The sequence below is a fragment of the Shimia abyssi genome, from assembly GCF_003014475.1.
Taxonomy (GTDB): Bacteria; Pseudomonadota; Alphaproteobacteria; order Rhodobacterales; family Rhodobacteraceae; genus Shimia; species Shimia abyssi.
The window spans coordinates 56,867-106,715 of record NZ_PYGJ01000018.1 but is presented as its reverse complement, the minus strand read 5'-3'; the positions used below and the strand labels follow the sequence as shown (position 1 = coordinate 106,715).

Annotated in this window: 50 protein-coding genes and 1 pseudogene (1 of these 51 only partly in view); 30 read left to right on the top strand and 21 right to left on the bottom strand. The window is 58.0% G+C overall.

The features are described 5' to 3' along the window. From CLV88_RS19825 to CLV88_RS19815, 3 genes are all read right to left on the bottom strand, one after another. Positions 1-95 (bottom strand): hypothetical protein (locus CLV88_RS19825; protein ID WP_133169986.1); only part of this gene is annotated, 95 nt, incomplete at its 3' end. A 128-nt stretch (positions 96-223) separates the two neighbouring features. Then, positions 224-1,096 carry a DMT family transporter gene (locus CLV88_RS19820; RefSeq protein ID WP_106610138.1) on the bottom strand — a complete coding sequence of 291 codons (873 nt, stop codon included), beginning with the start codon at positions 1,094-1,096 and terminating at the stop codon, positions 224-226. Positions 1,097-1,223: 127 nt separating this feature from the next. Beyond that, positions 1,224-2,543 carry an HlyC/CorC family transporter gene (locus tag CLV88_RS19815; RefSeq protein ID WP_106610137.1) on the bottom strand — a complete coding sequence of 440 codons (1,320 nt, stop codon included), beginning with the start codon at positions 2,541-2,543 and terminating at the stop codon, positions 1,224-1,226. Here CLV88_RS19815 and CLV88_RS19810 point away from each other — a divergent pair. Then, entirely contained in the window at positions 2,542-3,432 is an 891-nt protein-coding gene (locus CLV88_RS19810) for a metallophosphoesterase family protein (RefSeq protein WP_243403740.1), read from the top strand. The genes CLV88_RS19815 and CLV88_RS19810 overlap by 2 nt on opposite strands. Here CLV88_RS19810 and CLV88_RS19805 read toward each other — a convergent pair. From CLV88_RS19805 to CLV88_RS23090, 3 genes are read right to left on the bottom strand one after another with little or no spacing between them, the layout of a single operon-like run. Then, positions 3,369-4,337 carry a site-specific tyrosine recombinase XerD gene (locus tag CLV88_RS19805; RefSeq protein ID WP_106610136.1) on the bottom strand — a complete coding sequence of 323 codons (969 nt, stop codon included), beginning with the start codon at positions 4,335-4,337 and terminating at the stop codon, positions 3,369-3,371. The genes CLV88_RS19810 and CLV88_RS19805 overlap by 64 nt on opposite strands. A gap of 2 nt (positions 4,338-4,339) precedes the next feature. After that, positions 4,340-5,854 (bottom strand): hypothetical protein, encoded by a 1,515-nt coding sequence (locus CLV88_RS19800; RefSeq protein WP_106610135.1) that lies wholly within the window; start codon positions 5,852-5,854, stop codon positions 4,340-4,342. Then, positions 5,844-5,993: a hypothetical protein gene (locus tag CLV88_RS23090; RefSeq protein WP_165798951.1), complete on the bottom strand. Its 150-nt coding sequence runs from the start codon at positions 5,991-5,993 to the stop codon at positions 5,844-5,846. Before CLV88_RS23090 ends, CLV88_RS19800 begins: the two co-directional genes overlap by 11 nt. 134 nt (positions 5,994-6,127) lie before the next feature. Here CLV88_RS23090 and CLV88_RS19795 point away from each other — a divergent pair, with 134 nt between their 5' ends. Both CLV88_RS19795 and aroB read left to right on the top strand, forming a co-directional pair. Then, on the top strand, positions 6,128-6,673 hold the full coding sequence (locus CLV88_RS19795) for a shikimate kinase (RefSeq protein ID WP_106610134.1): 546 nt from the start codon (positions 6,128-6,130) through the stop codon (positions 6,671-6,673). A 2-nt stretch (positions 6,674-6,675) separates the two neighbouring features. Continuing rightward, a complete protein-coding gene (gene aroB / locus CLV88_RS19790; RefSeq protein ID WP_243403739.1) occupies positions 6,676-7,800 on the top strand; it encodes a 3-dehydroquinate synthase in 1,125 nt (374 codons plus the stop codon). 57 nt (positions 7,801-7,857) lie between these two features. Here aroB and pepT read toward each other — a convergent pair whose 3' ends face one another. Continuing rightward, a complete protein-coding gene (gene pepT, locus CLV88_RS19785) occupies positions 7,858-9,102 on the bottom strand; it encodes a peptidase T (RefSeq protein WP_106610133.1) in 1,245 nt (414 codons plus the stop codon). 15 nt (positions 9,103-9,117) lie between these two features. After that, the gene (gene ssb / locus CLV88_RS19780) at positions 9,118-9,666 is read right to left on the bottom strand and encodes a single-stranded DNA-binding protein (RefSeq protein ID WP_106610132.1); all 549 of its coding nucleotides are present in this window, start codon (positions 9,664-9,666) and stop codon (positions 9,118-9,120) included. A gap of 218 nt (positions 9,667-9,884) precedes the next feature. Between ssb and CLV88_RS19775 the strand changes: the two genes are divergently transcribed. Continuing rightward, a complete protein-coding gene (locus CLV88_RS19775; protein WP_165798950.1) occupies positions 9,885-10,469 on the top strand; it encodes a lytic transglycosylase domain-containing protein in 585 nt (194 codons plus the stop codon). Positions 10,470-10,601: 132 nt separating this feature from the next. Here CLV88_RS19775 and CLV88_RS19770 read toward each other — a convergent pair whose 3' ends face one another. Continuing rightward, complete coding sequence (locus tag CLV88_RS19770) at positions 10,602-10,937, bottom strand: antibiotic biosynthesis monooxygenase family protein (protein WP_106610131.1); 336 nt, start codon at positions 10,935-10,937, stop codon at positions 10,602-10,604. A 103-nt stretch (positions 10,938-11,040) separates the two neighbouring features. On the opposite strand from CLV88_RS19770, the gene CLV88_RS19765 reads away from it, so the two are divergent. The 5 genes from CLV88_RS19765 to CLV88_RS19745 all read left to right on the top strand — a co-directional run bounded on the left by CLV88_RS19765 (position 11,041) and on the right by CLV88_RS19745 (position 17,309). Beyond that, on the top strand, positions 11,041-12,768 hold the full coding sequence (locus tag CLV88_RS19765) for a sensor histidine kinase (RefSeq protein WP_106610130.1): 1,728 nt from the start codon (positions 11,041-11,043) through the stop codon (positions 12,766-12,768). Then, positions 12,765-14,051: a sigma-54-dependent transcriptional regulator gene (locus tag CLV88_RS19760; protein ID WP_106610129.1), complete on the top strand. Its 1,287-nt coding sequence runs from the start codon at positions 12,765-12,767 to the stop codon at positions 14,049-14,051. The genes CLV88_RS19765 and CLV88_RS19760 overlap by 4 nt, the downstream gene beginning before the upstream one ends. A gap of 122 nt (positions 14,052-14,173) precedes the next feature. Next, on the top strand, positions 14,174-15,184 hold the full coding sequence (locus CLV88_RS19755) for a type 2 periplasmic-binding domain-containing protein (protein WP_106610128.1): 1,011 nt from the start codon (positions 14,174-14,176) through the stop codon (positions 15,182-15,184). 80 nt (positions 15,185-15,264) lie between these two features. Beyond that, a complete protein-coding gene (locus CLV88_RS19750) occupies positions 15,265-15,897 on the top strand; it encodes a TRAP transporter small permease subunit (protein WP_106610127.1) in 633 nt (210 codons plus the stop codon). Positions 15,898-15,908: 11 nt separating this feature from the next. Next, positions 15,909-17,309, top strand: a complete 1,401-nt coding sequence (locus CLV88_RS19745; RefSeq protein ID WP_106610126.1) for a TRAP transporter large permease — start codon at positions 15,909-15,911, stop codon at positions 17,307-17,309. Positions 17,310-17,349: 40 nt separating this feature from the next. On the opposite strand, the gene CLV88_RS19740 is transcribed toward CLV88_RS19745, so the two are convergent. Continuing rightward, complete coding sequence (locus CLV88_RS19740) at positions 17,350-18,171, bottom strand: cyclase family protein (RefSeq protein WP_106610125.1); 822 nt, start codon at positions 18,169-18,171, stop codon at positions 17,350-17,352. A gap of 378 nt (positions 18,172-18,549) precedes the next feature. Here CLV88_RS19740 and CLV88_RS19735 point away from each other — a divergent pair, with 378 nt between their 5' ends. After that, positions 18,550-18,828, top strand: coding sequence for a hypothetical protein (locus CLV88_RS19735; protein ID WP_106610124.1), 279 nt, complete (start codon positions 18,550-18,552; stop codon positions 18,826-18,828). A 252-nt stretch (positions 18,829-19,080) separates the two neighbouring features. Here the strand turns inward: CLV88_RS19735 and CLV88_RS19730 are convergent, their stop codons facing one another. From CLV88_RS19730 to miaA, 5 genes are all read right to left on the bottom strand, one after another. After that, entirely contained in the window at positions 19,081-21,168 is a 2,088-nt protein-coding gene (locus tag CLV88_RS19730; RefSeq protein WP_106610123.1) for a dipeptide ABC transporter ATP-binding protein, read from the bottom strand. Positions 21,169-21,272: 104 nt separating this feature from the next. Continuing rightward, entirely contained in the window at positions 21,273-22,724 is a 1,452-nt protein-coding gene (locus CLV88_RS19725; RefSeq protein WP_106610122.1) for an ABC transporter permease, read from the bottom strand. Between the two features lie 15 nt (positions 22,725-22,739). Beyond that, positions 22,740-23,825: an ABC transporter permease gene (locus CLV88_RS19720; RefSeq protein ID WP_106610147.1), complete on the bottom strand. Its 1,086-nt coding sequence runs from the start codon at positions 23,823-23,825 to the stop codon at positions 22,740-22,742. A gap of 443 nt (positions 23,826-24,268) precedes the next feature. After that, positions 24,269-25,039 carry a helix-turn-helix domain-containing protein gene (locus CLV88_RS19710; protein WP_243403738.1) on the bottom strand — a complete coding sequence of 257 codons (771 nt, stop codon included), beginning with the start codon at positions 25,037-25,039 and terminating at the stop codon, positions 24,269-24,271. A 173-nt stretch (positions 25,040-25,212) separates the two neighbouring features. Continuing rightward, positions 25,213-26,085, bottom strand: coding sequence for a tRNA (adenosine(37)-N6)-dimethylallyltransferase MiaA (miaA, locus tag CLV88_RS19705; protein WP_423827747.1), 873 nt, complete (start codon positions 26,083-26,085; stop codon positions 25,213-25,215). A gap of 133 nt (positions 26,086-26,218) precedes the next feature. Here miaA and pyrH point away from each other — a divergent pair, with 133 nt between their 5' ends. The 14 genes from pyrH to CLV88_RS19640 all read left to right on the top strand — a co-directional run bounded on the left by pyrH (position 26,219) and on the right by CLV88_RS19640 (position 38,838). Continuing rightward, entirely contained in the window at positions 26,219-26,950 is a 732-nt protein-coding gene (pyrH, locus tag CLV88_RS19700; protein ID WP_106610120.1) for a UMP kinase, read from the top strand. A 67-nt stretch (positions 26,951-27,017) separates the two neighbouring features. Then, on the top strand, positions 27,018-27,584 hold the full coding sequence (gene frr / locus CLV88_RS19695) for a ribosome recycling factor (RefSeq protein ID WP_106610119.1): 567 nt from the start codon (positions 27,018-27,020) through the stop codon (positions 27,582-27,584). A 5-nt stretch (positions 27,585-27,589) separates the two neighbouring features. Then, positions 27,590-28,312, top strand: a complete 723-nt coding sequence (gene uppS / locus CLV88_RS19690; protein WP_106610118.1) for a polyprenyl diphosphate synthase — start codon at positions 27,590-27,592, stop codon at positions 28,310-28,312. Further along, positions 28,309-29,094 (top strand): phosphatidate cytidylyltransferase, encoded by a 786-nt coding sequence (locus CLV88_RS19685; protein WP_341477194.1) that lies wholly within the window; start codon positions 28,309-28,311, stop codon positions 29,092-29,094. Before uppS ends, CLV88_RS19685 begins: the two co-directional genes overlap by 4 nt. Continuing rightward, positions 29,091-30,263: a 1-deoxy-D-xylulose-5-phosphate reductoisomerase gene (dxr, locus tag CLV88_RS19680; RefSeq protein WP_106610116.1), complete on the top strand. Its 1,173-nt coding sequence runs from the start codon at positions 29,091-29,093 to the stop codon at positions 30,261-30,263. Before CLV88_RS19685 ends, dxr begins: the two co-directional genes overlap by 4 nt. 8 nt (positions 30,264-30,271) lie before the next feature. After that, complete coding sequence (gene rseP, locus CLV88_RS19675; RefSeq protein ID WP_106610115.1) at positions 30,272-31,618, top strand: RIP metalloprotease RseP; 1,347 nt, start codon at positions 30,272-30,274, stop codon at positions 31,616-31,618. Between the two features lie 80 nt (positions 31,619-31,698). Further along, entirely contained in the window at positions 31,699-31,848 is a 150-nt protein-coding gene (locus CLV88_RS23085; RefSeq protein WP_165798949.1) for a hypothetical protein, read from the top strand. Positions 31,849-32,034: 186 nt separating this feature from the next. Next, positions 32,035-34,395, top strand: a complete 2,361-nt coding sequence (gene bamA / locus CLV88_RS19670; protein WP_106610114.1) for an outer membrane protein assembly factor BamA — start codon at positions 32,035-32,037, stop codon at positions 34,393-34,395. Between the two features lie 6 nt (positions 34,396-34,401). Then, a complete protein-coding gene (locus CLV88_RS19665) occupies positions 34,402-34,965 on the top strand; it encodes an OmpH/Skp family outer membrane protein (protein ID WP_106610113.1) in 564 nt (187 codons plus the stop codon). A gap of 71 nt (positions 34,966-35,036) precedes the next feature. Then, entirely contained in the window at positions 35,037-35,504 is a 468-nt protein-coding gene (fabZ, locus tag CLV88_RS19660; protein WP_106610112.1) for a 3-hydroxyacyl-ACP dehydratase FabZ, read from the top strand. A 2-nt stretch (positions 35,505-35,506) separates the two neighbouring features. Beyond that, positions 35,507-36,289, top strand: coding sequence for an acyl-ACP--UDP-N-acetylglucosamine O-acyltransferase (lpxA, locus tag CLV88_RS19655; protein ID WP_106610111.1), 783 nt, complete (start codon positions 35,507-35,509; stop codon positions 36,287-36,289). Positions 36,290-36,292: 3 nt separating this feature from the next. Then, positions 36,293-37,093: an LpxI family protein gene (locus tag CLV88_RS19650; protein ID WP_106610110.1), complete on the top strand. Its 801-nt coding sequence runs from the start codon at positions 36,293-36,295 to the stop codon at positions 37,091-37,093. Beyond that, a complete protein-coding gene (gene lpxB, locus CLV88_RS19645) occupies positions 37,093-38,250 on the top strand; it encodes a lipid-A-disaccharide synthase (RefSeq protein ID WP_106610109.1) in 1,158 nt (385 codons plus the stop codon). Before CLV88_RS19650 ends, lpxB begins: the two co-directional genes overlap by 1 nt. 3 nt (positions 38,251-38,253) lie before the next feature. After that, the gene (locus CLV88_RS19640; RefSeq protein WP_106610108.1) at positions 38,254-38,838 is read left to right on the top strand and encodes a hypothetical protein; all 585 of its coding nucleotides are present in this window, start codon (positions 38,254-38,256) and stop codon (positions 38,836-38,838) included. Here CLV88_RS19640 and CLV88_RS19635 read toward each other — a convergent pair. Both CLV88_RS19635 and mnmA read right to left on the bottom strand, forming a co-directional pair. Beyond that, positions 38,835-39,080 carry a zinc ribbon domain-containing protein gene (locus tag CLV88_RS19635; RefSeq protein ID WP_243403742.1) on the bottom strand — a complete coding sequence of 82 codons (246 nt, stop codon included), beginning with the start codon at positions 39,078-39,080 and terminating at the stop codon, positions 38,835-38,837. The genes CLV88_RS19640 and CLV88_RS19635 overlap by 4 nt on opposite strands. Before the next feature lie 111 nt (positions 39,081-39,191). Continuing rightward, entirely contained in the window at positions 39,192-40,337 is a 1,146-nt protein-coding gene (gene mnmA / locus CLV88_RS19630) for a tRNA 2-thiouridine(34) synthase MnmA (RefSeq protein ID WP_106610106.1), read from the bottom strand. A 120-nt stretch (positions 40,338-40,457) separates the two neighbouring features. On the opposite strand from mnmA, the gene sciP reads away from it, so the two are divergent. The 5 genes and pseudogenes from sciP to CLV88_RS23630 all read left to right on the top strand — a co-directional run bounded on the left by sciP (position 40,458) and on the right by CLV88_RS23630 (position 46,187). Beyond that, complete coding sequence (gene sciP / locus CLV88_RS19625; RefSeq protein ID WP_106610105.1) at positions 40,458-40,763, top strand: CtrA inhibitor SciP; 306 nt, start codon at positions 40,458-40,460, stop codon at positions 40,761-40,763. 66 nt (positions 40,764-40,829) lie between these two features. Beyond that, positions 40,830-41,546, top strand: a pseudogene (gene ctrA, locus CLV88_RS19620) (response regulator transcription factor CtrA); the annotation flags it as partial. 73 nt (positions 41,547-41,619) lie between these two features. Then, complete coding sequence (gene ligA / locus CLV88_RS19615) at positions 41,620-43,869, top strand: NAD-dependent DNA ligase LigA (protein WP_106610104.1); 2,250 nt, start codon at positions 41,620-41,622, stop codon at positions 43,867-43,869. After that, positions 43,866-45,956 carry an ATP-dependent DNA helicase RecG gene (recG, locus tag CLV88_RS19610; RefSeq protein ID WP_106610103.1) on the top strand — a complete coding sequence of 697 codons (2,091 nt, stop codon included), beginning with the start codon at positions 43,866-43,868 and terminating at the stop codon, positions 45,954-45,956. Before ligA ends, recG begins: the two co-directional genes overlap by 4 nt. Before the next feature lie 108 nt (positions 45,957-46,064). Beyond that, a complete protein-coding gene (locus tag CLV88_RS23630) occupies positions 46,065-46,187 on the top strand; it encodes a hypothetical protein (RefSeq protein WP_279338366.1) in 123 nt (40 codons plus the stop codon). A 210-nt stretch (positions 46,188-46,397) separates the two neighbouring features. Here the strand turns inward: CLV88_RS23630 and CLV88_RS19605 are convergent, their stop codons facing one another. Continuing rightward, entirely contained in the window at positions 46,398-46,850 is a 453-nt protein-coding gene (locus CLV88_RS19605; protein WP_106610102.1) for an iron-sulfur cluster assembly scaffold protein, read from the bottom strand. 68 nt (positions 46,851-46,918) lie between these two features. Here CLV88_RS19605 and hisI point away from each other — a divergent pair, with 68 nt between their 5' ends. After that, a complete protein-coding gene (hisI, locus tag CLV88_RS19600) occupies positions 46,919-47,278 on the top strand; it encodes a phosphoribosyl-AMP cyclohydrolase (protein ID WP_106610101.1) in 360 nt (119 codons plus the stop codon). Positions 47,279-47,284: 6 nt separating this feature from the next. Here hisI and gluQRS read toward each other — a convergent pair whose 3' ends face one another. The 3 genes in view from gluQRS to trmFO are tightly spaced (at most 37 nt apart) and all read right to left on the bottom strand, a layout consistent with a single transcriptional unit that may run on beyond the window. After that, positions 47,285-48,127, bottom strand: coding sequence for a tRNA glutamyl-Q(34) synthetase GluQRS (gene gluQRS / locus CLV88_RS19595; protein ID WP_106610100.1), 843 nt, complete (start codon positions 48,125-48,127; stop codon positions 47,285-47,287). Continuing rightward, positions 48,124-48,735: a class I SAM-dependent DNA methyltransferase gene (locus tag CLV88_RS19590; protein WP_106610099.1), complete on the bottom strand. Its 612-nt coding sequence runs from the start codon at positions 48,733-48,735 to the stop codon at positions 48,124-48,126. Before CLV88_RS19590 ends, gluQRS begins: the two co-directional genes overlap by 4 nt. Before the next feature lie 37 nt (positions 48,736-48,772). Next, positions 48,773-49,849, bottom strand: the 3' portion of a protein-coding gene (trmFO, locus tag CLV88_RS19585) for a methylenetetrahydrofolate--tRNA-(uracil(54)-C(5))-methyltransferase (FADH(2)-oxidizing) TrmFO (protein WP_106610098.1). It continues 267 nt past the right edge of the window; the window shows 1,077 of its 1,344 coding nt (coding positions 268-1,344); its start codon lies beyond the right edge, outside the window — the gene reads right to left on this strand; its stop codon occupies positions 48,773-48,775.

Sequence of the window (49,849 nt, the reverse complement as noted above, 5' to 3'; positions counted from 1 at the left end):
AACGTGCCATCTTCGAGGATCACGTCCACCTCAACCGTCGGGTTCCCCCGGCTGTCCAAAATCTCACGCGCGTGAATGTCGATGATTGTGCTCATGGAAATGTCCCCGAAATGGCAAAGTTGTTTCGGGCAGAGCTATAGCAGGGCGTGACGCCAAGTAAACCGCTGGCGACGCTTGGTTTTGACCGGGGGCGGTACCGGTAGGGCTAACCGTTGCAGAAATTCTATGCTGGGGTCTCTGCGCGGATGCGTTCGCGCAGGAATGTATAAAGGCCGGAACCGATGATCAGCGTTGCACCGGCAAGCATGAGCATGTCGGGCCTCTCGCCAAACACCAGCATTCCGCCGACGATGGAAAATAAGAGGCGGGTGTAACGATAGGGCGCCACAACCGATGCTTCGCCAATGCGCATTGCGGTGACAATGCCCCAATACGCAGCAGCACCAAACAGGATGGCCGCAGCGAACATCGCAGCCTCGGAAGTACCAATCGGAGCGGGTGGGCGTGAGGTGGCGTATAGTAGAACGATACCCGCCACAGCGAGCGATGCAAATCCTTGGAAGGAAACAACACTTGAGGAGACCGTGATGTCGATGCGCCGGGTAATCAGGTCGCGGATCGCGATAGTGATCACAGCACCAAGCACCAGCAGAGTGTTGGGATCAAACGCGATTGAACCGGGCCGGATGATCAGAAGGACGCCGCAAAAACCAACGGCGATCGCGCTCCAACGACGCCAGCCGACCTGTTCCCCCAGAAACAGCGCTGCGCCAAGGGTGATGACGAGCGGTAGGGTCTGGAAAACGGCGGCCACGGTTGACAGGTCAACGCGCCCCAAAGCGGAGGCAAAAAACATCGCGGCAATACCGTCTGCCAAAGCCCGTACTAACATCATCGGTGTCCAGGCTGCGCGCGCAAATATGTTTTGACGATTAAAGATGGCAAGCCCACCAAAGATGATACAAGAGCCCAGCCCCAGAACCAGTAGGATTTGCCCGGTCGGCAACGGGTCAGACAATTGTTTGATAAAAATGTCTTCGATGGAAAAGCCGACCATGGCGGCGACGATGAGGAGGATGCCATAGAGGTTGTTCATGACGCGCCGATTCCACTGGTTGAGACCCAATCAGCAATGTCGATTTGCTCATGAACGCGCAAGGCCGAGATTATGACGTTTTGTGTGCTGGATGATCACATAAGTTGATCGCAGCCAAACCCGAGTTCTAAAGCCGGCGGATTTTGAGGTCGGTGATACGGTTGTCTGTCCGGCCTGTAACTTCGAAGCGGAAGCCGTGGAACGAAAAGACCTGACCGACGGAGGGGATCATCTGAGCTTCGTGAATCACCAGCCCGGCGATGGTGTTGGCCTCGTCATCGGGCAGGTTCCAATCGGTCGCGCGATTGAGATCGCGGATGGTCATGGCGCCTTCGATCAGGAATTGTCCGTCATCGGACCGACCAATTTGATGGTCGCCGTCCGCATCAAATTCATCGGTGATTTCGCCAACGATCTCTTCGAGGATGTCTTCGAGCGTAATCAGCCCCTGAAGCGAGCCGTACTCGTCAACCACGAGGGCAAAATGCGAGCGGCGGCGCAGGAACTGGCGCATCTGGTCGTCTAGCGACGTGGTTTCGGGCACAAAGTAGGGCTCTGAGGCCACTTTGATCACGTCAAATTGCGCCAATGTGGACATGCGGCCCTGATCGTCGATCAGTTGTTTGTGCATGGCGCGGGACAGGTCTTTGGCGTGGATAACGCCGATGATGTTTTCCGGGTCGTCCTTGAACACCGGCAGGCGCGTGTGGTTGCTTTCGAGACATTGGGCCAGTACGTCGGCCGGGTCGCTGTCTGCGTCAATCATTTCGATGCCAGAGCGGTGCAGCATGATCTCTTCGACGGCGCGGTCCGACAGGTCGAGCGCGCCAAGGATGCGGTCGCGGTCTTCCTTTTCGACAATGCCTTCGGAGTGGCCGAGCTGAATGGCGCCGGCGATTTCTTCGCGCACGGCAAGGATGTTACTGTCGGGGTCCGTTTGTACGCCAAAGACACGCAGCACGCCGCGCACGAGCAGGCGCACGGCAGACACAACGGGGGCAAATATGCGCACGACAAGGCTGATCGGGCCTGCGACCCGAGAGGCGGCGGTTTCCGGCGCGGTGATGGCGTAGGTTTTGGGCAGCACCTCGGCAAAGATCAACACAAGCAGGGTCATCACAAGGGTGGCCAACGCCACGCCGCTCTCGCCGAAGGCGCGGGTGAAGAGCGCGGTGGCGAGCGAGGCGGCGAGGATATTGACGAGGTTGTTGCCCAGGAGCACGGAGCCGATCAGGCGTTCGCTGTCCTCTGTAATGTCGAGCGCGCGGGTGGCGCCGCGATTGCCCTTGTCGGCCTGCACACGCAGCTTGCCGCGCGAGGCGGCGGTCAGCGCTGTTTCGCTGCCTGAGAAAAACGCAGAGAGGACCAGAAGGGCGATGATTGAGCCGGCGGTGATCCAGAACGTACTGTCCAGACCCGTTTCCAGTGCCGCGCTTGTGACTTCCATGGTGCAACAATTCCTTTTACCTGATTGGGTTATGGGGTGCGATGGGCGCGCATTCAAGGAGGATCGGGTGCAAGAGATGCAGGATTTGGGCACGTTGCAGGGTGATGTTCTGCTTTTTGGCGGGCCGTATTCGAATTTGCAGGCCAGTGAAGCGGTGTTGGGCGAAGCGGCCGAGCGCGGGATTCTGGCGGGCAATGCGATCTGTACCGGAGATGTGACGGCGTATTGCGGACAACCCCGAGAGACGGTGGCGGCGTTGCGCGCCTGGGGATGTGTTGTTGTGGCGGGCAATTGCGAGGTGCAATTGGCAGCGGAAGCGATGGACTGCGGCTGTGGGTTTGAGGCCGGGACGGCCTGTGATTTGTTATCAGCGGGTTGGTTTGCGCACGTGAGCCGGGAGGTCGATGTGGCGGCGCGGGTTTGGATGGCGGGTTTGCCCGGGATGGTCGTTTTCCGTCACGCCGGGCGACGGGTGGCGGTGATCCATGGCGGCGTCACAGAGATCGCCCGGTTTATCTGGGAGACGTCACCCGAGGCGGTTTTTGCCGAGGAGGTAGCGGCGATTGAGGCCGCGGCGGGGCCGGTGGACATGGTGGTGGCCGGGCATTCAGGCATTGCATTTCGGCGGGAGGTCGCCGGGGTGATGTGGGTCAATGCCGGGGTGATTGGAATGCCGCCCCATAACGGGCTGCAGGCGACAAGCTTTGCGATTTTGTCAGAAAACGGCATTGAAATCTGCGATTTGCGGTATGACGCGCGGGAGGCTTTTGCAGAAATGCAAAGGGCGGGCCTGACCCAAGGGTATGACCGGGCGCTGTTGAGTGGCTATTGGCCGTCTGAGGATGTTTTGCCGTCGGATTTGCGGGAATCGTCACGCGCCAGCGGGTGATGATCGAGCACGAGGTCGCGCAGGCGTTCATCAAGCACATGGGTGTAGATTTCGGTGGTGGCGACATCGCTGTGGCCCAATAGAGTCTGGATCGATCGCAGATCGGCGCCGTTGGCCAAAAGATGCGTGGCAAAGGCGTGGCGCAGCGTGTGGGGTGATACCTTGTCCGGAGAGACCCCGCCTGCAACGGCCAGCTCTTTGATCAGCATATAAAAGCGATGCCGAGTTAAGTGACCGGATTTGCCGCGAGACGGGAACAGGAACGGCGAGGGGGCTTTGCCTTTGCTACGTTGCTTTTCTTCGTACTCGTCGCGGGTTTTGAGCCACGCAGCGAGCGCCGCCCGCGCGGGCGGAGAGAGCGGTACCATGCGTTCCTTGTCGCCCTTGCCCTTGACCAGCAACATGCGTGGATCACCGCGCGCGGCAGAGATCGGGAGGCTGACAAGCTCGGTCACGCGCATACCGGTTGCGTAAAGCAACTCCATCAGGCAGGTGTTGCGCAGGCGGTCCGCTGTGTTGCGCCCAGAGTTACGTGCTGCGTCGAGCAAGCGGTCAACTTCGATAACCTCAAGTGTTTTGGGCAAACGTTTGGCGCGACCGGGGCCTTTGATCTGAATGGCAGGATTGTCGCTGCGCCAATCTTCTTCAAAAGCAAACCTGTAGAGTTGCTTGATCGAGGACAGACGACGGGCGCGGGTGGCCTGAGACAGTCCTTCGGCGTCGCATGAGACAAGATAAGCCTCGATATTCTCACGGGAGAGCGTATCAAAGGCGAGCGACTTGTGTGTCGCCCAATCCGCAAACAGGCGCAGATCGCGGGCATAGGCGAGTTGCGTGTTTTGTGCCGCGCCAAGATCGGCGGCCTGAGCATCGAGAAAGGTTGAGATCCAGCGCAGGGCGTCCATGATTATCCTCTGGTGTCCAGCAAAGCGACCTGAAGTGCGGCGCGGCGGGCGGTGTCTTCGAGGCCAACGGCGCGCAGAGTGGCCAGTGCCTCGGTCAGCGCGCCGAGGTCACCGGCGGCACCGTCATCCATGAGGGACATGGCGCGCAGGATCACTTCGCCCAGCTGACCACGGGCCAGCATTGTCGACAGCTCTTGTGGCACACCAGCGCCGTGCCATGCATCGGCAATGGCGCGGTGGGTTGCATCCTGAGGCTGGCGTTGGGGAACGCCCAGCGCCAGACCCGCTAGGAAATCGCGCGGTCCGGCATGGGCGGCGCGCTCATAATCGGCGGATAGCAGTGCAATGTCACGGGCCAGCCGGGCGGTGACGCCTTGCAATGGCAGGGTCAGGAGGTCGGCGCCAAACAGGCGGGCAAAAGGCACTTCGAGATGAACCTGCTGCATCGCGGCCCAAGCGCCGGGCAAGGTTTCGGCCACGGCGCCTGCGTCGCGCGCGGTAATGGCCGCATCAAACGCCTGAAGTGCGCCGACCCGGTCCCAGATCATACCGGAGGCGGCTGGCTGGCGCTCGGTGTAGATGCCGAGCAGTCGGTTTTCATGCAGCGCAGAGGTGCGCGCGAGGCGCTCAGCAGCATCCAGCTGGGCCTTCCAGCCGGCGGTTTCGCGGAGATCAGCATGCGCAAAGGGACGCGGCAGGGTGGCGGTGGTTTGACCTTCGCCAATGGCCTCATAAAGCCGGAATTTGAGGGGCGTGGGCTCGGAGGCTGCAAAGAGCAGCGGTTCGCCCTCAAACAGTTCCGGGTCGAGGAAGCGCAGCAGCAGTGCGTCGGTTTCCTCATCTATGAGATCCAGCGCGTTGGCGGTATCCAGTGTGAGCGCCGCTGCGCGCCAGTCGCCGTTGCGCGCGGTGCAGAAGATGCGCGCGCCGTAGCCAGGCGTGAGGTGCGGCGCGGCTGACAGGCGCTCGCAGGCGGCGTCTTCCTGTCCCATGAGGAGGGTGACGTCGAACCATCGGGTGAAAAGGTCTGGGGTGTCGGGTCCGGCGCGTTCCAACAGCGCGGCGGCCTGTTCCAGCGCGCCCATCTCGACCAGTTTGTCTATACGCGCCAGCAACAGTGCGTTTGCATCGCCTGCATTGGCGGGCACGTTGGCTTCGGCCAGAAGCAGGGTGTAGAGTAGCGCCTGCATCGCCGGGAGCACCTCTGGGCGCAGATCGGCCACTTGATTGGCCAATCCAGCGGCGTTGGAGTGTGACCACAGGGTTGCAGGCAATCCAGTAACAGAAGACGGCAGCAACCCAACTGAGTCGCGCCCTTGTTGATCAAGCGTGGTGGTATCAATGCTGGGGATGGCGATCCCAGAGGTGACAGGTGGTTCCCCTGTGGGCAGGCCGATATCAGTTGTGACCGTCGGTGTCGGATTGAGCCAGTCTATGGCCGAAAGCGGAGAGTCTTGGGCGATTGCGGTACTGGCGGACAGCAAAAGCGCCGCAAAGAGGGGTGTTTTAACTGCCATTCAGTTCAACGGGGATGCGGGTTTCCGATTGCGGCGCAGAGAAATCCGCGCCGAACATTGGGCCAAGATACGCGTATCCGACCAGAGCAATCGCTGCCAACACGATTAAGAATAGTATGGCCCGTAGTAGTTTGCCCATGGTTTTCCCCGATTTTCCTGCCCGTTTTTCCCAACTTATAACTGGCCTTTTTTGCAAGATCACGTCATTCAATGCGCAAAGTGGGAATTTGGGCAAGGCTTGGCCGATGGGGCGGGTTTTTTTAGGGGCATTCGATGCGGTTTGAACTCAAAAAGACAGTGGTCCTTGTGGGCATGATGGGGGCTGGAAAAACAGCCGTGGGGCGCGCCCTCGCGCAAATGCTGGGGGTGCCGTTCCTGGATTCGGATGCGGAGATCGAGAAGGCAGCAGATCGCAGTATTGCTGAGATATTCGAGCGCGATGGCGAGCCGTTTTTCCGTCAAAAGGAAAGCCAGGTGATCGAGCGGTTGCTGGACGAAGAACGCGGAATTTTGTCGACCGGAGGCGGGGCTTATCTGGCGAAAGGCAACCGCGAGATGATTTCGGATAAGGGTGTTGCAGTGTGGCTGGACGCGGATATTGATCTGTTGTGGAGCCGTGTCCGTCACAAAGACACGCGCCCATTGTTGCGCACACCCGAGCCGCGCAAGACGCTGGAAGAAATATTTGCGGCACGGGTGCCGCTTTATAGCCTTGCAGATTTGCCGGTGAAGACCGAATCCGAGTTTTCGATTGAACAGACGGCGGAACGGGTGCTGGAGGTGCTGAAAACGCGCCCCGACGTTCTGAAGGAGAAGTAGGCATGAGCAATGTGGCAATGGAAACCGTGCATGTAGGATTGGGTGATCGTGCCTATGACATTCACATTGGACCGGGATTGCTGGCGCAGGCGGGCGCGCTGATCGGACCGATGTTGCGGCGCAAGCAAGTGTGTGTGGTCACGGATGAAAACGTGGCGGCGCTGCATCTGGAGGCATTGCGCGCCGGGTTGGCGGCGGATGGGATCGCATGCGAGGCGCTGGTGCTGCCAGCGGGTGAGGCCACCAAGAGCTGGCCACATTTTGAGCGCACGGTTGAGTGGTTGCTGGAGCAACGCGTGGAACGGCGTGATCTGGTTGTGGCGTTGGGGGGCGGTGTTATTGGTGACCTGACCGGCTTTGCCGCTGCCGTGCTGAGGCGGGGTGTGGGTTTCGTGCAGATTCCGACGTCCTTGCTGGCGCAAGTTGACAGTTCGGTGGGCGGTAAGACCGGGATCAACGCGCCACAGGGCAAAAACCTGATCGGGGCGTTTCATCAGCCGGCCTTGGTGCTGGCGGATGTGGATGTGCTGGGCACATTAACACCGCGCGATTTTCTGGCCGGGTATGGCGAGGTGGTGAAATACGGGCTACTCGGAGATGCCAAATTCTTTGACTGGCTGGAGGCGCATGCACCTGCGATGGCAGCGGGCGACATGGACGCACGGATTGCCGCCGTTAAGCGGTCTTGCGAGATGAAAGCCGAGATCGTGATGCGCGATGAGACTGAGCAGGGCGATCGCGCGTTGCTCAATCTGGGGCACACGTTCTGTCACGCGCTGGAGGCGGCGACAGGCTTTGGTGATCGGTTGCTGCATGGTGAAGGCGTTGCGATTGGCTGTGCACTGGCGTTTGAGCTGAGCTATCGGATGGGCCTGTGTGCGCAGGAAGATCCAAGCCGGGTGCGTCAGCATCTGGCGGAGATGGGGATGAAGGTGGACCTGAGGGATATTGAGGGTGATTTGCCGGATGCCGAGACGTTGTTGGACCTGATGGGACAGGACAAGAAGGTTGTCGACGGGCAGTTGCGGTTCATTCTGGCGCGCGGGATTGGGCAGGCGTTTGTCACGGCAGATGTTCCGCGCGAGACGGTGCGAGTGCTGCTGGAAGACGCGTTGTCAGCGCGGTAGTACCGCTGGTTCGCGGCCTAGGTCGGCGCGCGCCAGATGAACAGGCACTTACCGGTATTAGTTGGCGGCACGCGTTAGCAATCTGAGGCACACGCGGGTGGCGCAGGCCATGTCCTGGGCGCTGATCCATTCCAGCGGGCCGTGGATATCCTGCATTCCAGTAAAGAGATTAGGGCAGGGCACCCCGAGTTCGGTGAAGCGTGATCCATCCGTGCCGCCCCGGATCGGGACAGAGCGCGGCTCTAACCCTTCGTCGCGACAGGCATCGCGGGCCAGATCAACCGGGGTCATGTCTTTTTCAAGCCAGTAGCGCATGTTGCGGTATTGTTTGGATATTTCCAGATCAGCGGTAGCGCCGGGAAAGGCGGCCTCTGCGGCGGCGCAAGCGGCGGTCAGGCGCGCGCGGCGGGCGGCGAGCCCGTCCATTTCGAAATCACGCAGGATAAAGCGCAAGGTGGCCGTAGAAGATCCGCCTTCGATCCCGTAGCAGTGGATAAACCCGTCTCGGGCATCGGTGGTTTCTGGTGTTTCGCCGTCGGTATCGAGGTCGTCCACGATATGGGCCGCGACATGTAGGGCGTTGACCAGTTTGTCTTTGGCATAGCCCGGATGGGCCGAAACGCCGGTGATGGTGGCAACGCCGCCATCTGCGGAAAAACTCTCATATTCGATTTCACCCACGCGGGCACCGTCGAGCGTATAGGCAAATTCGACGCCAAAATCGGACGGCAGGCGCGGATCGACGCCGCGCCCGATTTCCTCGTCCGGGGTGAATGCAAGACGGAGTTTGCCATGGGAGAGACCGGGGGTGGTGAGCAGGTGCTCGGCCACTGTCATAATGATGGCCACGCCGGATTTATCATCTGCACCCAATAGGGTGAGGCCGGAGGCAGTGATGATATCATGGCCGGTCTTGGTCGCCAGATAGGGGCGCTCGGACGGGCGCAGCACGAGGTCGGCATTATCGGGATAGGTGATGTCGGACCCGTCCCAGCCCGCGTGCACACGCGGCTTTACACCAGTAGCGTTGAATTGCGGGGCGGTGTCGACATGGGCGCAGAGCCCGATTGTGGGCGCTGCGGTGTTTGTTGCGGGCACGGTGGCCAGTACTGCGCCGTAGTCTGTCAGCTGGATGTCCGAGGCCCCGATCCGTTCGAGTTCGGCCACAAGGTGGCGTTGAACGTCAAGCTGGATTGCCGTGCTGGGCTGAGCGGGAGACTGTTCGTCGCTTTGGCTGTCGATGGCGCAATAGGCGACAAGGCGGTCGGTCAGGGCACGGGAAAAATCGGGGAACTCGGTCATGCTGTTACCTGTGGCTTAGAACGGGATTTCGTCGTCCAGGTCGCGCGACGGCGCGCTGCCACCGGATGGACCACCTTGGTTGCCGCCGCCGTAGTTGCCACCGGAGGAAGAGCCACCGCCGTAACTGCCGCCCTGATCATAGCCGCCAGAGCTGCCGCCCTGATCATATCCACCTGAGCCACCGCCAAAGCCGCCGCCGTCACCACCGCCGGAACGGCCGTCAAGCATGACCAGTGTAGCGTCAAAGCCCTGTAGCACGATTTCAGTTGAATAACGGTCCTGACCGGACTGGTCCTGCCATTTGCGGGTTTGCAGTTTGCCTTCGAGGTAAACTTTGGAGCCTTTGCGCAGGTATTGCTCCGCGACGCGGACCAAACCTTCGGAGAAGATAGCGATCGAGTGCCATTCAGTGCGCTCGCGGCGTTCGCCGGTGTTGCGGTCTTTCCATGTTTCGGAAGTGGCGATGCGCAGGTTACAGACCTTGCCACCGTTCTGGAAGGTACGCACCTCGGGGTCGCGCCCCAGGTTGCCCACGATGATCACTTTGTTGACGGAACCGGCCATATGCCCTGTCTCCTCGGTTTGTTATTGGTAAATTCTGCCCACCATACACCATTGCCGCGCGCAAATGGGAAGCGGATTCTTGTGGAAAACCCGACGAGAATAATATGGCCAAGGGCGGAAATTGGCCGTCTGGTGCGGCAGGTGAATGGATGTTCTGGCAAAATTGCCAAAAAATGGTATAGAACTGCGCAAAAGACGGTGTGAGGCGGTCGAACCCTATGGTGTGGAAGTTGATTGGTGTAGCAGTAGTGGCCACGTTTGTGGTGGCTCCGGCCATGGCGCAGAGTGTTTCCAGCAAAAGTTCCTCGCGGATATTCAAGAGCCAGACCAAGGTGCTGGATGGGCGCGCGTCTGAGCAGTATCGCAATTCGGTGCGTCTGAAACCTGTGCCGATTTATACCCCGTCAAAGTGGGGCGATGGCAGTTATAACGGTAAATACAAAGGTCCATATCTGGATATGGCGCGTCAGGCAGCGTTGCTGCATGGGGTGCCGGTGGATTTGTTCCTGAAGCTGGTGCAGCAGGAAAGCAACTGGAACGCCAATGCGGAGTCGCACAAAGGCGCGCTGGGGCTGGCTCAATTGATGCCGGGGACGGCCAAGCGGCTGGGGGTTGATCCGCTTGATCCAAAGCAGAACCTTGAAGGCGGCGCGCGCTATCTGAGCAAGCAGTATCGCAAGTTTGGATCGTGGCGTCTGGCGTTGGCGGCGTATAATGCGGGGCCAGCGGCGGTGAAGAAATACGGCGGGGTGCCGCCTTATAAAGAGACCCAGAATTACGTGAAGGTGATTTTGGGGCTTTGAGTGGGGTCAAATTTGGACCTCAAATGGATCCGTCGGTTTCCTGACAGTCTAGTGTTCGGCGAAACACCGGTCAGCGCCTGATCCGCCTCACCATAGGCGGGTGCAGCCCTAGTCATTGATTTCAAAACCAAGTTAGCGCCCCTTGGGGCCGCTATAGGCCCGTTCCACCTTGGCGACACGCAAGGTGTAATACTCGTACCACCGTGTTTTTCCGAGCTTTTGCGCCAGCATGTGCTCGCTGACCTGTTTCCAGTTCTTGAGCGCGTCTTCGTCGGCCCAATAGCTGACGGTGATGCCAAGCCCAGCCTCGTCCCGAGTGGTTTCAACACCCAGATACCCACTTTGTTCCGCGGCCATTTCGACCATTTTGTCGGCCATTGCGCCATAACCGTGATCGCCGTCGGTGCGCTGTGCGGTAAAGATGACGGCGTAATAGGGCGGGTCGGGGAGCGGGGCAAAGCGGGACATGGGTGAACGCTAGGCCGGGGCGCGCAGTTTGGCAAGCGGGCGAAATGGGGCATTCACAGTTGCAGGGCGATTGGCTAGCGTGACGGCCAGCAAGGGGAGAGATATGCTGCGAAAACCGTTGATCGCGTCTGTTCTGGCCACGGTGGTGATCGGGGTGTTCGTCTATCGTGTCGCCTTTGGATATTTTGTGGCAGAAGAGCTGACCAAGGCCGAAGGGCGGTTGTCGGTTTATCACAGCACGGTTGTGGCCGAGTTGGAGCGCTATGCACATCTGACCAAGGTGCTGTCGCGCGACACATACGTGATGGCGGCGGCAGATGGTGGCGACCGGGGCGCGCTGAATGTGCGGCTGGACGTGTTTGCGGATCAGGCGGGGTTGGATGCGATCTATCTGATGAACACCAACGGCGAAACGGTCGCCGCGTCTAACCATGCGGTTTCGTCGAGTTTTGTGGGACATAATTATGCGTTCCGACCCTATTTTCAGGACGCGTTGGACCGCGAACAGGGACGGTTTTACGCGATAGGTTCGACCACGGGGTTGCCGGGATATTTCATAGCGGATGCGGTTTTGGGAGAGCAGGGCGAAACGTTGGGCGTGATCGCCGTCAAGAAAAGCTTGTCGGAGTTAGAGCAAAGCTGGAGCGCGTCAGGGGAGCAGGTTTTGGTGGCCAATCAGGACGGGGTTGTTTTGTTGGCTTCAAACCCTGCGTGGCGCTATCGGGTGCTGGAACCCCTATCGGACGGCAAACGGGCAGAGATCGCGGCGGCGCGGCAGTTTGCCGGGCAGGAACTGGCGGCGCTGGATTGGCAGGCGCGGGACGGACAGCGGGCGCGGATTGGCGGCGAGGCGTGGTTGCATCTGGTTGGAGATGGGTTGCCGCATGGTTGGGCGCTACATTATTTTGCCAGCGATGACAGAGCGGTGGCGCGATCCTGGTTGGCGACGGCGGTTGTGGTGTTGCTGGCGGGGATATTGCTGGTGATCTTTCAGGTACAACGCGCGCGCCGCATTGGGCGAGCGTTGCGGCGTGCGGAGCAGGAAGAGGCGCAATTGCGGGTTAGTAATGCGGCGCTGGCCAAGGAAGTTGGCGAGCGCAAGGCAGCGGAAGAACGGTTGCAATTGGCGCAGAATGAGCTGGAACGGGCGAGCCGGTTGGCGGCGTTGGGCGAACTGTCGGCATCGGTCACGCATGAGTTGGGCCAGCCGATTGCGGCGATGCGCAACCATCTGGCGGCGGCAGAGATTGGCGCGGGGCAGGTGGGGCCGTTGGTGGGTGAAATTGGCGGGCTGGTGGACCGGATGGAGGGCATCACGCGGCAGTTGAAGTTCTTTGCCTCGCCCCAGCCCGAACCATTTGCGGTGTTTGATCTGCGCGACGCGATGCGGGCTGCGCTTGGGCTGGTTGCGCCCAACGTGGAGGATGCGGGGGTGCGGGTTGAGGTGGATATGTCGGAAAGTGCGGTGCAGGTGCGGGGCAGCAAGCTGCGCATTGAGCAGGTGATGACCAACGTTCTGCGCAATGCAGTGGATGCGATTGAGGAGAGCGCCGCGCCTATGATGCGTGTGGTCGTGGGGCAAAGTGATGGGCAGGCGTGGTTTGAAGTCGCTGATAATGGCCATGGGCTGGGGCCGTCGACCTTGCAGGAGTTGCAAGAGCCGTTTGTGACCACACGTGCCAGCGGGCGCGGCATGGGGCTTGGACTGGCGATTTCGGCCAATATTGTGAAGGACCATGAGGGGCGGATGACAGCGCGCAACGGCACCGCGGGTGGTGCGGTGTTTCGGGTGGTGATCCCGAATGCAGGTGCGGCGGAGGATGCAGCATGAGCGGTAAGGACGCATTTCGCATCTTGATTGCGGATGATGACAAGGCGATGCGACAGTCATTGAGCGCGCTGATGGAAGCGGCGGGATGGATCGCAAACGTCGTGCCCCGCGCAGAGATTGCGCTGGAGCGGATGGGTGAGTTTGCGCCGGACGTGATCCTGTCAGACGTGCGTATGCCGGGGATGTCCGGGCTGGAGCTATTGGCGGCCCTGGAAACCGAGAGCGCACCTCCGCTTGTTTTGATTTCAGCGCATGGCGACATTCCAATGGCGGTACAAGCCATGCAGGACGGAGCCTATAGCTTTGTCGAAAAGCCATATGATCCGCGACGGTTGCTGAGCATTCTTGGCCATGCGGCTGACCAATCGCGGATGCGGGTTAGCAACGCACGATTGAAGCATAGGTTGTTTCAGCTGTCTGGTTTGGACCGGGTTCTGGTAGGGCAGACATCCGCTGTTGAGGCGTTGAGGCAAGATATTTTGGACTTTGCAGGGATTACTGCGCCAGTGCTGATTGAGGGTGAGACCGGAACCGGCAAAGAGCTGGTGGCGCGGGCGTTGCATGATCTGAGCGGGCGCGCAGATGCGCCGTTTCTGGCACTGAATTGCGCGACGTTGGTGGCCGAGACATTTGACCCGGAGACGCTTGCGCAAGCCACTGGCGGGACGGTGTTTCTGGACGAGGTCGGATCGTGTCCCTTGCCGGTGCAGGCACAGTTGTTGCGGGTGATCGAACAGGGGTTGGACGGGGCGGATTTGCGGTTTGTGGCGGCGACCAACGCCGATATTGAGGCCAGCGTGTTGGATGGCTCATTGCGTCAGGATTTTGTGTTTCGCTTGAATACGCTGATGCTGAACCTGCCGCCTTTGCGTCAGCGGCGCGATGACTTGACGTTACTGGCGGCGCATTTTCTGTCTGACTTTGCAAGGGTTTACGAGGTTGATCCACCTGAATTGAATCAAGATGATCTGGCCGCGTTGATGGCGCATAGCTGGCCGGGCAATGTGCGCGAATTACGCAATGCGTGTGAACGACGCGTTTTGATGGCGCGGCGCGGGGGCGGGTCGATGACCGCAGCGTTGCGTGGTGAAGCGCAGGTGAGCGAGGTCCCCGATACGCTGCGCGAGGCGGTAGCGGCGTTTGAGCGGGAGATTATCGGCAAGGCCATTCGCGCCCATGAAGGGCGTATGGATGCGGTGGCGGATGCGCTTGGCATCGGGCGGCGCACGTTGAACGAAAAGATCGTAAAACTAGGGTTGGACAAGGCGGCGTTGCTGGAGTGATTTGCGCTCTGCGGAAATCCGCAGGGCAGCGCGCTTGCCCTGCGCAATTTCTCTCATAGCCAAGTGGATTATGGCGCGTCATGGTAGGGGCACCAAAAAGACGACGCATATGGGAGGAAATCATGCGTAAACTTTTGAGCCGGACGGCCGTGGCCGCCCTGTCTATGGCATTTGTGACCGAAGCGATGGCAACTGAGTGGAATGTCTCGGTCTGGGGCAAACGCCGCGCCTTTACCGAACATGTTGAGAAGCTGGCCGAGTTGGTGAGCGAAAAGACCGGTGGTGATTTCACGCTTAACATCAGTTATGGCGGGTTGTCCAAGAACCGAGAAAACCTGGATGGGATTTCGATTGGTGCGTTTGAAATGGCGCAGTTCTGTGCGGGGTATCACCGTGACAAAAACCCGTCGATCACGGTTCTGGAGCTGCCGTTCCTTGGTGTTTCTTCGCTGGAGCAGGAGATCGAGCTATCAATGGCGGTGTATCAGCACCCCGCTGCGGTTGAGGATCTGGGCCGTTGGAATGCGACACTGCTGATGCCATCACCATTGCCGCAGTATAACCTTGTGGGTCTGGGTGATGCGCCGGCATCGCTGGCAGATTTTGCCGGGTTGAGCGTGCGCGCGACCGGCGGGATCGGAGCCGCGATGGAAACCGTAGGTGCGGTGCCAACGTCGATGTCTGCGACCGAAGTGCGTCAGGCGATGGATAGCGGCATTGTTAAGGCCGTGGCCTTTGCCCCCCACGCGCATATGTCCTTTGGGACCATCGAAAACGGGACGTGGTGGACCACGAACCTGAACCCCGGCACGGTGAATTGCCCTGTTGTTGTGAACACGGACGCGATGAACGACCTGTCCGATGAGCATCGCGAGGCGCTGATGTCTTCGGTGGACGAGGCGCTGGCGCATTATGTCGACAACTACAATAATGCTACTATGTCGGCCTGGGGCCCCGCACTTGACGAGCGCGGCATAACACAAGTGACCTTCTCGGACGACGAGATTGCCGCCTTTAAAAAGGCCGCAGCGGCCCCAGCGGCAGCGGCTTGGATCGAAGACAACACCAAGCGTGGTCTTCCGGCGCAAGAGCTTTATGACATGGTCACTGGCATGATCGCTAGCGGCAGCTAAAGCACGCGTGAACGGGCGGGTGGCGCTGCATCCCAACTGCGCCGCCCGCCTTTCTTTTTTGAACTTTGACGGAGGCTCTTATGGCAGGCTCGTCACTTGTGCTGTCTGATGACAGCACGCTCTCTCAAATAGACCGACATCTTTACAAGCTGGAAGGGTTTCTGGCCCTGCTGAGCGGGTTGGCGGTGTTTTCGCTGATGATCATGGCGGTGTTTTCGGTGGGGGGGCGGAATTTTCTGAATGCGCCGCTGCCGGGGTATGTGGACTGGATCGAACAGGCGATGCCGTTGATTGCGTTCATGGGCATTGCTTATGCGCAGCGCGATGGTGGGCATATTCGTATGGATATGCTGGTGGGCGCTCTTAAGGGGCGAACGCTGTACCTTGTGGAGTTTATCACAACACTCGCGGTGCTGATCCTGATGGTGCTGCTGGTCTGGGGCACGTGGGCGCATTTTTCGCGTAGTTTTGATTTTGGCTCGCCGATATGGAGCCGGGACAGTTCGATGGATATCGCGATACCGCTGTGGCCCGCGAAGCTGTTGGCACCGGTGGCGTTTGGGGTGCTGTGCTTGCGGCTGGTGTTGCAGCTTTGGGCCTATATGCGGGCGTTTATCCGCAATGATGCGACCCCGGTGGCGGTGCCATTGGTAGCGGATGCGGCGACGCAGGCCGCGATGGAAGCCGAAGCCGTTTCGGGCAACGAGAATTAAGGGCGGATACGATGGAACCGATTGAAATTGGATTGGTCGTCTCGGGCGGTCTATTGGTGCTGGTTGTGCTGGGGATGCGGGTGGCGTTTGCGGCCGGGCTTGCGGGCATGGTGGGGTTGATCTGGATCTTCTGGGCCAAGTTTGGCTATGATCCGGAGCGGTTTGGCAAGGCGGTGACTGTGGCGGTCAAAACCGCCGGGCAGGTGCCGCATTCCAAAGTGTCCTCTCAGGCGTTGTCATTGATCCCGACATTTATTCTGATTGGCTATCTGGCCTATTACGCGGGGCTGACCAAGGCGCTGTTTGAGGCGGCCAAACGCTGGCTGGCGTGGGTGCCGGGTGGATTGGCCGTGTCGACGGTGTTTGCTACGGCGGGCTTTGCCGCTGTTTCGGGCGCGTCGGTGGCGACATCGGCGGTGTTTGCACGGATTGCGATCCCGGAGATGCTCAAGATCGGCTATGACAAGCGCTTTGCGGCGGGTGTTGTGGCGGCAGGGGGCACGCTGGCCTCGCTCATCCCGCCCTCGGCGATCTTGGTGATCTATGCGATCATTGTGGAGCAGGATGTGGGCAAGCTGTTGCTGGCCGGGTTCATTCCGGGCGCATTTTCGGCGGTGATTTATGGGCTGCTGATCATTGGCATGGCTGTGACAATCAAGGGCTTTGGCCCGCCGGTGAGCGGGTTTACGTGGAAGGAGCGTTTTATGGCGCTGCCGCCTGCGTTGCCGATTGTGTTCGTGGTCGTGACGATCATCTTCTTTGTCTACAACCCGTTTGGCGGAGATGCCTGGGGCACGCCAACCGAGGGCGGGGCGATTGGGGCCTTTGTGGTGTTCCTGATGGCGCTTTATCAGGGGATGCGCTGGACTCAGTTCAAGAATGCGCTCTTGGAGACTGCCAAGCTGAGTGTGATGATTTTCACCATTATCTGGGGAGTGCTGATCTATGTGCGTTTCCTTGGGTTTGCCGATCTGCCGGGTGCGTTTTCTGATTGGATCACGTCGCTGACGCTGTCACCGATGCTGATCTTGGTGTGCATCCTGCTGGCGTATGCGGTGCTGGGCATGTTCATGGATGCGATTGGGATGCTGTTGCTGACATTGCCTGTGGTCTATCCGGCGGTGATGGCGCTGAACGGGGGCGAGTTTGTCACGGCAGCGGACAGCACGTTTGGCATGTCCGGGCCGATGTGCGCGATCTGGTTTGGCATCTTGGTGGTGAAGATGGCAGAGTTCTGTTTGATCACACCGCCGATCGGGCTGAACTGTTTCGTGGTGGCCGGCGTTCGCGATGATCTGAGCGTGCAGGACGTGTTCAAGGGTGTGACACCGTTCTTTGTCGCGGATGCGATCACTATTGCGCTTTTGGTGTCGTTCCCATGGATCGTTCTGTGGTTACCAAGTCAGGTGTAAGAAAAGATCGCGCCCTTAATAGGGCGCGGTTTGCCTTGGTTCAGACCATCGCAAAGATGCGGCATGGTCCCCCCGTGCCGCCCTTGTGAGTGCCTGCGCCGACCATCAATGTCGCGCCAGATGCAGGCACCTGATCAAGCCCTTTTAGGTTTTCAATGCCGTATCTATTGGTGGGCAACCACGTATAATGCGTGGCAAAATCAGCCGAGATGCCGTGATCGAGTGAGAGCGTGTCGACAGCCATCGCCACCGCGCCGGTGTTCTCTATCAACATCTGAGCCGCCTCGGCGTGGAAGCCGGGGAAGTGCATCGTTTCGTCCGCGCCGACATTGCGATACGCGTCACTGCCGGTTTTGCCAGCCCAACCAGAATGCATCGCCACACAGGCTTTGTCGGGGATGTCACCGTGTGCGGATATCCATGCGCTGAGATCATCGGGTGTGACCTGTGCGTCGGCGTCATCCTGTGCGCGCGCGGCGATATCAATCACGACCAAGGGAACAACGAGGTTTTCCACCGGAATTTCGTCGACCGACTGGCCATCTGCAGAGAAGTGCAACGGTGCGTCTATGTGCGTTCCGGTATGTTCGTTGATACTTAGCTGGAGCAGGTTGAAACCGTGTTCCTTGAAATTAAAGGGTTGCTCGCGGGTAATGCCGGGCGCGCCAAAATAGGTGGGAAACATTTCGTCATAGGTGTGGGTCATGTCGACGACACCGCCATGCCCAGCAGCAAGCGCGGCGGGCGCCGCCGCAACCCCGCCGACGGCCACGGCCGTGGCGGCGGCGGCGCTGGCCTTGAAGAAATCACGCCGGCTGAGCATTCGGTCCTTCACGGCGTTCATTACGCAAACATCACACATGACTTGGTCTCCTTGAAGTTTGTTCAGAAAGGTCCTTCTGCGGGCTGATGCGACAGAATGTTGCTGTAGCCTAGTGGAACGGCGTTGTTGCGCAAAGAATTTGGTCATGTTGCGCGATGGTCGGTTAAAGGCGCGTGGCGATTCTAATCGCGTAAGTGACCACCAATGCGGTTGTGACGCCTTGGAAAAGTGCAGTCCACCTTTTCGCAGAAATGAGACTGATCCGGCGTCGCGAATGGAGCGATCCGGAGTGGTGACTTTTAATCGCGGAAGTGACTTGGGACTGGTTTATATTCTTTGTGGTGTTTTTTAGTTGGACTTTCGGCAGCGGCAGGTGCTTTGGAATGCGCGCGACCCAACAAGCAATGCACGCCAGTAATGGGCTGCATTCTGGGCGATCCCGACGAATTATTTATTGGTGAAGTGCTGGGCGTAGGGCATGGAAGGTTTGAAGTGGAGTCGAGCCAGGGCGCAACGTGTCAAGGTTCCTTTAAGCGCGCTTTGTTCGGTACGGCCAAGGTCAAGGCGACGTGTCGCGACGGGCGCAAAGCGCGTGCGACTTTTGGATATTATCAAAAACAACCGGCACTGGGCGCGGCAAGGGCCGAATGTCAGAGCGAGAAGAAATCATCTTTTGGGCAGGCGACAGGATATTAAGTCATTTTCGTAACCCTGAGGCCAGCCGAATTGAAGATTTGGTTTCATGCGGGATCGAGGCACTGAAGAACCTCCCCGAAGGCTGATCGCGTGGTACAGGGTTAAAGGGCAGATTGCGCGAAGCGGGTTATCATATGGGATATCCAATTTGGGTACCGTAAAGACAGGTAATTTGGTGGTCTGTTGACGTTATTGAAGGCAAAAGGGGCGCTAGAAAAAGCGCCCCTTTTGTGTGTTTGATCCGCGCGCGCTTTACTCGGCGGCGACCTTGATCACCGGGTTCATGCGTTCAAGGATATCGTCGGCCAAATGGCACTTGACCTGATGGCCTTCGGCGAGGTGACGCACTGGCGGCAATTCCTTTTCGCAAAGCCCGCCGGGGACTTCGGATTTCCAGCGACACCGCGTCTGGAAAGGGCAACCGGGGGGTGGGTTCATCGCAGAGGGGATATCGCCTTCGAGAACGATATGTTCTTTCTCGATAGAGGTATCCGCGATGGGAACTGCCGAAAGAAGCGCCTCGGTATAGGGGTGATATGGAGGCGCAAACACCTGATCGGTGCTGCCCATTTCCACCACATGGCCAAGATACATCACCATCACCCGGTCGCTGAGATAGCGCACGATTGAAAGGTCATGGCTGATGAAGAGAAGCGTCGTTTTCTCTTCACGCTGGATCTCCATCAAAAGATCGGTGACCGCCGCCTGAACCGACACATCTAGCGCCGAGACGGGTTCATCCGCAACAACAATACGGGCGCCACCCGCAAAGGCGCGGGCAATGCCGACGCGCTGTTTTTGGCCACCCGAAAGCTGACGCGGCATCCGATCGGCAAAGGCACGTGGCAGTTTCACGAGGTCGAGCAGCTCCAGCATACGTTTGCGTCGCGCGGCCTCGCTGTCGCCAATGCCAAAGATTTCCAGCGCGCGCATGATCTGGCGCCCGACGGTCATCGAGGGGTTCAGCGTGTCAAACGGGTTTTGGAACACCATCTGAACATCCGCGACAGTTTTAGTGTCACGCGCCTGAATTGGGGTCTGCTCGATGTTTTTGTTATCGAGCAGGATCTGACCGTCCGTGGCTGTTTCAAGCCCCATCAGCACCTTGGCAAATGTGGACTTGCCACAGCCCGATTCGCCCACGATAGCAAGCGTTTCGGATTCGCGCGCCTCGAATGACAGGGTCTCGTTGGCCTTGACCACCTTTTTCTCGCCACTGCTGAACAGCGCGCTGGCGGCCACCTCGTAATATTTCTTAAGGTTGTCCATCTTGAGCACAACCTTGCCAACTTCGGCCTTTTCTTTTTGCTCACCCACGGTGATCGGCGCATTCCAGTCGATTTCTTTATACTTCAGGCAACGGGTTGAGTGGCGTTCAAAGCCTTCGATATCCTCCATCGGGATGTCGCCGACATCACAGCGTCCTTCTTCAAAATAATCGCAGCGCGGGCCAAAATTACATCCCGGTGGGCGTTCATGGGGGAGGGGAAAGTTGCCCGGAATCGCCACAAGTGGGCGCGCGTTCTTGTCGGCCCCCGGCAACGGGATCGAGCGGAACAGCGCCTGTGTATAGGGGTGCTGCATGTTGTCGAACACGTCTGCGATCGAGCCGCGCTCGACCGCTTCGCCGGAATACATCACGCAGAGGCGGTCACAGGTTTCCAGAACAAGGCCAAGGTTGTGGGAGATGAACAGCATCGAGGTGCCGTATTTTTTGCCCAGATCCTTGACCAGCTCGACCACGGCGGCCTCAACCGTCACGTCAAGCGCGGTGGTGGGTTCATCAAGAATAAGTAGCGAAGGCTTGGACATCAGCGCCATCGCGATCACGATGCGTTGCTGCTGACCACCTGAGAGCTGATGCGGGAAACTGTCGAGCATGCGCTTGGGATCGGGCAGTTTCACGTCGGTGACCACCTCGAGCGCGCGCGCATATGCCTCTTTCTGGTCCACGCCTTCGTGGATCATCGGCACTTCCATCAGCTGTTTGCCGATTTTCATCGCCGGGTTCAGCGAGGCCATCGGTTCCTGATAGATCATCGCAATTTCATTGCCGCGAATGTCGCGCAGCTCATCATCGGACATCTCACCAAGGTCACGTCCTTTGAACTTGATCGATCCGCCAACAATTTTGCCGTTTTTACCCAGATCCTGCATCACACCCAGCGCAACGGTGGATTTGCCGCAGCCGGATTCACCCACAAGGCCGACGGCCTCGCCGGGTTGTACACGGACGGAAAAGTCCATCACGGCGGGGATTTCACGCAGGCGCGTAAAGAACGAAATCGACAGCTTATCGATCTCTAGAATGGGGCCATCATAGTCAGGCGTTTTAGTCATGTGGTGTCTCCCTGTTGGAGCCATGAGGCTTGTGAGCCTCTTTGTTCTTTATCTTGCCAGAAATACTTTCGGGGGGACCGGGGGGCTGGCCCCCCGGCCTCTCCTTAGTCTCTCAGGCTTTCTTCACGCAGACCGTCCGCCAGCAGGTTCAGACCCAATACAAGGCTGAGCAGGGCAAAGGCAGGCACGATCGCGGGGTGTGGGTAGATCGAGAGGAGCTTGCGCCCGTCATTGATCGTTGTTCCCCAGTCAGGGCTTTCCGGTGGGAGGCCAAGACCAAAGAAACCCAATGTCCCCAAGAGGATCGTGGTGTAGCCGATGCGCAGACAGAAATCGACGATCAGCGGGCCGCGTGCGTTTGGCAGGATTTCCCAGAGCATGATGTACCATGGTCCTTCACCGCGCGTTTGAGCAGCCGCAACATAGTCGCGTGTCTGGATATCAAGCACCAGACCACGCACGATGCGGAACACCGTTGGCGAGTTTACAAAAACCACCGAGACGAACACCACAAGGATGCCTGAGTTGATGTTAAAGAGATCCATCACACCGGGCAGCACATTGATCACCGTACCATCCGCCGAAATCGCCGACAGATACACCCAGATCATCACCAGCAGCACGCCCGACAACAGCGGCGTGCGCAGCTTGGGGCGAGTGTAGAACCGCGAGTTGAGCAGTACGCCGACAAAGATGATCGGGAACACAAACAGCACCATCGCCATATAGTTCGGGATGCCTGTGGCCACGATTTCCGGTGTCACCAAGAGGTAGAACAGCAGGATAACCGGGAACGCCAGCACGAGGTTGGCCAAGAATGACAGCAGCGCGTCAAGCTTGCCGCCAAAATATCCGGCAGGCAGGCCCAGTGTGATGCCCACCATAAAGGCGAACAATGTCGCAAAGGGCGCGATCACGATCACGATGACCGATCCGTTGACCATGCGGCTAAACACGTCGCGCGCGAGGTTGTCACCGCCAAGAAGATAGTAAGAGAACTGTCCTTCTTCGGGGCTGCGCAGTGGTGTGCCGGGCAGCTTGTTCTTCATACCCGACAACTGAGTCAGGGGATCATGCGTGGCGATCATGTCAAACAGACCGACAAATACCGCCGTGTAGAACCAGAACATCAACAACGCAAAGCCGATCATGCCGATGGTGCTGTCAAACAGTTTGCCATAAAGGCCCAGCCTGCGTTTATAAGAGATCGACACGAGGAACGTGACGACCAGCGCGATCCAGACCGGGGCGAACTGAGCCGCCACGGCACCGATGATGCCAACCGTGCCAAGCGGTGTGAACATCCCAGCAAGGATATATAGCACGCAGAGCGCAAGTAGCGTCAGCAAGCTGGCTTTGACCAGCATTCTGATGGCAAGGTTTGGCCCCATCGTGCGGGTGATCGTGCCGTCAAGGTTGATGGATTCGGCCACGGGTGGCAGCACCCAGGAGCCGATGATTTGCAGTGCAACAGCCGCGATGAACACCCAAGCGACAACCCAGAAGATGGGGTCGAGGAATGTGCCAAATGAGCCTGTCCAGGTAAGTGGTTCCATGTCTCAGACCCTCCCTTAAGAAATTCGGATGCGTGGGTTGAGGTAGACATAGCCGATATCAGATATCAGCTGCGTCACCAGCACCACGAAGACCGAGACAACGGAAACCGCCAGAAGCATCTCAATGTCGTTGTTACCCGCCGCGTTCACCAGTTGCCAGCCAAAGCCGGTATAGGAGAACAGGGTCTCGACAATCACGACGCCGTTCAGCAGCCACGGGAACTGAAGCATGATCACGGTAAAGGGCGCGATCAGGGCGTTCCGCAAAGCGTGTTTCATCACGATATTGCGGAAGCTGACACCTTTGAGACGGGCGGTGCGGATGTACTGAGCGGTCATGACTTCGGCCATCGAGGCGCGTGTCATGCGCGCGATGTAGCCCATGCCGTAAAGTGAGATTGTCAAAACGGGCAGGGTGAAGTTCTGGAAGGTGATCCCATCCATGGCCGATTTTGCCGTGCCTTTGAACAGGGCCTTGCCCTCAATCAATCCCATTTCATGTAACCACGGCCCAAGCCCGTTTCGGGTAGAGGCGAGCATGGCGATGAAGATAACACCGGATACATATTCAGGCGTCGCGGTAGACAGGATGGAAACGGTAGAAAGGCTGCGGTCGGTGCCCGAGCCTTCGCGCATCCCGGCCAGCACGCCGACGATCAGAGCGGATGGCACCATCACCACCATGACCCAGAACATCAGTTTGCCGGTATTGGCGAGGCGGGAGCCCAGAACGTTTGCAACAGGTTCTTTGGCCACGGTTGAGAAACCCCAGTCTCCCTGAAGGATGCCGCAAAAGCGTGGCGTGTCTTCGGGTGAAATACCTGGGCGGACACATTTGCCAAGTAGAGTGCCGTCTTCTTTTTCCAGCGAAAAGCCGGGCATCACGCCAAGCCACTGCATATATTTGACGGGGGTTGGTTGAAGGTATCCGCGATCCTCAAGAAAGCTGGCAACGGCCTCTTCCGACATGCGGAAGTTACCTTGGGTTTTTGCCAGTTTTTCGAGGTTCGGGTACATGTTGGTCAGGAAGAAGACGATGTATGTCAGGCATAGCGCCGTGAGCAACATCATTCCCAACCGCCTTAGAATGAAAGATCCCATGTGGTTCCCTGTTGGTGTTTCGCGCGCCTTACGTGCCGGAGTGGCAAGGTGGTGCGCGATTGTTTTGACCATATCCGCCCGAAACCGGGCGGGGCCGATTTCATTTTAGTTCAACGACGTCATGGATGAGGTCACAGGGGAGGCACGTAATCAGTTCCAAGTCTTTCAATCGGTCCTGTGACCGATGAAAGTTGGAGGTTTGGCTTGCAACTGGCAACATGTCCCTCCTGCGGGGGTTCCGGTTCGCGCGCTGAACAGGCGTATTTTCGGCCGGGCGGGTTGTGAATCTTGGCCCCGGCACAGTTATGCAGACCATTCGGCAACAGAATCGACGTCACGTCAACGGTTGCAATCGTCATTTCAGAGACCAAATACGACATTGGCCGTGTCGATTTTGGCTTTCATTGCCATGGCAAAGGGGTTGCGAAACGCCGACCCTTAGATTAACCGCCGCGCGCATTTTTGCGAATCTGGCTAGGGGAATGGCCAAAATTCTGCTGACAGAATCGGGTGAAGTACGCGGCGCTTTTGAAACCAAGTGAGGCGGCAATATCCTGCATCGCCATGTCGCCGCTTATTAGCATTGAGCGGGTCGCGTGCTGGACGGTCTGGCTGAGCATTTCAGCCGCCGTCAGGCCAGCGCATTGACGGCAGACGCGGGTCAGGTGAGTGGGGGTGATATCAAGCGCTTCGGCATAGGTGGCCATGGGTTGGCCGGTGCGGAAATCCTTTGATAGCAGGTCGCAAAAGCGCCGCACCAGCCGTTCTGCTGCGCGGGCGGGTGGCGTGGGATCAGCCGTTTGCACGAGCCGCCGCAGAGTGATCGACATCAGCTGTGCGTGGGCGTTGAGTGCCTCGGACAGAAATGGGCGTTCTTCGTGAATTTCGCGCCGCATGGCGTCGAAGATTGACGTCAACTCAGCCTGGGTCTGACCATCCGACAAGCGCAAATGCTGTGTTCGGTCGGGAAGGCCGACGCGACCGTCATCGGGGATGAGAAGGGCTTGGCCCTGAACCTGAAGGCCCAACTCAAATGCCAACAGTTTTCCGGCGGGGATAAAGATGGCGTTATGTGCGCCAAAACCGCGGCGCAGCCCGTGTAGCAAGACACGTCCCTGACCACGTGTGGTCCACAAAAGGATATGGTGATTGCGCAGGTGCAATTGCTCCAGCAGCCAGGGTTCCTTGTTGGTCAGCTGGGCAAAAGTGAGCACGGAAATCTGCCCGAGGGGTCGATCAGGGCGCGGGTGAGCCGGCGCGGGTTTGGCAGGTGACGAATTGATTTTCGTCGGACCCGTGCGGGTCATGAATGCAGGAATATGTAAATTCGGATTGGTCATTTGCGCCTACATATAGCGCATTCCGTTGTAATTTGGAAACTTTGCTGTCAAGGCGCGTATTTATGCCAATCCGCCATTTTGGAGCGGAACCACGTGCGTTGGCGTTTGGCAAACTGGCGCGTGGCAATAGTGGCTTGTTCCCGAGCTTGTTCCAGTGACAGGGTGCCCAGAAGATGAGCGATCAGCTCGGGCGCGCCGATGGCCTTGGCCGAAAGATGCGCCGGGTTCCAGCGGGGCAAGTTGGCGCGGGCTTCGTCAAGCGCGCCTGATTCGAGCATCAGGTCGAATCGGCCAGCGATTCGCTTGTTGAGCCAGTCTTTGTCCACGTCGAACAGAACCGGTGTTGTGCTGGCCAGAGGCAAGAGTGGCGGCGGTGTGTTGTCCTGCCAGTCGCTTAAAGGGCGACCGGTTGCCTGAAGCACCTCCCATGCACGCTGAACCCGCATTGGGTTGAGCCGGTCGATGCGGGCGGCTGTGTCCGGATCCAGCTCTGCCAAGAGCGCCTCAAACCCCTCGTGCGTTACCCGTTCATTGGCATGTGCGCGCAAATCAGGCGGTGTGGCGGGGATGTCAGCAAGCCCTTTTGTGAGCGCAGTGAAATAAAGCCCGGTCCCGCCAACGATGATCGGGCGCTCAGGGCCAGACAAAAGCGGTTTCACTTCGCGTAGCCAGTGCCCAACTGAATAGTCTGCGTCATGGGCGATATGGCCATAAAGGCGATGTGGCGCCTGTGTTTCATCCTGAACTGAGGGGCGCGCCGTGAGCACGCGCCAGTTGTTATATACCTGAATAGCGTCAGCATTGATGATCACACCGCCACCGTGCGCGGCAATGTCGAGTGCGAGCGCACTTTTGCCGCTGGCGGTGGGGCCAGCGATGAGAACGGGTTGGTGTTTGGGGATTTGTGAAAGGGCGATCACGTCAGCGCGCCGGGTTTCGCGCAAGCGCGATTTTTGCGAATATGTAACTTTGGGTGAACTCTCGCATTGAACCTGACCGCGTTTTCCGACATTTTGCGCCCGATCCTAAATCGATGCACAAAGGACATGCAACATGAGCGATGACACCCCCGCGACTGAGGTTACTTTTAAACGTGTAATGCTCAAGATTTCGGGGGAGGCGTTGATGGGAGATCAGGGATTCGGCCTGAACCCGCCAACAGTTCAACGCATCGCCGAGGAAGTGAAATCGGTGCATGATCTGGGTGTCGAGATTTGCATGGTCATCGGCGGCGGCAATATTTTCCGCGGTTTGCAGGGCAGCGCGCAGGGGATGGAACGCACGACCGCTGACTATATGGGGATGCTGGCCACAGTGATGAACGCGCTGGCAATGCAGTCTGCTCTTGAGGAACTGGGAGTGTTCACCCGTGTGATTTCGGCCATTCCGATGGATCAGGTGTGCGAGCCCTATATTCGCCGCCGCGCGGTGCGCCACCTTGAGAAAAAGCGGGTGTGCATTTTCGCGGCCGGAACTGGAAACCCCTATTTCACCACTGATACGGCAGCGACGCTGCGCGCCAATGAGATGGCCTGTGAGGCGATTTTCAAGGGCACCAAGGTAGATGGTGTTTATGACAAGGACCCGGTCAAGTTCGACGATGCCGTGCGCTATGATCAGGTGAGCTATGACGATGTGCTGAGCAAGCGTCTGGGTGTGATGGATGCCAGCGCGATTGCGCTGGCGCGGGACAACAACCTGCCGATCATCGTGTTCAGCCTTGATGAGTCCGGAGGGTTCCGGGGCATTCTGGCGGGCAAGGGCACCTATACAAAGGTCCAGTGATCCCGCTAGAGTGGGTACACAGGTACGAAACTGGGGCAGCGGCCCCGCAAGATTAGAGCAAAGAGCCATGGCCGACGAAGATTTTGAGATTGATACCGATGACCTGACACGCCGGATGGAAGGCGCAATGGGCGCGTTGAAGACGGAATTTGCCTCGCTGCGCACGGGGCGCGCGTCGGCAACGATGTTGGAACCTGTGATGGTTGAGGCCTATGGCCAGAAGACGCCCATCAATCAGGTAGGTACGGTAAACGTGCCAGAGCCGCGTATGGTGACGATCAATGTCTGGGACAAGTCGCTGGTCGGAGCGGTTGAAAAGGCGATCATGAATTCGGGTCTGGGTATCAACCCGCAGACCAATGGCACCATCGTGATGCTGCCAATCCCTGAGCTGAACGAAGAACGCCGTACCGAGCTGGCCCGTGTGGCGGCGCAATATGCCGAACACGCCCGTGTGTCTGTGCGCAATATTCGCCGTGACGGCATGGACCAGATCAAGAAGGCCAAGAATGACGGCATGTCTGAGGATGATCAGAAGATCTGGGAAGGCGAAGTGCAGGACCTGACTGACAGCTTTATCAAGGCGGTGGACGCCGCACTTGAGAACAAGCAAGCCGAAATCATGCAGGTCTGAAGAATATGCCCGAGGATCAGACCCCGCGTGGCCCGCGGCATGTGGCTATCATCATGGATGGCAATGGCCGTTGGGCGCAGGCGCGGGGGCGACCTCGGTTGTTCGGGCACCATGCCGGAGCTAAACGCGTCAAAGAAATCGTGCGCGCGTGCAAGCCGCTGGGTGTTGAGTACCTGACGATTTTTGGCTTTTCGACCGAAAACTGGAAGCGCACCCAAAGCGAAGTTGCCGGGCTGATGAGCCTGTTTCGCCAATATATCCGCAAGGAAGCGCGTGGGTTGAAGGCCGAAGGGGTGCGGGTGCGGTTTATTGGCGACCGGGTCAAGCTGGACGATAAACTGCGCGACCTGATGGACGAGCTGGAAGAGATGACAGCGGCGAACTCGGAGGTCAATTTGACGATTGCGTTGAATTACGGCGGCCGGGATGAAGTTGCGCGGGCGACACAGCGGTTAGCAGAAGATGTCAAAGCCGGACGGTTGATGCCCGAGAATGTAAACGAAGAGACGCTGCCCAAATATCTGGACACATGTGTGTTGCCGGATCCCGATTTGGTGGTGCGCACAAGCGGCGAAGCGCGGATTTCGAACTTTTTGCTGTGGCAGTCGGCCTATGCGGAATACGAGTTCATCGACACGCTGTGGCCTGATTTCTCGAAAGAAGAATTCCGCAAGCTGGTCGACGCATATTCGATGCGCGACCGTAGATTCGGTGCGCTGAGCGCGTGAGCGGCGCCGAGGAGAAAACACCGGGCAAATGGGGTGATTTACCCGCTCGGATGGGCTCGGCGGCGGTGATGATGGTCGTCGGTGCGGCGGCGATCTGGGCTGGCGGGATTTGGTTTCACGAATTGGTGGCGCTCATCTGTGGCGGCATGATCTGGGAGTTTTCCCGGTTTATGGCGCCCGAGAAGCAGCGGTTCGCGCTGCCGATGGGTCTGTTAGCGGGATGTGTGATTGCCGCGACGGATGTTTTGCCGGGGCAGATGATCGTGCCCGCCTTGTTGGCGGTGGCGATTGTTGGGACGTCGCAAGTCAAGAAAGATCGTTTGATTTATGGTGCTTATGCGGCGGGATTAATCCTCGCCAGCTATGGGCTGATTGTGGTGCGCGATGTACGTGGCGCCTATTGGATCGTATGGTTGGTGTCTGTTGTCGTGGCCACGGATGTGGCCGGGTATTTTGTCGGCCGCATTGTTGGCGGCCCCAAGTTTTGGCCTAAGGTGAGTCCCAAGAAAACGTGGTCGGGCACGGCTGGCGGCTGGGTGGCGGCGGCGGTTGTTGGTATGATCTTTGGCGGACCGACATTGATCGTTTTGAGCGTGTTGACGGCGTTTGCCTCGCAGATGGGGGATGCGGCGGAGAGCGCGCTGAAACGGCGGGCCAGGATCAAGGACAGTTCGAACCTGATCCCCGGTCATGGTGGGTTGCTGGACCGTTTTGATGCCATGATGGGCGCGGCGCTGTTTGTGCTGTTGCTTGGATCGGTGCTGGGGCTGCCAGCGGTATGAGACGGGTTTCTATTTTTGGCGCGACCGGGTCGATTGGGCAAAATACCATCGACCTGATTGCGAGAGACGCGGAAGCCTATGATGTTGTCGCATTGAGTGGCGGTCAGAACGTGGCGCAACTGGCGGCGGATGCGCGCCGGTTGCAGGCAGATGTGGCGGTGACAGCGGACGAGACGCGCCTGCCAGAGCTGCGCGCGGCGCTGGCAGGGTCTGGGGTAGAGGCGGCTGCGGGGCGGCGTGCTTTGCTTGAGGCGGCGTCAAGGCCCGCAGATTGGGTGATGAGCGCGATTGTGGGCGCGGCCGGGCTGGAGCCGGGATTGCGCGCGCTGGAGCAGGGGGCGACCCTGGCATTGGCCAACAAGGAATCGCTGGTCACAGCTGGGGCGTTGGTGATGAGCACGGCGCGCAAATACAACGCGCGGATTTTGCCGGTGGACAGCGAGCATTCGGCAGTGTTTCAGGGGCTTGTTGGCGAAGATATGTCCGGTGTGGAGCGCATTATTATCACTGCAAGCGGTGGTGCATTTCGCGACTGGAGCCTTGAGGATATGGCGCGTGCCACACCAGAGCAGGCATCGAGCCATCCCAACTGGAATATGGGGCAGCGGATCACGATCGATTCCGCATCTATGTTTAACAAGGCGCTGGAAGTTATTGAGACAAAAGAGTTCTTTGGGTGCGCGCACGATCAGATAGAGGTGCTGGTGCATCCGGAATCGATGGTTCACGCACTGGTGGGGTTTGCTGATGGCGCGCTGATGGCGCATGTCGGGCCACCGGATATGCGCCATGCGATCGGGTATGCGTTGCACTGGCCCAAGCGCAAGGCGTTGCCGGTCGAGCGGCTGGATCTGGCAAAGATCGGACAGTTGACCTTTCGGGAACCGGATTCGGAACGCTACCCTGCGCTCAGATTGGCCCATGAGGTGATGGCGGCAGGTGGGCTTGCGGGCGCTGTGTTCAATGCGGCCAAGGAACAGGCGCTGGACGGGTTTTTGTCGCGAGAGATTGGTTTTCTGCAAATGGCGGAGGTGGTCGAAGAGGTTTTGGAACGGCTTCTTTCGTCACAATGCCTTAAGAATGCCGAAATGACCCTTGATACAGTGCACGAAACTGACCATTTGGCTCGCAACACGGCCAAAAAGGTCATGGCAGAGCGAAACAGGTAGGATCCACTTTGGATATTTTGAGTTTACTCCCCGGATTTGGCAATTCGATTCTGGTGATCGTGGCCTTTGTGGTTGCGCTTTCGGTGATCGTGGCGATCCATGAATATGGCCACTACATCGTCGGGCGTTGGTCGGGCATTCATGCGGATGTTTTTTCGCTGGGGTTTGGGCCGGTGATCTGGTCGCGGTATGACAAGCGCGGCACGAAGTGGCAGTTGGCAGCGATTCCGCTGGGCGGCTATGTCAAGTTCAAGGGCGACGCCAACGCAGCCAGTGGCAAGGATGGCGAGGTCATGGAGACCATGCCTGAGGATGAACTGCGTTCGACCATGCATGGTGCGCCATTGTGGGCCCGAACAGCTACAGTGGCGGCGGGGCCGCTGTTCAACTTTGCGCTGTCGATCATTGTGTTCGCCGTAGTGCTGATGGCCAATGGTCGGGTGGGTGACACCTTGATCGTGGGTGAATTGCGCGATTTGCCGAACGTTGAGTATTCACTGCTCGAAGGCGACAAAGTGCTGGCCATTGATGGCAAATCGGTGCCGTCGCTGGAAGATGGCGCTGCATATAGCGCGTTTTGGGAAAACATGACCAAAGAGAATCCGCTGCCGTATCAGGTGGATCGGGATGGCGAGGTGATTGATGTTACCGGGCCGTATCTGAACCCGCCCATTGTTCTGAGCCTCGCGCCGCGTTCTGCCGCGATTAACGCAGGGCTGGAAGTGGGCGATGTGTTTACGGCGATTGACGGTGAACCGATTGTGGCCTTTTCTCAGTTGAAAGAGGCGGTCGAAACGGGTGATGGCAAGACCCTGGCTTTGACAGTGAACCGTGGCGGAGAGGTGCAGGAGTTTGATCTGACACCGCGCCGTGTGGATGAGCCGCAGGATGGCGGTGGATTTGTCACCAACTGGCGCATTGGCATTGGCGGCGGACTTGCGTTTGAACCCGCCACCGAGGCGCTGGGGCCGGGGCCAGCGATTGCCAGCGGTGTGCGTCAGACCGGGCGTATTATTGAGGGGTCGATTTCAGGCCTTTATCACATGGTAACGGGCGCGATTAGCAGTTGTAACTTGTCTGGTCCGGTGGGCATTGCGCAGACATCGGGTGCGATGGCCAGCCAAGGGATCGAGAGCTTTATCTGGTTCATCGCGGTGCTGTCGACAGCGATTGGCCTGCTTAACCTGTTTCCGATCCCGGTTCTGGACGGCGGACATCTGGTGTTTTACGCCTATGAGGCGGTGACGGGTCGCACGCCAAGCGACCGGGTTTTGCGGGTTCTGATGACCATGGGTTTGGCGGTTATCCTGAGTTTGATGGCCTTTGGCCTGACCAACGATCTGTTCTGCCCATAAGCGCCGCAGTGGTGCCCCATTTCTGACAGATTCCGAGCCTAGATTGGAATCCAGACGAACTAAAACTGGGGCACCCTGTTATGCACACAATTGAAGACGGATATCGCGCTCTTGGCCTTTTGATTGACATCAATTGGGATCGCATTTTGTTTCCAGCGGCCATTTTGGGCGGATTGATGCTCGGTGCTTATCTGGGAATGTCGCTAGGCGCATATTTGGGCCAGCACTAACCCTTACAACTCCTCTGCGACTCATGAGCCTGCTACCATATACTGTGGCGGGCTTTAGGCGTAATACCATCGCCTGTGGATAACTTTACCTTCTGTCTGACAAACATTTGCGCTGATTGGTCTTTTGACAACCGGGTTCATTCCCGCTAGTCACGTTCCAACTGGGATGTCTTGCGGAGTTTGGGAATGACCAAACAGGGAAGAGCTTTGGCTGTGGCCAGAGAGAGTGGTGAAGCGCGAAACTGGTTTTTTGCTTTTGCTTTTTTGTTTTTGATTTCAGCAGTTTTATCTCTGCTTCCGACAGCAGGCGCGGCCCAGCAATACAATTTCAACTCCATCACGGTTGAAGGCAACCAGCGGATCGAATCTGCGGCTGTTGTTGCCTATTCCGGAATCACCACCGGCAAGGTTGTGACGGGGGGCGAGCTGAATTCAGCTTATCAAAGGGTTCTGGACAGTGGCCTTTTTGAAACAGTTGAGCTCGTACCGAGCGGCAGCCGACTGGTTATCAAAGTCCTTGAATATCCAACAATCAATGAGATCAGTTTTGAAGGTAATGCCCGTCTGAAGGATGATGCACTCGAGGGGCTGGTTGAGTCGCAATCGCGCCGGGTATTGAATCCCACAACAGCAGAGCGTGACGCAGCCCGCATCACACAAGCCTATGCAGAACAGGGCCGATTGGCCGCGCGGGTCACACCGCGTATCATTCGCCGCAGCGACAACCGTGCGGATCTGGTGTTTGAGGTATTTGAAGGTGGTGTAGTCGAGATTGAGCGCATTGGTTTCGTGGGCAACCAGGTGTACTCTGATCGTCGTCTTCGCCGCGTTCTGGGAACCAAACAGGCAGGTTTGTTACGCGCTGTGTTCCGCCAGGATACTTTTGTAAATGACCGGATCGAATTTGACAGACAAGTGCTGCGCGATTTCTATCTGTCGCGAGGGTATGTAGATTTCCGCGTAACAAGCGTGAACGCGGAGCTATCGCGTGAACGCGACGGGTATTTTGTAACATTCAATGTGGAAGAGGGCCAACAGTTCAAGTTTGGCCAGATCACGGCCACGAGCGAAGTGACTGGCGCGGACCCTGACGAATTTTTGGACGCGATTAAGCTGAAACCCGGCGTGACCTATTCACCCATTCAGGTTGAAAACGCGATTGCACGGATGGAAAATCTGGCTCTGCGTGAGGGCTTGGATTTTGTGCGCGTTGATCCCCGTATCACGCGAAACGAAGCCGATCTGGAACTTGATGTTGAGTTTGCAATCGTCAAAGGACCGCGCATTTTTATCGAGCGGATCGATATTGAGGGCAACACAACCACCTTGGATCGTGTCATTCGAAACCGTTTCAGAATTGTCGAGGGCGATCCGTTCAATCCACGCGAAATTCGCGAAAGCGCTGAGCGTATTCGCGCGCTCGCTTATTTTGAAACCGCAGAAGTTAATGCCCGCGAAGGCAGTACGCCAGATCAGGTGATTGTAGACGTTGACGTGGTAGAACAGCCCACTGGTTCGTTGGCCATTGGTGCGTCTTACGGTACCAACCAAGGCATCGGTATTGTGTTGCGGTTCGACGAACGAAACTTTCTTGGGCGTGGTCAGGCGCTTTCGTTCTCAGGCTCGCTTGCTGCGGAATTGAACGACTATTCGTTTACGTTTACCGAGCCGGCGTTCTTGGGGCGCGATTTGGCGGCTGGTATCTCGCTGAGATATCAAGATTACGAGCCCAATGACGCGCGTTTCGTCAATACGACCGGAGAGTTCCGGCCTACGCTGGCATTCCCGGTAAGCGAATTCGGGCGCGTGACGCTGAATTACGCGTTGCAGAATGTGGATATGACGGTTGAGACCGCCAATGCGCAGCCCGGATCAATCATCGATGCAGAAGCGGCGCGTGGGCGAGTGATCAAAAGCTCAGTTGGATACGCTTATCGGTATGACACACGAAATGGCGGTTTGGATCCAACACGTGGTGTTCTGGTCGAATTCGGACAGGATTTTGGTGGTCTGGGTGGCGATTACACATTTGTCAAAACAACGGCAAAGGCACAGGCAGAAATGCGTGTGTTGAACGAAGAAGTTCTGCTGCGGGCTGTTTTTGAAGGTGGGGCACTGCATTCGCCAAACAGCGACAGCCGGATTGATGACCGTTTTATCGTCTCTGCACGTAATATTCGTGGATTTGAGCCTTTTGGTGTTGGCCCACGAGAACGCAATGCGTCGGGGACATTGGATGATGCGCTGGGTGGTAACTACTATGCGGTTGCCCGATTTGAGGCTGAATTCCCGCTGGGGCTGCCAGAGGAAATTGGCATCAATGGCGGGGTATTCTATGACGTTGGTTCGCTTTGGGGTCTTGATACAACTAGCTCATCAGCTGGATCAGTGCTGTATGAAGATTTCTCGCTGCGTCACGTGATTGGGGTCTCGATCTTCTGGGACACTGCGATTGGCCCGCTTCGCTTCAACTTTTCCAAGGCGATTGTAAAAGAGGATTTCGACCGCGAACAGAATTTCGACTTTACCATCAGCGCGCAGTTCTGATCACAAATGATTGCGCGAGTTCTTGTATTTGGTTTTCAATTGGTTGCCCTGAGTTGGCTGGCGATTGCAGCGCAGGCGCAGGAACAGGGGGTGCCTGTTTCGGCTATCCTGACAATAGACAGTGATCGCTTGTTCGCAGATTCTCAATTTGGACGGCGGGTTGTCCAAGAGCTTGATGCGGAACAATCGATTCTGCGTGCGGAAAATCGCCAGATGGAAGCGCAGCTGGCCGAAGAAGAACGTGTGTTAACTGCAAAACGCAAGGAAATGGCATCGGAAGACTTTAGCGCGGTTGCCGAAGCTTTTGATGCACGAGTTCAGGAAATCCGCGAATTTCAGGACAACAAGGCCATAGAGATTGCTCAACAGCGCGAAGTGGAAGAAGCCGCGTTTGTTCAAGCCGCGCGCCCGGTCTTGGAAAACCTTATGCGCGAGGCGCGCGCGTCCGTCATTCTGGAACGGCGCACTATTTTTCTGTCGATAACGGCGATTGATATCACCGATTTGGCAATCTCTCGGCTGGATGCGGCAATTGGTGAGGGCACCACCAACAAGATTGATCCCGAGTAGGACGCTTGCCCAATGGCGCAGGGGTTGCTAGGGACTAGCACAAAGCAACTAAAAGACCGTGGGGGCACTTTATGTCCGAAGACCTGAAACATGCCGACATTCACCTCATTCAACGGATATTGCCGCACCGCTACCCGTTTTTGCTGGTTGATAAGGTACTGGATATCGACAGTTATCAGTCGGCACGTGGGATCAAGAATGTGACCATGAACGAACCGCATTTTCAGGGGCACTTTCCTGCGTCTCCGATCATGCCGGGTGTTACCATTGTAGAGGCAATGGCGCAGACCGCTGGCGTGATGCTGGGTGTTGGGTTTGATGTGGTCGACACGAACCTATTGATTTATTTCATGTCCATCGACAAATGTAAGTTCCGCCGCAAGGTGATCCCTGGGGACGTTATGGAAATGAACGTAACCACATTGCGCGGCAAGCCGGGTGGCAAGCTGTTCAAGTTCAAGGGCGTCGCTTCGGTTGAGGGTGAAGTGGCGGCAGAGGCTGAATTCTCGGCCTATGTCGATTGGAATCCCGGAGAATAATGATGCCTGATATCCATCCCAGTGCGATCATCGAAGATGGAGCCCAATTGGGCGAAGGCGTCAAGATTGGCCCGTTCTGCACGGTTGGTGCAAATGTTGTGCTCGGGGATCGCGTCGAGCTGAAAAGTCATGTGGTTGTGACCGGCAAAACAGAGATTGGCGCGGACACGGTTGTGTTCTCGTTCTCTGTGATTGGTGAAATTCCACAGGATCTGAAATTCGGTGGCGAGGACACGCGTCTGGTGATCGGGGAGCGAAACCGCATTCGCGAACATGTGACGATGAACACAGGCACCGATGGCGGTGGTGGTGTGACGAGGATTGGCGATGATGGTTTGTTCATGGCCGGTGCCCATATTGCCCATGACGTTCAGATCGGAGACCGCGTGATCGTGGTGAACTCGGCCGGAGTGGCGGGGCATTGCGTGATCGAGGATGATGTCATTATTGGCGGGTTGAGCGGCATTCACCAATGGGTGCGCGTCGGTCGGGGGGCCATCATTGGGGCCATGACCATGGTGCCCAATGATGTGATTCCATACGGTTTGGTGCAAGGGCCGCGTGGTGTGCTGGATGGGTTAAACCTCGTTGGGCTTAAGCGGCGCGGGGTAAAACGTGCGGATATCACGGCTTTGCGTGCCGCCTTTCAGATGCTGGCGCAGGGTGAAGGCGCGTTTCTGGAGCGCGCGCGGCGTTTGGGTGACGAAACCGAAAGCGAATATGTGGAAGAGATCGTCTCGTTTATACTGGGTGAGACGGACCGCAATTTCCTGACACCGGGCTAGGCTATGAAACGACTGGGAATTCTATCGGGTAGCGGTGCTTTGCCGGTTGCCGTTTCTGCCGTCCATCCCGATGCGCTGCGTATTGTTTTTGACGATGTGGCGCATGAGATGCCAGCGCCGGTTGAACAACATAGCCTGAACAAGATGGGCGGGATCTATGACGCGCTGCACGCCGGAGGGGTCAGTGACATCGTTCTGGCGGGTGCAATGGGACGTCCGGCGCTGAACCCGGCCGAGTTTGATGCGGGCATGATGGCGCTGGCGCCACGGTTGTTGCCTGCGTTGCAGGGTGGCGACGACGCCATTTTGCGCCTGATGATCGCGAGCTTTGAGGAGCAGGGATTTGTCGTGCGCGGTGCGCACGAGCTGTTGCCGGAATTGACGGTGCCTGAGGGGCTGTTTGCCGGGCCAGAGCCCAGTGACGCTGCACTGAGTGACGCCAAACGCGCAATGGACATCCTGCTGGCGCTGTCGCCGCTGGATGTGGGGCAGGGCGCGGTTGTGGCGGCGGGGCTGTGCCTTGGCGTAGAGACGCTTCAGGGGACAGACGCGATGCTGGGCTTTGTTGCGCAGACGCCAGAACGGTTGCGTCGTGGCAAGGGCGTAATGGTTAAGGCGCCCAAGCGTGGACAGGATTTGCGGGTGGATATGCCTGCGGTGGGTCCGCAAACTGTGCATAACGCGGCGACGGCGGGGCTTGAAGGTATCGTGGTTTCTGCGGGTGAGGTGCTGCTCTTGGAAGCAGACGCAACACGCACGGCGCTGGACGAAACGGGGCTGTTCCTGCTCGGGCAGGTGCTTTGATGAAAGTGTTCATCCTTGCCGGGGAAATGTCTGGTGACAAGCTGGGCGGGGCCCTGATGGCAGGGTTGAACACGCTGGTTTCGGATATCTCTTACGAGGGGATTGGCGGGCCAGAGATGCAGGCGCAAGGGCTGGAGAGCCTGTTTGCGATGGATGAGTTGAGCGTGATGGGCATTGCCGAGGTGCTGCCCAAGTATCGGCACCTTAAGCGGCGCATTGCCCAGACAGCAGAGGCTGTTGTGGCGATGCAGCCGGATGTGCTGATCACCATCGACAGTCCGGATTTTTCCCTACGTGTGGCTAAGATCGTCAAGGAAAAGAGCGATATTCGTACGGTGCATTACGTGGCACCAACTGTTTGGGCGTGGCGTCCCGGTCGGGCGGCGAAGATGGCCAAGATGATTGACCAGGTTCTGGCATTGCTGCCTTTTGAGCCGCCTTACATGGAAGCCGCCGGGATGCGCTGTGATTTTGTCGGACATCCGGTGGTGGCAGAACCTGTGGCGAGCGACGCCGAGGTGCTGGAATTGCGCGAACGCTATGAGCTGGTTGATGCGCCGGTGATGCTGATGCTGCCCGGATCGCGCCGGGGCGAGGTATCGCGGCTGGGACCGGTATTTGGTGAGGTTTTGAAACCCGTGTTAGAGGCGCGTCCGGACTTGCGGGTGGTGGTACCAGCCGCGGCACCGGTGGCCGGTGTCGTGAAAGAGATGGCGCGCGATTGGCCGGGTGAGACGGTAGTACTCGACCCGAGGGATCGGCCAGCCCATGAAACGGGCCGGGAAAAGCGGGCCGCGTTTCGTGCGGCGTCGGTTGGGTTGGCGGCGTCTGGCACAGTGTCGCTGGAGCTGGCAGCGGCAGGTACACCGATGGTGATCGCTTATGACCTGAACTGGTTAACCCGGCAGATTGCGGCGGTGATGGTCAAGCTAGATACCGTGACGCTGGTCAATTTGGTGAGCGAAACACGCACTGTGCCTGAGTTTATCTCGCAAAACTGCCGTCCCGAGCTGATCGCGCCGGCAGTGCTTGAGGTGTTGAGCGCGCCTAATGAGCAGAGCACGGCCATGGCAACCACGATGGAGCGTTTGGGCCGTGGCGGTGAAGCACCGGGAATGCGCGCAGCAAGGGCTGTGCTGGCCGGGTTGGAGGGCTAGGGCGTGCTGTTTCACTCTGGCCTCGCTGCCTCGGGTGCGTTGACGCTGATTGCGACCAACCTCGATAATCTGGCAGTTTTGATCGCGCTTTTGCTGACTGCAGGCAAGCGTTCGGCGTTGGGTGGGTTTCTGGCCGCACAGCTTGTGGTGCTTGGGGCGGCGCTGGTATTTGCGGAGGGCGTTGATGCGACACTGGCGGACATGGCGGGGCTTTTGGGGGTGATACCACTTGGTCTTGGTCTGTGGGGCGTCTGGCAGCAATGGACTGTGTCAGAGGCGGACAGCACAGACACACATGCGGCCAAGGGCACGCTTGTGGCGTGTTTCTTTCTGTTCCTGAGCCTGTCGGTGGACAGTTTTGCCGCCTTTGCCCCACTTTTGGCAGACACGCAGCCTTTGTTGCGTCTGCCATTGTTGGCGGGGGCCGTTGTGGCGCTGGCTGGATTGGCGTTGTTGGGGCTGATTTTGGCGCAGGGCGCTAAGCAAGGTGGCGCGTGGCTGAGCCGGTTGGAGCGGCTGGGGCCATATGCGATGGTGGCTGTGGGGCTGTATATTCTGACCAACACAGCGACGGACACGCTGGTCTAGGCGCGCCAACGTTCGAGACGAGGAATACCGCGTGTGTAGAGCCACGCGAGGATTCGGGGCTGTCCCATCTCGATCAGCTTGTCCTTGCAGAAGGCCTGCATTTCGGTGGCGGATATGTCGGGCTGGTGAAACGCACCTTTTTCATAACAATATGAACAGTATTTTTGCGACTTTGTTCCGTCAGCCTCTGTCCCGCCGCCGGCTGGATCCTGTTTCAGCGGCATATCGCAGCTTTGGCACATATTTTTCAAGAGCATCCTCCGATCTGGTTTGGACACTTTATAACATCAAAGCGCAGTGCGCGCCTTGATGTAGGTTCGGAACTGACAATTCAGCGCGTGTTATGTGGTGGCTTAGTAGCCGCGCCAGATCCAGCCGCCGCCAAAGATGCGGGTGCCGTCGGGGTCGTAGAACACGCAGGCCTGACCGGGCGAAACACCTTCTTCCGGGGTGAGCAATTCAACCTCTGCTGTGTCCGGCCCAAGCGGGCGAATGATCGCCTCGCGCGGAGGGCGAGTGGAGCGGACTTTGACAGTGACATGCCATTCGGCGCGGCTGTCAAATGGTTCGTCTCCGAGCCAGTTTATCTCGCGCACAGGGATAACACGTGTGGCCAGCAGTTCTTTGGGGCCGACGACAACCTGTTTGGTGTCGACATCGAGTTTCACCACATAAAGTGGTTCGGACAGGCCCCCAATGCCAAGGCCACGGCGCTGGCCAATTGTGTAGTGAATAACTCCCTTGTGGGTGCCCAGAACACGACCATCAGAGTGTACGATCTCGCCCGGATCAGCGGCGCCGGGGCGCAGTTTTTCGATCACGCTGGCGTAGTCACCATTGGGCACAAAGCAGATATCCTGACTGTCAGGTTTGTCTGCAACGGCCAGGCCATATTGCGCCGCCAACTCGCGCGTGGCGTCCTTGGACGGCAGGTGGCCCAACGGGAAGCGCAGATAATCGAGCTGTTCGGGGGTGGTGGAAAACAGGAAATAGCTTTGGTCGCGCGTGGCATCCGCCGCGCTGTGCAACTCGGGGCCATTGGTGCCGGTTTTGCGCTGAATGTAGTGGCCGGTGGCCATGCAATCGGCATCCAGATCACGGGCGGTTTCCAGCAGATCCTTGAACTTGACCCGCTCGTTGCAGCGGATGCAGGGCACAGGTGTGGCCCCTGCCAGATAGCTGTCGGCAAACTCGTCGATCACGGCGTCCTGAAAGATGTTTTCATAGTCCAGCACGTAATGCGGAAACCCCTTTTCCTCGGCCACGCGGCGGGCATCATGGATGTCGATCCCGGCACAGCACGCACCCTTTTTGGCAAGCGCCGCGCCGTGATCGTAGAGTTGAAGTGTGACACCCACCACGTCATAGCCTTCGTCGGCCAGTTTTGCGGCGACAACTGAGCTGTCCACGCCGCCAGACATCGCGACAACCACACGGGTTTCGGACGGGGGTTTGGCAAAGCCAAGCGAGTTGAGTTTTGTGTCGCCGTCAAGGGGCATGAGACTCTCCATTAGAAGTCGAAGAGATATATAGGAAAATCCTAACTACTCTCAAGCCCCGGTTTCAGGTCTCGTTAAGTGGTTTGTCCGAGCATGGTTGCACTAACAAGGAAGACAGTCATGTATCTCAAGAAAGTTGAAGGCCCACGCTGTGTGACGTTGCCGGATGGCAAGGTGATGAGTCGCGCGGATTTACCGGACACAGGCACCAAACGCTGGGTGGCATCCCGCAAGGCGGCCGTGGTGCGTGGAGTGGCCTATGGGTTGATTACACAGGAAGAGGCGCTAGAGCTTTATGGGTTAAGCGAGGAAGAGTTTGGCGAGTGGGTGTCCGCAGCTACTTTGCACGGAATTGATGCACTTAAAGCGACAGCCGTTCAAAAGTATAGACAACCAGAAGGTGAGTCTGCTAAAAATTTTAGTTAGTAACCGGAGATTAACCTTTTTTGCTCAGGGTTAACCTTGATGATGCCCCGATGCGAGGACTTGAATATGCGCGTTTTGTTGGTCGAAGATGACCCGACAACTTCCAAAAGCATCGAAATGATGCTGACCCATGCCAACCTGAATGTGTATTCGACGGATTTGGGGGAAGAGGGAATCGATCTGGCTAAGCTATATGACTACGATCTGATCCTGCTGGATCTGGGGTTGCCGGATATGAATGGCCACGAAGTATTGCGCCAGCTGCGGGTGGCACGTGTGGATACACCTATTTTGATCCTGTCCGGCGCGGATGATACAGATAGCAAGCTTAAGGGATTTGGGTTTGGGGCGGATGACTACCTGACGAAACCGTTTCACCGTGATGAGCTGGTGGCGCGTATTCACGCGATTATTCGCCGGTCCAAGGGACATTCACAATCGGTTATCAAGACGGGGCGCATTGCGGTTAATCTGGATGCCAAGACCGTGGATGTGGACGGCGCGCCGGTGCACTTGACCGGTAAGGAATACCAGATGCTTGAGCTGCTATCGCTGCGCAAGGGGACTACGCTGACCAAAGAGATGTTCCTGAACCATCTTTATGGCGGTATGGATGAACCTGAACTCAAGATTATCGACGTGTTCATCTGCAAGCTGCGTAAAAAGCTGAGCGAAGCAACAGATGGTGCGAATTATATCGAGACGGTTTGGGGGCGGGGATATGTGTTGCGTGATCCGCAGCCAAGTAGCGTTGATGATGAGGAGAAAATGGCGCTTCGCGCCAGAGCGTTAACCGGGCTCTGGACGCCGCGCCCGAGCGGCCCTATCACTTGGACAAGTGACGAGGGAGCGCGGCGTGAGCGAAGAACCAACGGTTTCGGAATTGACTGAACAGCAGGCTGTGGCGGAATTGGCGCGGCTTGCAAAACTGCTGGCGCGGGCAAACACCGCGTATCATTCTGAGGACTCCCCGGACATTTCTGACGCGGAATATGACCGACTCAAGCGGCGCAACGCGGCAATTGAGGCGGCTTTTCCCGAGTTAAAACGCGCAGACAGCCCAAGCGAGCAAGTGGGTGCAACGCCTTCTGATGGGTTTGGCAAGATTACCCATTCAGTGCCGATGTTGAGCCTGGGTAATGCGTTTGAGGGATCGGATGTTTCTGATTTTGTAGATAGAATACGCAAGTACCTGGGGCTAGGCGCGGATCGAATTGAATTCACGGCGGAACCCAAAATTGATGGGCTGAGTCTGTCGCTGCGGTATGAAAGTGGTCAGCTTGTTCATGCGGCGACCCGAGGGGACGGGCAGACAGGCGAAAACGTCACCGAGAACGCACGTACAATTGGGGATATTCCTCAATCCTTGGTTGATGCGCCGGAGGTACTGGAGGTGCGTGGCGAAGTCTATATGAGCCACGCGGATTTTGACGACCTGAACAAGCGACAGTCTGAGGCCGGTGACAAGGTATTTGCCAACCCGCGAAATGCGGCGGCAGGCAGTTTGCGCCAGTTGGATGCAAGTATCACCCGGTCGCGCCCGCTCAAATTCTTTGCGTATGCTTGGGGGGAACTGTCGGTGCCGTTGTCTGACACTCAGACGGGAGCCATAAAACGGCTAGCGGATCTGGGTTTTGCGACCAATCCGTTGACAAAGCTTTGCAGTGGCGCAGATGAGCTGGTCGCGCACTATCAGGTAATCGAAGAACGCCGTGCCGCGTTGGGATATGATATCGACGGGGTTGTTTACAAGGTAGATCGGCTGGATTGGCAGGGCCGGTTGGGCTTTCGCGTAACCACGCCACGTTGGGCTGTGGCGCATAAATTCCCGGCCGAGCTGGCGTGGACCAGACTGGAAGGCATCGATATTCAGGTGGGTCGCACCGGTGCGCTTAGTCCGGTTGCGCGCTTGTCGCCCGTGACGGTTGGCGGTGTCGTGGTGTCAAATGCGACGCTGCATAATGAGGATTACATTCAGGGGCGCGACAGCAAGGGCGAGACCATTCGCGACGGCAAAGAATTTCGTATTGGCGACTGGGTTCAGGTCTATCGCGCGGGCGATGTCATTCCCAAGGTGGCCGATGTTGATCTGTCCAAACGGGCCGACGGGTCTGTTCCGTATGTGTTTCCAAGCACTTGTCCGGAATGTGGCTCGCTGGCTGTGCGTGAAGAAGGTGACGCGGTGCGCCGCTGTACGGGCGGGTTGATTTGCCCGGCCCAAGCGATTGAAAAATTGAAACATTTTGTGTCCCGCAAGGCGTTTGATATCGAAGGTTTGGGCGCCAAACAGGTCGAGATGTTTTACGATGACGTTGACCTGCCGATCCGACAGCCTGCTGATATCTTTTCGTTAGAGGCGCGTGATGACGCCAATTTGACCAAGTTGAGCAATCGGCATGGGTGGGGCAAACAAAGCGCAGAGAACCTGTTTGCGGCGATCACGGAGAAGCGCGAAATTGCTTTGGCGCGGATGATTTTTGCGCTGGGTATTCGGCATGTGGGTGAAGTGGGCGCGCGTGATCTGGCACTACATTACGCCGATTGGTCAGAGTTGACGCGCGCGGTGGATGCGGCGCGCCCGGCGGCGTTGGCGCATCGGGCAGCGGATTTGGCCGAAGATGCGGAGCGCGTGCAGGCCAATGCGCAATCGCGGCGGGCGCGAATTTCTGAAGCGCGCGCGACGGCGCAGGTGGACTGCGATATATCAATTGAGGCCAAATCCGCCTGGGCAAATCTGATTGGGATTGATGGAATCGGGGCGACTTTGGGATTGTCGCTTTCGGATGCGTTGTCCAACCCGGTAGAGCGTACGGCAATTGATGCGCTGGTGTCCTATCTGTCGATTCAGGCGCCCGACGCACCATCGCGAGAAAGCCCGGTAGCGGGCAAAACGGTGGTGTTTACGGGCACGTTGGAGAAAATGACCCGCGCCGAGGCTAAGGCGCGCGCCGAGGCGCTGGGGGCCAAGGTCAGCGGATCAGTCTCGGGCAAGACAGATTTGTTGGTGGCCGGGCCGGGGGCCGGTTCCAAGGCCAAGAAGGCGGCGGATCTGGGCGTGAAAACCATTGACGAGGACGGCTGGCTGGAGTTGATCGAGGGGCTATGAGCGGACGACCCGAAAGCCTGTTTCCGCTGTTTGGTGCGCTGACGACGCTGGATGGCGTGGGGCCGAAAATTGCGCAGAACTTTGCGCAAATCCATATAGATAAGCCGCGTGATCTTTTGTTTTTGCTGCCATATTCCGGAATTGACCGTCGGCGCAAGGAGAGTGTGCTGGGCGCGGATCTGCCAGATACATTGACTGTAGAGGTGTTGGTGGGGCCCCACCGTGCGCCGCGCAATCGCGGTGGTGCCTATCGGATCACTGTCGAGGATGCACAGACCAGCTTTCAAATTGTGTTTTTCCATGCGCGCGCTGAATATTTGATGCGTATGTTGCCCACCGGCGCGCGTCGGATTGTGTCGGGCAAGGTGGAGTTATTTGATGGTGTCGCCCAGATGGTGCACCCTGAATTCATGCTGGAGCCAGAGGCGTTGGCTGAGATTCCGGAGTTTGAGCCTGTTTATCCGCTGACCGCTGGGGTTACGCAAAAAACCGTGGCCAAGGCGATGGGGTCGGCGTTGGAGCGGGCGCCGGAGCTGGATGAGTGGATTGATCCGGGTCAAAAGGATCTGGCGAAGTGGCCGGGGTGGCGCGCGGCAATGACGCAAGTGCATCATCCGGTGTCGATGGGCGAAGTGGTGCCAACCCACCCGGCGCGCGAACGGCTGGCCTATGACGAGTTTTTTGCGCATCAATTGACGCTGGCGCTGGCGCGCACGCAATTGCAGCGAGCCAAAGGCATTATTTCAGAGGGTGATGGGCGGTTTCGCGCCAAGGTGCGGGCGTCGTTGCCGTTTGCGCCAACGGGCGCTCAGGAACGCGCGATCGAGGCGATTGCAGCAGATATGGCGCGTGATAAGCGGATGAACCGGTTATTGCAGGGCGATGTGGGCGCGGGAAAAACGCTCGTGGCGTTTATGGCGCTGTTGGTAGCGGTCGAGGCAGGTGGGCAGGGCGTGATGATGGCGCCAACCGAAATTCTGGCGCGCCAGCATATGGCGGGACTGAAGCCGCTGGCTGAAAGTGCCGGGGTTGTGCTGGAGATTTTGACCGGGCGCGACAAGGGAGCCGATCGGCGGGCCAAGCTGGCGGCGTTGGTGCGCGGTGATATTCACATTCTGGTGGGCACCCATGCGGTGTTTCAGGACGACGTGCATTTTGGCGATTTGCGTCTGGCGATCGTCGATGAACAGCATCGGTTTGGTGTGCGCCAGCGACTAGAGCTGGGTAAAAAGGGTGCAGGCGCGGATGTGTTGGTGATGACCGCCACACCAATTCCTCGGTCACTGGCGCTGGCGCAATATGGTGACATGGATGTGTCGGTGCTGGATGAAAAGCCACCCGGACGACAGCCGATTGCCACGGCGTTGGTCTCGACCGGACGCATGGAGGAGGTCGTGGACCATCTGCGGCGCGCGGTTGCAGAGGGAAAACAGTGTTACTGGGTCTGTCCGTTGGTGGAGGAAAGCGAAAGCGTTGATCTGACGGCGGCAGAGGAACGGTTCAAGCACCTGCGCGCCGTGCTGGGTGAGGGTGTTGTCGGGCTGGTGCATGGGCAGATGCCTCCGGCAGAAAAGGACGCGGCGATGGCGGCGTTTCAGGCGGAGCAGACGCAGGTTCTGGTGGCGACAACCGTAATTGAAGTGGGTGTGGACGTGCCCAATTCGACGATCATGGTGATCGAGCGGGCCGAGACATTCGGGCTGGCGCAGTTGCATCAGCTGCGCGGCCGGGTTGGGCGCGGGTCGCAGGCGTCGACCTGTTTGTTGATGTATCAATCGCCACTCAGTGAGACCGGTGAAAAGCGCCTAAAGGTGCTGCGAGAAAGCGAAGACGGGTTTCGGATAGCCGAAACCGATCTGGAGATGCGCGGTGCAGGCGATCTGATCGGAACGGCGCAATCTGGTGTGCCGCGTTTTCGGATCGCGGACATGGAAGGGCAGGCGGCATTGATGGCAGTGGCGCAAAGTGACGCGCGCAAGCTGTTGCATGACGACCCGGACCTGACCAGCCCGCGTGGACGGGCGGCACGTGTTCTTTTGTGGCTGATGGAGCAGGATCAGGCGATCCGTTTGATATCAGTAGGTTAGGGCTATTACCCCCTAAATGTTCTCAAATGTTCTCAGAAAGTTCTTTACAGCGCGTTAAGGATATGAGAACAAATAGGCAACAAAACAATCAAGAGCAGGAGTTACCCGATGATGCATCAAGTTAAATCCGTGATCCGCAATTCACGCGCGACCTTGGTTCAGGATGCGTTGGGCGGCGTTGCTCTTGTTGCTTTGATGATCGTGGTGCTGCACGTGCCCGGTTTTGTTTGAGATTTTGCCTGCGGCCTTTACGCTGAACCATACCTCCGCATCCTGTCCCCAATTTGATGCGGCCTGACTGACACTGCCTGTCTCAAGTCGTTTGACGGTGTGACGCCTCGCACCGATCTGATGGTTCAGGTCCCACGTAAAGACGCACAAAACTTCCGCCGCCTTCCATTTGGAAGTGCGGCGGTTTTTTTTGCTCGCGTGCCAGAGATGTCAGGCGCAGTTGGCCTGTTCGGCCTGTTCCAGTGCCTCGGCGGTGGCGTCAAAGGCGAGCAGGATGGAGGCGTGGCGGTTTTTGTAGTCGCGCGCAGGGCGCAATACTTCGAGACCGTCAAAAGGGGCCGGTGGGGTTGGCCCGTCTTGTTTGAGCATGGCTTTAAGCGCGTCGCGGGCGGTCTCAATCTCAGCGCGTGTGCGCCCAATTGCGCCAGTGCCAACAACCGAGGCCGCAGCCTGACCAAGGGCGCAGGCTTTGACGTCCTGGCCAAAGGCAGTGATCCGACCGTTTTCAACCTTAACGTCGACCGTGACGGTCGAGCCGCACAGCGGCGAGCGTTTCTTGACCGTGGCGTCCGGGTCTTGCAACCTGTCGGTATGCGGGATCGCGGCAGCCAGTTGCAGGATCTGGCCCGAGTAAAGCTTGATCAGGTCGTTTTCGCCGGACATTGTCGGTTTCCTTTGTTCGTCTCTTCCTAGATAGAGAGTGAAAAGCAGGATGCAAAGGGGGCAATGGTATGGGTTTTGATGCAAATTCTCTGACGTATAATGAGGCTGGTCTGGTCCCGGCGATTGCACAGGACGCCGAGACCGGTGAGGTTCTGATGATGGCGTGGATGAACGCCGAAGCGGTGAAGCGCACGCTGGAGAGCGGGCGCGTGACCTATTGGAGCCGTTCGCGCCAATCGTTTTGGATCAAGGGCGAAAGTTCGGGGCACACACAAGAGCTGGTCGATTTCCGGGTGGATTGCGATCAGGATTGCCTGTTGGTGACGGTGAAGCAGATTGGCCCGGCCTGTCACACCAATCGGCGCAGTTGCTTTTATACGGCTGTGCGGAAAGGCGAGGAAGTCGAGCTGATGGCACCAATGGCGTAAACTACGTCAAAGGCCAACCATGCGCCTGATGTCTTTTGGTGTGGCGCCTTCATCACGGAATTTGGCGATGGCGCGGGCGTCGTCGCGTTTGGCAAGGCGTTTGCCCGCATCGTCCCGGATCAGATCGTGGTGGTAATATACGGGCGTAGGCAGGCCGAAAATGTGCTGCAATAGTACGTGGATACGGGTCGACTCAAAAAGGTCTGTGCCGCGGATCACATGTGTCACACCCGTGGCAGCATCATCCAGCACCACCGACAGATGGTACGATGCGGCCATGTTACGGCGCGACAGAACCACGTCACCGATCGATGAGAGCAGATCGTCTTGGGCCAGGTTGTGCGTGCCGGAATTGAGCGGGCCCGTTTCGGTGAACTTGGCGGGCAGGGCAGAGGCGCTGGCGCGGGACATGTTCAACCGTGTGCAGGTTGCCGCATCAGGAGAAAGCGACAAAGCGCGACAGGTTCCGGGGTAGATACGGCCATCCGGGCCAAACTCGGGCACACCTTCTTGGGGGGCGTTGGCGGCATTTTCGATATCGCGGCGGGTGCATTGACATTCAAATGTTAGGCCGCGCCGACGGAGTTGATCGAGTGTGTCTGTATAGGCGCCGAAATGATCCGACTGGCGGCGCACTGGACCGTCCCATTCAATACCGAGCCAAGCCAGATCATCATAGATTTGGCGTTCCCACTGGTCGCGGGCGCGGGATTGATCGAGATCGTCAATCCGCAGCAGAAAACGCCCGCCTGCAGCGCGGGCGCGATCATGCGCCAGTAGTGCGGAATAGGCATGACCAAGGTGAAGCGGGCCGGTTGGCGATGGGGCAAATCTTGTTGTGAAATTCAAGGTTTCTCAATTACATACACGTTGGACTTAATGTCGCGTTGTGGCAGGTGGGCCCCGTGCTCGCGAAACAACAGACGCAGCGCGCCCATATCGAGATACTCATTTAGGCGTGCCTCATATGCCGGGTCTTCCAGCGCGTGATCGTTGAAAGAAAACACCATTAAGGCCCCGCCGGAGAGGAGCTTTGCAAGTGTGTCGAATAAATCCAGCGGCGCAGCTCCTGGTCCAATCACGCCTATAGCGGCGATCGCGGCGTATTCTCCGGGTTTGACCGGCAGCGGCGATGTGGCATCAACTTGGGCGAGGTTGCGGTAGATGTTCTTATTGCGGGCCTGTTCAAGCATTTCGGCCGACAGGTCGAGGCCATCTAACGTTAAGAACCCTTCGGCGCGCAGCGCGAGGCCCGAAAGCCCGGTGCCGCAACCGAAATCGAGAATAGGGGCGGTCTTGTCCTTGGCGTAGGTTGCTAGCGCCTTGGCGCAACGGCCCGGCGTGACGTACCCGTTTTCGGCCACTTCAGCCTCGTAAGTTGCGGCCCAATCGTCGTAGAGGTCACCCACGGTTGCGCCGGTTTTGTCGTAAACGTTGTCGAGAAATTTGCGTGTCATGCGTATATGTTACGCGCAGATGCGCCGGGGCGTCCAGTTAGCTGTAGGTTTCAAGCCAGGATTGCCATTCTCCCTTGGCACGGTCTGTGTAGGCCTTGTAACGATCTTTGCGCCCGCGCCGCCCACCTTTGAGACCGTCGACCGGCTGAAACAGGCCAAAGTTCACGTTCATCGGTTGGAAGGTTTTGGCCTCTGCACCGCCGGTTATGTGGTGAACCAAAGCACCCATGGCTGTGTTGAGCGGGGCAGTTTCCATTGATTTCCCCAGTATCTCGGCGGCAGCAAGGCGACCTGCCAAGAGGCCCATGGCGGCACTTTCAACATACCCCTCGACGCCGGTGACCTGTCCGGCAAAACGGATGTTGGGGCGTGATTTCAGGCGCATCTGGTTGTCCAGCAGGGTGGGCGAGTTGATGAAGGTGTTGCGGTGAATACCGCCAAGGCGGGCAAAGGATGCATTCTCCAAACCGGGGATCATACGGAACACTTCGTTCTGCGCGCCGTATTTCATCTTGGTCTGGAAGCCAACGATATTATACAGCGTCCCCAAGGCGTTATCGCGGCGCAATTGCACAACGGCATAGGCCTTTTCGTCAGGTTTGTGGGCATTGGTCAGGCCGACAGGTTTCATAGGGCCATGGCGCAAAGTTTCGCGGCCACGTTCGGCCATAACCTCGATTGGTAGGCAGCCATCAAAATATCCGGCGGTTTCGCCTTCGTGGAATTCGGTTTTGTCCGCCGCCAAAAGTGCGTCTATAAACGCCTCGTGCTGGTCTTTGGTCATGGGGCAGTTGAGGTAGGCTTTTTGCTCTTCCTCGGTTTCGCCCTTATCATAGCGCGACTGCATCCATGCAATGTCCATGTCGATGCTGTCGGCGTAAACGATTGGGGCGATCGCATCAAAAAAAGCGAGCCGTTCGGCACCGGTCTCAGCCTGAATGGCGGCGCCAAGGCCGGCAGAGGTGAGCGGGCCGGTGGCAATGATCCAATGACCATCGGTGGGCAACTCGGTGATTTCACCGTATTCGACGCGGACGCTGGGCAACGCGAGCAGGGTTTCGGTGACGCTTTGGGCAAAGGGATCGCGATCAACGGCCAGCGCGCCGCCAGCAGG

Bases quoted from the DNA above. Each gene is read 5' to 3' on its own strand.
- CLV88_RS19820 (WP_106610138.1), bottom strand. From the start codon at position 1,096: ATGAACAACCTCTATGGCATCCTCCTCATCGTCGCCGCCATGGTCGGC.
- CLV88_RS19810 (WP_243403740.1), top strand. From the start codon at position 2,542: ATGGTGCAACAATTCCTTTTACCTGATTGGGTTATGGGGTGCGATGGG.
- CLV88_RS19815 (WP_106610137.1), bottom strand. From the start codon at position 2,543: ATGGAAGTCACAAGCGCGGCACTGGAAACGGGTCTGGACAGTACGTTC.
- CLV88_RS19805 (WP_106610136.1), bottom strand. From the start codon at position 4,337: ATGGACGCCCTGCGCTGGATCTCAACCTTTCTCGATGCTCAGGCCGCC.
- CLV88_RS19800 (WP_106610135.1), bottom strand. From the start codon at position 5,854: ATGGCAGTTAAAACACCCCTCTTTGCGGCGCTTTTGCTGTCCGCCAGT.
- CLV88_RS23090 (WP_165798951.1), bottom strand. From the start codon at position 5,993: ATGGGCAAACTACTACGGGCCATACTATTCTTAATCGTGTTGGCAGCG.
- CLV88_RS19795 (WP_106610134.1), top strand. From the start codon at position 6,128: ATGCGGTTTGAACTCAAAAAGACAGTGGTCCTTGTGGGCATGATGGGG.
- aroB (WP_243403739.1), top strand. From the start codon at position 6,676: ATGAGCAATGTGGCAATGGAAACCGTGCATGTAGGATTGGGTGATCGT.
- pepT (WP_106610133.1), bottom strand. From the start codon at position 9,102: ATGACCGAGTTCCCCGATTTTTCCCGTGCCCTGACCGACCGCCTTGTC.
- ssb (WP_106610132.1), bottom strand. From the start codon at position 9,666: ATGGCCGGTTCCGTCAACAAAGTGATCATCGTGGGCAACCTGGGGCGC.
- CLV88_RS19775 (WP_165798950.1), top strand. From the start codon at position 9,885: ATGGTGTGGAAGTTGATTGGTGTAGCAGTAGTGGCCACGTTTGTGGTG.
- CLV88_RS19770 (WP_106610131.1), bottom strand. From the start codon at position 10,937: ATGTCCCGCTTTGCCCCGCTCCCCGACCCGCCCTATTACGCCGTCATC.
- CLV88_RS19765 (WP_106610130.1), top strand. From the start codon at position 11,041: ATGCTGCGAAAACCGTTGATCGCGTCTGTTCTGGCCACGGTGGTGATC.
- CLV88_RS19760 (WP_106610129.1), top strand. From the start codon at position 12,765: ATGAGCGGTAAGGACGCATTTCGCATCTTGATTGCGGATGATGACAAG.
- CLV88_RS19755 (WP_106610128.1), top strand. From the start codon at position 14,174: ATGCGTAAACTTTTGAGCCGGACGGCCGTGGCCGCCCTGTCTATGGCA.
- CLV88_RS19750 (WP_106610127.1), top strand. From the start codon at position 15,265: ATGGCAGGCTCGTCACTTGTGCTGTCTGATGACAGCACGCTCTCTCAA.
- CLV88_RS19745 (WP_106610126.1), top strand. From the start codon at position 15,909: ATGGAACCGATTGAAATTGGATTGGTCGTCTCGGGCGGTCTATTGGTG.
- CLV88_RS19740 (WP_106610125.1), bottom strand. From the start codon at position 18,171: ATGTGTGATGTTTGCGTAATGAACGCCGTGAAGGACCGAATGCTCAGC.
- CLV88_RS19735 (WP_106610124.1), top strand. From the start codon at position 18,550: ATGGGCTGCATTCTGGGCGATCCCGACGAATTATTTATTGGTGAAGTG.
- CLV88_RS19730 (WP_106610123.1), bottom strand. From the start codon at position 21,168: ATGACTAAAACGCCTGACTATGATGGCCCCATTCTAGAGATCGATAAG.
- CLV88_RS19725 (WP_106610122.1), bottom strand. From the start codon at position 22,724: ATGGAACCACTTACCTGGACAGGCTCATTTGGCACATTCCTCGACCCC.
- CLV88_RS19720 (WP_106610147.1), bottom strand. From the start codon at position 23,825: ATGGGATCTTTCATTCTAAGGCGGTTGGGAATGATGTTGCTCACGGCG.
- pyrH (WP_106610120.1), top strand. From the start codon at position 26,219: ATGAGCGATGACACCCCCGCGACTGAGGTTACTTTTAAACGTGTAATG.
- frr (WP_106610119.1), top strand. From the start codon at position 27,018: ATGGCCGACGAAGATTTTGAGATTGATACCGATGACCTGACACGCCGG.
- uppS (WP_106610118.1), top strand. From the start codon at position 27,590: ATGCCCGAGGATCAGACCCCGCGTGGCCCGCGGCATGTGGCTATCATC.
- dxr (WP_106610116.1), top strand. From the start codon at position 29,091: ATGAGACGGGTTTCTATTTTTGGCGCGACCGGGTCGATTGGGCAAAAT.
- CLV88_RS23085 (WP_165798949.1), top strand. From the start codon at position 31,699: ATGCACACAATTGAAGACGGATATCGCGCTCTTGGCCTTTTGATTGAC.
- bamA (WP_106610114.1), top strand. From the start codon at position 32,035: ATGACCAAACAGGGAAGAGCTTTGGCTGTGGCCAGAGAGAGTGGTGAA.
- CLV88_RS19665 (WP_106610113.1), top strand. From the start codon at position 34,402: ATGATTGCGCGAGTTCTTGTATTTGGTTTTCAATTGGTTGCCCTGAGT.
- fabZ (WP_106610112.1), top strand. From the start codon at position 35,037: ATGTCCGAAGACCTGAAACATGCCGACATTCACCTCATTCAACGGATA.
- lpxA (WP_106610111.1), top strand. From the start codon at position 35,507: ATGCCTGATATCCATCCCAGTGCGATCATCGAAGATGGAGCCCAATTG.
- CLV88_RS19650 (WP_106610110.1), top strand. From the start codon at position 36,293: ATGAAACGACTGGGAATTCTATCGGGTAGCGGTGCTTTGCCGGTTGCC.
- lpxB (WP_106610109.1), top strand. From the start codon at position 37,093: ATGAAAGTGTTCATCCTTGCCGGGGAAATGTCTGGTGACAAGCTGGGC.
- CLV88_RS19635 (WP_243403742.1), bottom strand. From the start codon at position 39,080: ATGTGCCAAAGCTGCGATATGCCGCTGAAACAGGATCCAGCCGGCGGC.
- mnmA (WP_106610106.1), bottom strand. From the start codon at position 40,337: ATGCCCCTTGACGGCGACACAAAACTCAACTCGCTTGGCTTTGCCAAA.
- sciP (WP_106610105.1), top strand. From the start codon at position 40,458: ATGTATCTCAAGAAAGTTGAAGGCCCACGCTGTGTGACGTTGCCGGAT.
- recG (WP_106610103.1), top strand. From the start codon at position 43,866: ATGAGCGGACGACCCGAAAGCCTGTTTCCGCTGTTTGGTGCGCTGACG.
- CLV88_RS23630 (WP_279338366.1), top strand. From the start codon at position 46,065: ATGATGCATCAAGTTAAATCCGTGATCCGCAATTCACGCGCGACCTTG.
- CLV88_RS19605 (WP_106610102.1), bottom strand. From the start codon at position 46,850: ATGTCCGGCGAAAACGACCTGATCAAGCTTTACTCGGGCCAGATCCTG.
- hisI (WP_106610101.1), top strand. From the start codon at position 46,919: ATGGGTTTTGATGCAAATTCTCTGACGTATAATGAGGCTGGTCTGGTC.
- CLV88_RS19590 (WP_106610099.1), bottom strand. From the start codon at position 48,735: ATGACACGCAAATTTCTCGACAACGTTTACGACAAAACCGGCGCAACC.